Below are 57,671 nucleotides of genomic sequence, written 5' to 3'. Positions count from 1 at the left end.
GGGTTGCGGAAGCCCGGAAGCTTGGGCAGGCGCATAGCCAGCGGAGTCTGGCCACCCTCGAAGCCGGCACCCTTGGTGCCGCCAGAGCGAGAGCCCTGGCCCTTCTGGCCGCGGCCAGAAGTGGTGCCGTGACCCGAAGAATTGCCACGGCCAACGCGCTTGCGGTTCTTGGTGGAACCGGGCGCGGGAGTAAGATCGTGAAGCTGCATTTGCTACTCCTCTACAATCTCGACAAGGTGCTTGACCTTGAAGATCATGCCGCGGACGGACTCGTTGTCAGTAATCTCGCGAACCTCGCGGATCCTGTGGAGACCGAGGGCACGGACAGTACGGACCTGGTCCTGCTTGCAACCGTTGGTGCTGCGGACCTGCTTGATCTTGATGGTGTCAGCCATGCTTAGTTCTCCTTACCGACGAACATCTCGGAGACCGTCAGGCCACGGCGAGCCGCGACGTCCTCAGGGCTGGAGAGCTCCTTGAGGCCCTCGACGGCAGCCTTGATGATGTTGAGGCCGTTGTCGGTACCGAGGGACTTGGACAGGACGTTCTTGATGCCAGCAAGCTCAAAGAGGGGACGCACAGCGCCGCCGGCGATAACGCCGGTACCCTCGACAGCGGGCTTGATGATGATGCGGCCGGCACCAAAGTGGCCGATAACCTCGTGCGGAATGGTGCCCTCTTCGGTCACCGGCACGTGGAACATGTTCTTCTTGGCATCGAGAGACGCCTTGGAGATGGCCATGGGCACCTCAGCGGACTTGCCCATGCCAACGCCGACGTTGCCCTTGCCGTCGCCAACGACGACGAGAGCGACGAGGCTCATGCGACGGCCGCCCTTGACGGTCTTCGACACGCGGTTGATGTAAACGACGCGCTCCTCGAACTCGGAGGCCTCGCGCTGCTGCTTCTGATTACGAGCCATGTGCTACATACCTCCTAGAACTCGAGACCGGCGGCACGAGCACCGTCGGCGAGGGCCTTGACGCGGCCATGGTAGATACGGCCACCGCGATCGAAGGCGACCTTGGTGATGCCGGCCTCGATGGCGCGCTTGCCAACGAGCTGACCGACCTTCTCCGCAGCCTCCTTGTTCGAGGTGTGGGTGCCCTTGAACTCGGCCTCGAGGGTCGAGGCAGAGACGAGCGTCAGGCTGGAGCCCTTGCTGTCGTCGATGATCTGGGCATAGATGTTGGCGTTAGTACGGGTCACGCGAAGACGCGGACGCTCGGCGGTACCCGAGATCTTGCCGCGAACACGACGCTGACGACGCTTGAGGCCTTCCAGCTTCGCCTTATGCTTGTTCATACGTAAACTCCTAAAAAGGTTGATCTTGCCAGCACCTAACGGGGTGCTGGTCTTATGCGAGTGAGTCGGTTACGACTACTTGGCGGCCTTACCCAGCTTGCGGCGGATGTGCTCGCCAACGTAGTGGATACCCTTGCCCTTGTAAGGCTCGGGAGGACGATGGCCGCGGATCTCAGCGGCGATCTGACCGACCTGCTGCTTGTTGATACCCTTGACGTTCACGTGGGTGTTGTCGGGAACCTCGAAGGTGATACCCTCGGGAGCCTCGACGATCACGGGGTGCGAGAAGCCCAGGGAGAACTCGAGGTTCTTGCCCTTCTGCTGCACGCGGTAACCGACGCCGGCGAGCTCGAGCTTCTTCTCGAAGCCCTCGGAAACGCCAACAACCATGTTGTGGATGAGGGCGCGGGTGAGGCCGTGGCAGGCACGGGTCTCACGCTCGTCGTCGGGACGGGAAACGGTGAGGACGTTGTCCTCGATGTTGATAGCGAGCTTCTCATAGACATCGAGCTCGAGCTGGCCCTTGGGGCCCTTGACGACAACGTTGTTGCCGTTGACTGCCACTTCGACTCCGGCGGGAATCTGGACAGGCTTATTACCGATACGAGACACGGTGATCTCCTTTCCTTCTACCTACCGAGCGAATTACCAGACGTAAGCGATGATCTCGCCGCCGACGTTGTGCTTGCGAGCATCGCGGTCGGTCATGACGCCATGGCTGGTGGAAATAATGGCGGTACCAAGGCCACCGCGGACGCGGGGCATGTCGGCAACGCCGGTGTACTTACGCAGGCCCGGCTTGGAAATGCGGCGGATGCCGTTGATGACCTTAGCCTTCTTGGGACCATACTTAAGCGTGATGTGCAGAGTCTTCTGGGGAACGGTGTCCTCGACATCGTAGCCCTCGATGTAGCCCTCCTCGTGCAGAACACGAGCGATCTCGACGAGCTTCTTGCTGCTCGGCATGGAGACCGTGGCCTTGTTCACAGAGTTAGCGTTACGAATGCGCGTAAGCATATCTGCGATCGGGTCTGTAAGGTTCATACAGATTCTCCTTCGTTCTTGATGAACACGTGCTCTTGGTTCTTCGCCGCCCTTAACGGCAAAGCCTAACTAGCACGTTTTCCCTGTTCCAAACGGATGCTTGAAACGCTGGTAGTGACTTACCAGCTGGCCTTCTTAACGCCGGGAAGCTCGCCCTTGAGTGCAAGCTCGCGGAAGCAGACACGGCACAGGCCAAACTTGCGGTACACAGAGTGCGGACGGCCGCAGCGCTGGCAGCGCGTGTACTCACGAGTAGAGAACTTCTGCTTGCGATTGCACTTGACGATCATCGATGTCTTAGCCACTTATATCCTCCTCACATAGAGTATTGTTCGCCCCAAGCGCCGCCCCCTTGTGGGAACGGCGCTTATAGGGCAGGTGAACCTATTTCTTGAACGGGAAACCAAAGGCGTCCAGAAGGGCCTTGGCCTCCTCATCGGTGTTGGCGGTGGTCACGAAAGTGATGTCCATACCACGCTGGTGGTCGACAGAGTCAAAGTCGATCTCGGGGAAGATGAGCTGCTCGGTGACGCCCATGGAGAAGTTACCACGGCCGTCGAAGCTCTTGGCGGAGATGCCGCGGAAGTCGCGGATACGGGGGATAGCGACGGAGGTCAGACGATCGAAGAACTCCCACATACGGTCGCCACGCAGGGTAACCTTGCAGCCGATCGGCATACCAGCGCGGAGGCGGAAGGTAGCGATGGACTTGCGGGCACGGGTGATCATCGGCTGCTGGCCGGTGATGGCGCGCAGGTCGCGCACGGCACCGTCGATGGCCTTGGAATCGGTAGCGGCCTCGCCGACACCCATGTTCACGACGATCTTCTCAAACTTGGGGATCATCATGACGTTCTCGTACTGGAACTTGTCCTGAAGCTGCTGCTTGACCTCGTTGTTGTACTTGGCCTTCAGACGCGGCACATACTTCTCTTCTGCCATTGTTCACTCCTTCTTGGGGTTTTAAGCACGGGGCGTGGCCACGGTGGGTTGTCCTCGTGCCTCCTGACTGCATCCGCGCCGCTCATGGCATTTCGCGGTTTGGACTCGACGCAGCAGGAGCCGACAAAACAATCGGTACTATACGCGCATTGGGTGCGTATTTCCAGAAAAACCTCGTCTGCCTGCACAACTCCACAACTCCCTCGCACAAATGGGTCCCAAAAAACAGTTGCGGTGAAATAGGGACTGTTTGACAGCTTAACCGGCTTAAACAATCCGTATTTCACCGCAACTCATATATGGGGCGTTATTTTTGGCGAGGCAGGACCAGGTTGAGGACGACGGCGACAAGTGCGGCGACGGCAATGGAGGATCCGCCAAAGACGGTGTCGACCCATGCGGGGAATCCAGCGCCGGCAAGCGCGCCGGCCGTGCGCTCAATGCCCGTGCCAAAGGCGATAGAGAGACCCATGAGCGTGGTATCGCGCTGAGACAGGCCGTGGCGGGAAAACATGACCACACCGTTCATGCCGATGGTTGCGAACACGCCGATCGTGGCGCCGCCAATCACCGGTTGCGGAATGGACGTGAGCACTGCCGCGCACTTGGGCAGCAGGCCCGCGACGAGCAGAATGGCGGCTGCGAGCGTAAAGACCATACGGTTGACGACCTTGTTCTCGGCGATGATGCCCACATTCTGGCCAAAGGTTGCCGTGGGGACGCCGCCCAAAAAGCCCGAGAGCATACCGACGAGACCATTGGCGATCAATCCGCCCGAGATCTGACTATCGGTCGCGGGGGTATCGAGCGCCGCAGAGGACACGGCGGCAAACTCTCCCATAACCTGCACGGCGTTCACGATGGCCACAACGCCCACCACGGCGCACGCCGCTGGATCGAACACCAGACGATGGGCGCCAAACGCCGGTGGGGCAAACCAACTTGCAGTCGCGACAGCCGAGAAGTCGACCATGCCCAACACCGCCGCAACGACAAAACCTGCGCAGATACCGGCCAGGATGCTGCCCAGCTTGAGCGCGCCCTTGCCGTAGTTACCGACCATAAAGGTGACGACAAACGTCACGAGCGCGACGGTCCAGTTGGTGACGCTGCCAAAATCGGCCGCGCCCTCCCCGCCTGCCATGGACGCCACGGCAACCGGGCACAGCGACAGGCCAATGACAAAGATGACGGTACCGAGCACCGGAGCTGGGAACAGAAAGCTCACGCGCTTAAACAAAAGACCGAAGAGTACGACGAGCGCGCCGCCGATAACTTGAGCGCCCAGAACGGCCTCAAAACCAAGCTCAAGACCGACCGCTTTAAGTGCCGGCACGAAGGTAAAGCTCGCACCCATCACGATGGGCAAGCCCGAGCCGACGATGCCTTTTATGGGGAACTGTTGAAGGAAAATGTCAAGCGCCGAGAGGACCAGCGACGCCTGAATGACGGCGGCTTCCTCTTGAGGGGTAAAGCCGCAGACCGACGCGATGATGATAGCGGGCGTAACGATACCCGCGAATGCCGCCAGCACATGCTGCAGTGCATGGGGCAATACCTGCACAAACGAAACTTTTCCCGTACGCTCGAACAGGGCGTCCCCTGCCACCGACTCTGCCATTTGCGCCTCCCATACCCTAGGCAGCGGCCCTATGCCGCCCAACGGGCGGACATTATAGGGCATATGGCGCAGGTAACATTTTGACCCGCATGCGGCAGAGGGCTGGGGTAGCTAATTTGGGACGGGGCTCTTTTAGCTACCCAACAGTGAGCGAACGCCTCGAGATGATTTTTCTGGGACGGGGATTTAAAAATCATTGCGTACCTAATGATTTTTAAATCCCCGTCCCAGAAAAATCATCGAGCAGGCAGGGTAGCTAAAAGAGCCCCGTCCCAAATTAGCTACCCCTGGGATGCGACTAGCGCTTGCGGGGGACGAGCTTGGTGCGACGCAGATGGATCATCTCGGCGGCGATGGAGATGGCGATCTCTTCGGTGTCCTCGGCCTGAATGGCAACGCCGATCGGCAGGTGCAGCTCGTCGATCTGGTCCTGCGTAAAGCCCTCCTGCTCCAAGCGAGCCCGCACAAAGGCCGTCTTGCGGCGCGAACCCAGGCAACCCAAATAGGCGGGCTTGGCGCGCATGGCCTGAATCACCACATCGATATCGGACTTGTGACCCGCCGTGGCGACGACTACCAGATCGCGCGGACCGATGGGGCACAACTCGTCCAGGTTCTTGTAGTCGACCAGACGACGGTCGTAGACGCCGGGCACCCATTCGGGCGTCAACGTGCCGGGGCGGTCATCGCACGCCACGACGGCAAAGCCCGCCGCCGTGAGCACGCGCGCCGTCGCGGCGCCCACGTGACCGCAGCCAAAGATGTAGGTCAGGCCCTCGGGGCAAAGCGTCTCGATGTGCGCCGGGGGAATCTCGGAGGCGGCGTTGGTGTAGGTGACCTTACTCCCCTCTTCCGTCAGCGAAAGCCCGGGGCAACCCACAATGGTGCGGCGCGACTCCTCGCCATGGTATTCGGCGGCGTCGCTTTCGAGCGCGCTTGCGATAAACGGTTCAAAGTCGATGACGAAGTCGCCGATGCGTCGATACGCCAAGACGTCGGCAACCGACTGGAACAACGGCGCTTGCGATACATCCAGGTGCAGATAGCACAGGCAGATGGCTCCGCCGCAGATCATGCCGGTATCGGAGTTCTCGCCGCCCATGGTGTAGCGGACCAGGCGCGATTGCCCTGCGGCCAGCAGCTCGCGCGCCTCGTCCAGCGCAAGGAGCTCAATCTTACCGCCGCCGATGGTACCCGCTTGGCTGCCATCGGCAAAGACGGCCATCCAGGCACCCACGCCGCGCGGCGATGACCCTGCCGTGCCGGCAACTACCACCAGCTCGCACGTCCTACCAGCCTTCAGAGCGCCAAGCGCAGCATTCACCACATCGAGCTTTTCCATCGTCGCTTCCTATCCCCTAAAAACGTCGGTGAACATGGCGAGCGCCTCGAGTACGCCGCCGCCGACCGACGTCGCCTTGTCCGAAATATAGTTGATATAGCTGGCATCGCCACGCGGGTCGACGTCGGCACATTTAAAGCCCTCGGTCACCAGAACGCCGTCGGCCAAAAGGCCGCGCAAGCAGCCGTCAATCTGCGTGACCATGGGAGTGTCGCCCGCATGCCCAATCACATCACCGGCACTCACGATGTCGCCAATCACATGGTCGGACCTAAACACGCCGGCGGCGGGGCTGTGGATAACGCGCTCCTTGCCATAGCCGGCGATGACACCCGGCACGCCCGTATTGGGCTGGGGCGAGCCCTGGGTGATGACGCGGCCGAGGAAATGCCCGCGCATGGTCTCGACCACGGCATCGCAATCGACCGGCGCGGTAAAGCCCGGTCCTACGGCGATGACGACAGGCGCCATATCGCGCGTGGTGCCCAAGTTGCGCTTAGCCAGGATCGCGTCGACCACGGCAGCGGGCTTAAGTTCGCCGAGCATCTTGGCCTGGGGATCCACCACGACGGCAACATCGCCGGCCTGGGTAATTGCAAGCGCCTCTGCCGGCGTCTGCGCCAAGCGAGCGCGAATGCCCTCGACCTGGACCTCGCCCAGGCGAATGGCCTCACAAAAACTGATCGTGCGACGGATGCACGTGGGAACCGCGATATCGGCCATGACAACCGACACGCCGGCGCGCACCAAACGGGCGGCGACGCCCGTGGCGATATCGCCAGCGCCGCGAACATAAACGAGCATTTCCGGGGCACCTCCCTGTGCTACGGTTTGAGCAGAGCAAAAGCGGTTCGGCCGCTACTCTGATGATTATTTATTATCACAGTATTATACGGCGGTGAACAGATGGAAACGGTTAGCGGCAATCTCGCCTCGGCGCTCAGGATCGAGCCGGGCATTACCGCGATTATCGGCAGCGGCGGCAAGTCGACCTTGCTAAAGACGCTCGGCCTTGAGCTTATGCGCGCGGGCGGCCGCGTGCTCCTCTGCACCACCACGCATATGTTTCCCGTCGCCGGCGTGCCATGGGACGGGCCGGGTCGTCGCCTGGACGCCGCACCTTGGAAGCCGGGCGCCGCACATGTCCCCGGTTGCACCTGCGAGGCCTGCGCGGGCCTTGCGCGGGGAAGCATCTGCCAAGCAGGTGTCTTGGACCCCGAGACGGGCAAGCTCTCTGCCCCCGCCGAGCCGCTCGGCGAGCTGGCACAGCGCTTTAACTACGTCTTGGCCGAGGCGGACGGCAGCAAGCGGCTCCCGCTCAAAGCGCACGCCGCCTGGGAGCCGGTGATTCCCTCTGGCACGGCCAACATCGTCTGGATCGTTGGCGCCTCGGGGCTCGGCAAGCCCATCAACGAAGCCGTCCACCGCCCCGAGCTCTTTTGCGAGCGTTGCGGCTGCGAGACCACCGACATCGCCACGCCCGAGCGCGTCGCCCAGGTGCTCAATGCCGAGATGCAGGCGCTGAGGCTCGACGCCGCGCACGTCATACTCAACCAAGTCGACACGCTCAGCGACCCGGCTATGGCCGCCCGCTTCGAAGCAGCCCTCGGCCGCCCCGTCGTCGCCACCAGCCTCCAGGGGTAGCTAATTTGGGACGGGGCTCTTTTAGCTACCCCATGTTGAGAGAAAAATCATCAGGTAGGCAGGGTAGCTAAAAGAGCCCCGTCCCAAATTAGCTACCCTGGCGGCACCCCCTGCTAGCGGGGCACGTAGCAGGCCGCAACGTGTTCTGAGACGCGGCGCTGGCCCTTGGCGGTGTCGACATCCCACAGCTCGTAGGCACGTGCCTCGACCAACTGGATATCGGCACGGCCGCGCAGCAGCGACGATCCGCCGTCCTTGCCCTTAAGCCCCATAAGGTTAGGAAAGAAGCTCGCGGGGAACAGCACCGGAGAGGCCGGCTCGCCGTTCAGGGCAAGACGCACGGGCGCGACACCGCCGTTGGCCTTAAAAGCACCGGCGAGTGCCTCAAAAGAATCCGAACTCACGAGCGGCTGGTCGCCCGGCAAAAAGAGGCAACCTTTCCAGTTGTGATCGACTCCCCACGAAAGGCCCGCACGGACGCTTTCGCTGCGCAGCTCGCCATCATGCAGCACGCACGGGCAATGCTTGTCCTCGCAAATCTGAGCAACCTCGGGCCAACGCGTCGAAACCACAACGTCAAAGCCCCGGGGAACCGAATCGATGGTCCGGGCAATCAGCGGCTCGCCATAGATATCGGCAAGCATCTTGTTAGAGCCAAACCGCTTGCCCTCGCCCGAAGCCATAATGACGCAACCAAGTTTCATGGCGATACCTCCCCTGAAGCCATCGTACCCATAACGCGCGTCGCGGGGCATCTACATCGAAAGCGCTTATCCCGCACGCCCACGATGCAAAAAGGGGGCATCCCGCCGGTTGGCAGAGCGCCCCCTTTACATGGCTTACCTCAACCCGGCTTTAGACCTGAAACCAACGGACGGCGTTGCGCTCATAACGCAGCGGCACTTTCGTTATTTGCGAACAAGTGGGGTTTATGGCAAAGTGTGCCCAAACTAATTTTTAGGAAGGCACCCATGACCCCCGCACAGATTGAGTTTTTTAAGCGCCTTGCACACGGCCTGGCGCTCCAGTTTGGCCCCAACTGCGAAGTCGTCGTCCACGATCTGGAGACCGAGGACGTGGACCACTCCATCGTGGTAATCGAAAACGGCCATGTAAGCGGGCGCAAGCTGGGCGACGGCCCCAGCCATATTGTGTTTGAGTCCATGCACGAGGACACCACCGACGTGCACGACCGCGAGCCATACCTCACCAAAACCGCCGATGGCAAGCTGCTTAAGTCCTCGACCATCTTTATCCGCAACGACGAGGGCAAGCCCGTCGGCATTTTGGGCATTAACTATGACATTACGCTCATGAAAGCTTTTGAGCGCTCGCTCGATGCCTTTACCGGCACCGACGGCACGGGCTACAGCGAGCCCGAGCCCATTACCAAAACCATCGGCGACTTGCTCGAAGATCTGCTGCGCGAGTGCGAGCAATACGTGGGCAAGCCCGCAGCCCTTATGACCAAAGATGAGCGCATTCGCGCCATTGGCTACCTCGATCGTCGCGGCGCCTTCCTCATTTCCAAGTCGAGCGAGCGTGCCTGCGAGTTCTTTGGCATCTCTAAGTACAGCTTCTATAGCTACCTCAACGAGGCAAAGGCTGCCGCCGGCGACAAATAGTCAGCGCGCCTGCGCCCCTCCCCTTTTGGGCGCGAGTTCTGGAATGCACGAATCCAAGACTCGGCCGCAAGGCAAGTTCCATATAATCGATGAAATAGACAGTTCGAAAGGATGGAACAAGATGGGGTCGAGCAACGCATCGCGCAACGGCCACGGAGGCTTCGCTTCTGCCGCCAGGCATGCGAAACGCGCGTTTGACGAGGGCGAAGACGATCTGTTTGCGTTGAGCCTCGACGACGTGATGAGCGATCGCCCCTGGACAGCCGACGAGCACATGAGCGGCAAAACCCATTCGGCAGGCGATCCTTCCGAGACGGCATCGTTTATCGCCGCGGCGCAGCATCTTGCGCCCGAACCGCCCGTTGCAGATCTCGACGACTTTGCGACCCGTCAGTTTGCCTTCGATTCCTGGGCTGATGCCGATCTGGACGAAACATCTGCCGGCGCGCCGACGCTCGGCGAGCCGGTAAATCCGCTTGTCGCCGCGTCCGCTTCCGAATACGAGCCGGACGACCATGCGCAAGCTATACCCACATCCTCATACACCGATAGCCACACTGATAACGACGATTATTATGGCGACTACTACGCCGCAGAAGAGGCGCCGCGCTTTTTGGATTTCAATCCAGTAGCAAAGATTATCTTTATAGCGATCGTCGTAGTGCTGCTTGGCGTAATCGCATTTGAGGGATTCCAGCTGTTCCGCAGCCCCGTCGAGTCCGAATCGGCAACGCAGCAAAAAGAGGACGAGAGCAACGACTACCTCGACGTCAACAACCTCAAGGGCGACCCCAACGACGGGGACGAGTAGCGAGGGCTGAGGGCGGCTGAAACGTCCATATGTAGCACCAGCTTCTACGTGCTGTTTTGTTATCCGGTTACACTTTTCCGAATGTTGAGACCGTCAGATTCGACACTTTTCCGTACTTTTGAGGTGCCGATTCCGACACTTTTCCGTACTTTCTTACGGCTGATTTCGACACTTTTCCGGATGTTGGCCGAATAATTGCCGCGTAATCAAGCGCCGTCTGCACATCATTTCGCAGGCGACGCTTGATTTGTGTCCGCGCGCGCTGATAGACTCCATCTTGCCCGCAAGGAGCGGGCGCGTTTTATCCAGAGTCGGGGTAGAGAGTTGGCTCCACGATCCCGACGCCAACCGGCCAAGAGGCACGGTGGCCCTGCCAACATCGATGAAAGGAATCCGTATGGACAATTTCTCCGTGCGCAGCGAGCGCAACTTCCACAACCTGGCAGCCAAGCCAAAACGAATGCATCTTCTAGACGAGCCGAACGGCTATGCCTCGGCCATGGTCAAGAGCAGCCTCTCCCACCAGATGCGCTTTACGGTGCAGGTGCTCGAGGAAGAGCTCTGTGCTGCTGGCAATCCGCATGTGTTGCAGATCAAGCTGCTCGGAGACGACTCGCGCGAGCCGTCTAGCTGGAAGCTCTTCGCCGACGGCGTGTGCGTTGCGGACGGATTCGGCGCCTTTGCCCGCGAGTGCTTCTGCGAGGGCGCTGAGGTGTTTTTGGACCTGTGCCGCGACGCCGTACGCGCGGCCGAACTGCGCCAGTGGAGCCAGAGGGAGTACGAGCTGCTGAGTGCCGCGCGCGGGGTTGCGGGGGTGTAGGCGAACGCAGGCAGTGCCATGGTGACGTGCGGCCGTTGCATGCCGTTTCTCAAATCACACAAGCGCCAGCGTGGTTCATTCGTGATCAGCAGAACCTTTTGATCACTGCCTACTGAACAGGCTATTACAACGTTTGTAAGCACCCCAAAAGCGAATCAAACACTCGATTTGCCTTTAACAGAGCCCTGTTTAGGAGCCAATCGCAACCATTTATTTTGCAACTTCTCATTTCGATAAGTCAGATTGTCTGGACTCCAATCATTACGGCGATGGTCCCACAAGAGACTTCTACATCCACATAATCAATATCGCTAAAGAAAAAAAGTCAGCCCAAGAGTTCAACAACTCCACTTTCGAATGCACGAGGAAATGCAAATGACCTTGACGTACCTGCAAACTCGGCGCTTACATATAAGCCCGCCTCACCATGCGGAGACCGATTAACACAAGTTACAACGCCTTCTCCAAGGCCGGCATGTCTGAGATGGCTTCCAACCGGAGGAGGGGTTTTGCCAACAGGAACAGCATGAAAAGCTGAAACCTCCTCAGAGTCCCGTCCATTACTTCCGCCCGCGTTGCCCTCGAGCCAATCCAGAAGGGCAATCGGATCGCCCATCACGTCAGATGGAGGGGTCAATATAGAAGTTAGGCTCTTTTTGGCGCTCACATCGTCTAATGAGCTAAAGCCCTCATCGTCGTCTAGTCCGAGACTTTGCGCCTCCCACTCGAGATCGTCGAGATCGACACAATCTTCCTGGTCGATTTCCTTAAGCGAGCCATCAATATAGTCATCACCATATCGAGTGGCATAAGTGTTGAGCACCGCCTCAATCGCTTCATTTTGATCCTCGCGGGTAAATGCCGAAAGGTCGACCATGGAAGAATAGTTAACAGAAGGAAAGACAACCTCATAGGCTGCAATATAGCGCGATAGCGGATATTTATAGTAGTCCCTTATAGCTTCGAATTCTAGAGAATCGAACAAGTCGATCGAGCTCAGAAGTGAGCATGATCCAATATGAATTCTTTCGAGCTGCCCGATATCAACTGTGTCAAACGTAAGCCAATCCGAAAGATAGATGGCTACAGAGCCCTCGCCCGTTGCTTGGAGAAACGAGAGCAAAACGGATTTTTCGCTACGAAAAAAGACGACACTAGGATTATCGTTAAATTTTGAAAAAACCGCATGAATGCCGTAAGCCGCCTCACTACGCATACTGCCTGCATCTTTTAGATCAACAGCGTAGATATCAATGTCAGTAGACGGCTCTTCGTAATCAGAGCTATAGAAAGCGGCGATCTTCGCACACTTATCAATCATGCCTAGCGCGCGCCTGTCCTCATCAGAAAGAAGTTTATCCTCGGGCAAAAGTGAATACACAAGTCTGTCAGACGAACAAGCGGCTATATCAACTTCTTTGCCCTCGTCCAGATATCCTAAGTTTGAAAAAAACCACACGGCGGCAGCGTCGATTGGCAGAACAGCCAATTGATCAAACCATTGATATTCATCTTCAAGCGTTACGGCGCCGTCATTCAACGCATCTATCCTTGCATAAGAGACTCTAATTTATCTGAAAAATCAACATCATCAAGCTCGTCTTTAAAAGTCTCCATGACATCCATGGCGCGATCGAGGTACTCGTCTGCCGTTACACCGTGACCGTCTATGAACTGCTCATACATCTCTTCAATTCCCCCACGCACATACGAATTGAAAAGTTCCATATTGGCGACCAGCTTACCAGGAGCGGCATCGTCCGCATCGTCACGGAATGCACGATTGATCCTCTCTTGTACATCAAGATTTGATGTCTCATCAAGCAGCATTACAAGACGATACAAGAGAACACATTTATTTCGCTCTCTTTGCAGGGTATCGGCAAGAATGTTCGCCGTAGCGTCTCCGGAGTCTTTCTCAGCTCGACGGTTGTGCAAAAGGCCAAAAATAGCACCGTTCATATAGACATCAACGTAACGGGCATACAGCTTTGCGTCGTCTCTAAAGTACTTAACATAGGTGGCGTGTTTGCCGGTCAGCGTAATATCGCGTTCAAACATTTATGCCTCCACCAGTTTCGAATGTTGTTCGCTTATCTTTGAAAGCACATAGCTGGCGCCAACTCGGCCTTCAAGCACGGGCTTGGCATAACGCCAATCTTTATTCATCACGAACATAATGACCTGCTCCGAAGCCATAGGCAGCTCTTTCGAAATGTTTGCTATGTGGGTCTCATCGGTGTTCGAAAATGGCGCATCCATCACAAGCGGGTACGGTTCCGAGGAAAGATCGTATTCCTGCTTGCCAAGTTTAGTCACGACCTTATCCTTTGCAATTGAGACGAGTCCAGCTATGAATGCGAAGTTCTTGACTCTATTAAGACCCTCTGATTCGCCAGTTATCTTACTCGTGCCATTTAGATCAGTAACTAGGTTTACTTGATAGTTCGCATCGATAACAACGCGCCTTTTGCCGTGATACATCTTTTCGAAGATAGCGTTTACCCGTTCTTGCAGGGTTTCACGAATCTCAGATTCTTTCTCAGAATAAGTTTCATCAAGCCATTGAGATATGGCTTCGGCATATCTGATATAGCGAATAATTTTTTTATTCTTGTTAGAGGCGACAGAAAAAAGCTCATAAGTCTTTCTTGCCTTTTCAGCCTTAGCCTTCAGAGCGCCGTCCTCTCGCATGAGTGCATCGCGCTGATTCACCTTCTTCCTGATTTGCTTTTTGACGTCATTTCTTGCTGCCTCATATCGGCCGAGATCTGGAAGTTCTTTTATTTTAGAGAGTTCTTTTATTTTAGAGCTGAGTGAGTCGATATCGTCGTGCGCTTGATCGATGCGTTGTGACGTTGTATAGATATTTGCCTTGCGGTCATTCATGCTATCAAGGATGCGACTGACATCGCCGGCTAGATTGACGATGTCTCCCCGGAAGTTTTTGACCGCGTTTCCGATAGACTCCGGCGGACAATAGCGCATTTCGGTTTTGATATGCTCCACAGCGTCCGCATGCTCACTGAACTTCAGACCGCAAATGCAAACCCCCCTTTCGAGAATCTCCTCTAGAGCTGGCCTAGTCAAATCCTTGATCCCTTTATCGTCGAGCTCGGCATCCTTCAACAGGAGCTCTACCTTATTGACGAGAGGCCCAATGAAGTAACGGAGAGAATTATCGCTGAAATCGTGCCTCAGAAGGCTCTTGGTCTTTTCTACTGCTGCTTCATCGCGAGATACGTCGGCCTCGAGCTTCATTTTCTTAGCTTGCAGCGCTTTTGTATCCTCGTTATTTCGAAGCTTCTCATCAAGTTGCGCCTTCTGCGCATTCAATTGTTCCAGCTCGCCGTCACACTCAACAAGCTGATTTTTTATCGCTTCACACCTATCAGTCGCGTCCTGCATAATCCTAAGAGCTTGAGCCGCCCGTTCGTCGCCGTCCTGGTCCATGGAATCGTAAAGCTTTCCGATAACGGAGCGTTTGTGGCTCTTATCGCCGAGGTGCTTCATGGCATTGTAGAGCACAGACAGGCCAACAAGGTCTTTGACGGAGGAGCTAAGGTCCTTTCTTGTGCTGACGGACGCAACGCGTTCCGTATCAAAGAAGAAATAGCTCGAGAGGTCTTCTGGAAGTATCGACTTGATGACCTCATCGACTTTACCTGGATTAATCGGCTCGGATTGCCCGTCTGGCCTGAAAAAGCTCATTTTCTTTGTAGGCGCGTCGCCTCGTACGTTTCCGCCAATCTTTGAATAAGTCTGCTTTCTCAAAAGAGAGTAGAGCCGATTATTATGAACAAGCTCGATCTCGACCTCAACGTCAGCAGTCTCACCATTTCCCATCCTATCTGCGACGTCGTAGTTCAGAAGCATTTCCGGATTGAGTAGGTTTACCTTTCCGTAAAAGCACCAGTTAAAAGCTTGAAGCAGTGTAGTCTTGCCGAACGTGTTGTCGCCAAGGATAACGGTGACGTTCTTATCACCGTCAACCGAGAACTCAACACGCTGAGCTCCTTCGTACTGTCTGAAGTTTAATAAGCGAAGTGATTTGAGCAGCATTGGTTCTCCTAGTAAGTTTTATCGGCAACACTCTTGATGGTGTTGGTGATTAAATCAATCATTCCATCGTTGGTCCTCGCTCGCGTGTTGTTATTATTGCGCTCAGCTTCGAGAATCATGTATTTCATCTGGTCGAGTTTTTTCTCGTCAATCTCAATGGATGCGATATCTGCTTTAGACATAGTCTGTCTCCTCGCCGTCAGGTTTAATATCGAATGCAATCGTCAACTCAGTCGTCGCGTTAATAGTCTCTGCAGGGTTCTCCGCAATTGCGGCAAAGTCCTTCATTCGAGCAAGCTCTCTGGATACAAGGGACTTCGAAGAAGCCGCGATATCGGGTGGGTAGTCTCCGATGTCTTCTGCGGGCATGGGAAGGGTGACGAAGTCGTAGATGGTTGCAGAGCGCTTTCCCTCAGCAAGTCTCAGAACACGCCCGCGCCTTTGGATGTACTCCTTGGGATTGGTGCTACTCGCGAGAATGAAAGCAGTCTCAATAGAGGGGATGTTGACTCCCTCATCGAGGCATCGAATAGCGACAAGCGCTTGCATTTGCTTTCCTTCGGCAAATTCTTTTTGAAGCAGCTTCCTTTTCTCCGCATTCTCCCGTGAAGTGAACTGAGACACCTTCATATGGAGCTCATTGCCAAGCATGGATGAGACAGCGTCAATCTGACGTATTTCTCCTTCTTCTGGGCAATCTTCCATATAGCCAGGGTCCTGAATAGTTGTTGACCCGCAGTAGACGAGCATATGGTTCTTGTCGACAAAGCCTCGCATCAGCTCTTTAAGCTTATTCACTTTTGCGTTAGCGCCCGCAACGAGGGCGGCGCGCTTGATCAGAAGCATCTTTGCGTGTTCCGTTAGTTCAGTTTTATTTTTTGCGCCAGTCGAGGCGACTGCCTTTGCGATTTCCTTCGACAATGCGACGTATTGTTCTAGCTCATCCGATTCGAGGTAAACGAAGACCGGGTGATAGTAGTATGGCGTCAGCATATGGTTTCTGATTGCATCCTCTAGAGAGTATTCGATGCATTTCTCGCCGAAGAAATCGAAAAGGGCCTTGGTCCCGTCCTCGTCTCCATAACGCTCAATCGTCGCAGACAGCCCGAGCCTGTATCGAAAATTTCTTGGCAATGCCTTGGCCGACTTCTCCGCACCGAGGTTATGGGCCTCATCGACAACAATTAGGCAACTGCCATTAAGCTTGCCAATCTGCTCTTGCATGAAGGGCAGTCCGAAAGTTGCGTTAGTCGTTACGATACAAAAACGTCGAATCACTCCGAGCTTGAATCCCCCAACAGCATTACGAACCCTGTCTTTCCAGTTTTTTTGCTTTGAGGCAGAGTGGCATACGATGGGTTTCATCCCAAAAGCAAGGATATCCTCTTTCCATTGCTCAACCAAATGCTGGTATGGGCAAACTATGACAACGCCAAGATTATGATCAACAGTTTCGGAAAGTCGACAGACAGCCGCGAGGGCGGTCAGCGTTTTGCCTGTGCCTGTCGCCATATCGAAAATGCCCCTGAAGTCGTTGGCTACCCAGTTTCCGACAGCTTCTTTCTGGTAATCGCGAATTCCGTCACGAAACCATTCCGGGAGTCTCGGAATATCATCATTCGGTTCCGTTGCGGCCGCCTTATCTTCTTCATTCATGCCATTCGGCGTAATCTCGCATGCGTTGGGATCGATACCATCGCTAATCTTGTACCGGTCGACAATGGCTTGGCTTACTTGGGGGAAGTCAACTACAGTGACGCCTGGCTCGTAATCGCCCCACATCGCAGTAAACGCAGAGACCTTGTCGTTCACGCGGTCGGCGTCTTGGGACCAGGACGTGTAAACATCGATCGATTCGTAGTTGCAGTGAAAAGCGTTCTCGGACTCGTTCATGGAACCAGAGAAGGCAACGATATTGCCGTCGGCGTCATACATCAATCCGAGCTTCTCATGGAACATACCCATTTCGCCATCTCGTTCAAGAAAAGCGATTTTAATCGTTAGAACGCCAGAAGCGATAAGATTTGAAAGAAGATTCAGACGTGCCTGCTCAAACTTGCCCTTAGGCTTGTCGAGCTCGCGGAGCAAGGCCTCTAGAATTACATCATCGCGCCGGGAAACGCCGTCTCGAATGGCTTCAATGTCGGCGTCCGATAAACGAGGAGAAGCGATTACCTCAATCGTACCGTTATTCTTGATGAGGCCCTTAAGACCCTCGGTAAGACTAATTAACGCGGAAGACGAAAAGAAGCCAACCGCACGCCTATAGAGGACCGCTTGGGAAAGAAGTGGTGTATAGAAATCACGGACAACATCGCGCAATAGCGATCGATATTCTCTTCTGATATCCAAACCAACAAAGCTCACCGAAACACCTCCGTCTGATAATTTATTTATTATAAGGCGGCTTACAGGCTTGTCAGACAATAAGTGGCTTATCCACTGGGGATAAGTTCGGCAGACGGTCTGGTTTTATCAATGGGCGGCTATTTTTTATTCATCGATGACGTCCAACGCTCGTTCCAGTGCATCGAACTCGGGGTCGTCGGTCAAAGCGCTTACACTGAAGCGAATTGTTCCAGAGGGTAGAGTGCCGAGAAAACGATGGGCGTATGGGGCGCACTGAATGCCGGAGCGTACGGCAATCCCGCATCGGCCAAGGACCATTTCCCCTTCATCCGGTGAGTACCCGTCAAACAGAGTAGACACAACGCCTATCCTCTCGCATTCCATGCCTTCGCCGATGAGAGAGCAAAACCCGGCGGCCCTCAGGCACTCCAAAAGCCTGTCCCGATTCTCCATTTCGATTTTGCGAATCGCTTCCAATCCCTGCTCGAGCAGCCAATCTGTGGACGCCTTAAGCCCCGCGATTGCATACGTGTTTTGGCTTCCGATCTCTTCCATCTGGACGATATTCTCAGGGAGCCGCTGCTCGACCGAGTTGATGCCATTCCCGCCAAAAAAAACGGGTCTGAGCTCGGCTCCGCGCTTGCAAATAAAGCCTCCGATGCCAAATGGACCATATAAGGTCTTATGGCCCGCGAAGACTGCGAAATCAAACAGATCGCTGGAGAGCTGAAGCGGGAGCAAGCCAGCAGTCTGGCTCATATCGATAACGGTCGTTGCGCCATAGGCTTTAGCCATTTGCGCGACAGTTTCCACAGGAACGACCGCGCCACATACGTTGCTAGCGTGAGTCATCACAACGAGCCTCGGCGGTTGGGCAGCAAAGGCTTCCTCGATTTCCTCATATCGGGGCACAAACGTCTCGTCATCAAATGGTAGAATCTCAATCCTTATACCAGTCGTTTCGGCCAAATGGAATAAAGGCCTGGTTACAGCGTTGTGCTCAAAGGGCGTGCAGTAAACAACGTCGTCTTTGGCGAGATTCAAGCCGAGGAGAATGCGGTTTAGGGCGTCGGTCGCCGAAACCGTGAAAACGACCTCACCCGCAGGGCAGTCATAGAGCTTCTTCAGGTTGCTCTTTGCTGCTTTGGCGATTTCGCCGGCGGCAACGGCCAGAGCGTTGCCGCCCCTGCCGATATTGCCGCCGGAATTGCGATAAAAAGAGTCGGCATAGTCATAGACGACGCTCGGCTTCGGAAAAGTGGTCGCCGCATTATCGAAATAAGCTGTTTCTGGCATAGCTAGCAAAGCCTCCTCAGAACATCGAAAACGACCTGTCTCTTTTCCTCAGGGGAAAGAGCGCTTCCCATCTCATCCAAGCACGCAAGAAGCCCGGTCTTAAGAAGCTTGGCGCGCCGGGACGGGATAACGACCGGGAACTTTTTTTCCCTAAGCACGCCGCCCTCGTCGGCAAACCTGATGCTCAAACAGGCGGATTCATCTTCAGTCGTTCCCGCTTCATCGACGGTTGATTCGACCTCAGTTTTCATACCTTGAACGATTCGGAGGAAGTCATCAAATCTTTCGTCATTCCAGTCGTCGATGCGAAGCGCGGTCGCCGCCTTGGCAATTCTGTTGACAGTCACGAAGTCGTCGCCCGTTGAAGTAACCACAGCTTGAAGGACTTGATTGTTGATACCCGAATAGACGCTCGTTTGCACAGCCGGATGGGTGTCAACCCAATCCCTCAAAACGGATGAAAGACTTGCGTCCTGATGGGCATCGGGACCGAACAACGCCATCAAAGCGTGTGCTAGCCCCTCGACGCAGCCGCGCAGATATCCATCGCACTCGTCCTTCTCGTTTTTGAGCGCGTAAATTAAGGCGTCCGAATCGCAAGGTTCTCCGAATATCGAGGGAATTTCCTCGAACAGAAGCTTGTCGGTGTCGCAATCTATTTTCTTTACCGCCTTAAAGAAACGCTTCCTTACCCTCGAGATGGGCTCCGCCCCGCCATGTGAGCGATCAATATTGGCGTTACGGGTCATCTGAGGAAGGGCCACATACCAGAGGCGCATGGCATCGACAACGTCTGCTCGCGTAGCCCTATCGGACTTGCATCCGAAAACCCCTGCGACCTTCTTCACGTAGGCCTCCATCTCGGGGGACCAGTTGAGTCTTGTCAGGCGGTAATCACTTGGATTCTTTGCAATGTCGTCGAAGAGGGTCTCGTTAATGGGCCGCTCTTCGCCATTGAAGGTTATCTTGATCTGCTCCCTGTAGCCCCTGAGAACGTAGGCAAGGTAGAGAGGAATCGGGCCCATTCGCAAGCCGATGCCGAGATCGCGCCCCATCAGTTTAGCGTAGAGCTCTGAAAAGGGCGTGTTGTCAGCAGTTTCTATAAAGTCCTTGATGGTATCGATGACCGCTTCAATGCCTGCCTCTGGAACGCCGGGTTCGTCAATTGCTTTCGCGATATCCTTGATGAGTCCAGTCTTCTCGAATGCGCTCCTCGCCATGGACGTCTCCTGGCCATTGCCCACGAAGCCCAGGTTTTGGGCAAGCGTAGGCGCACACAAAGCCTTGAGAATCTTGGTTCGGCTGCTGAAGGCCGTTCCCGTTAGGTCATTTTTGTTGAGGGACTCGCTGGTTATTCTTGGCGTTGAGCCGAAGACTTCGTCGCAAAGCAGAGACAGCTCTTCGGAGAGCTTTCGCTTGCGCGTAATGACCTTCTTCTGACTCCCGTTGACGTAATAAAGGGATTTTCTCAGCTCTGGCTGAAAGAAGCCGGCAATATAGCCGTTGACGATTTCCGAGTAGTCCTCGATGACTATCTCGTATTCGTCAGCAAGCGCTGCATCGTCGGCTGCCTCCTCCTTCAACTGCCTTGCGGCCTCAAGCCGGTAAAGCGCCTCTTCGATCCTCGTGAACGACCTCGGTACAACCGCAACGGTCAGCTTTTCGCGCGAAAGCTCATTCTTGGCAAGGTCTTTCAGCTCAATGAGCTCATCCGGCGTCGAACAGTAGACTCCGACGACTTGACCATCCGCTACCCAATCGTTGCCGGTGTCGAGGATATGATCGGGCCTCACCTCTTGTTCGCACCATTTCTTTAGCGAGGATGCGCCAACGAAGCCACACTCAAAGAACCTGACCATGCCTTTGTCTTCGTTGTATCGAGACGGGTACAGGGCCATATTTCCGATTTCTCGGTTAAGCGCCGCTTCGCCGGTCATCATGCTGCGGAGCGAGCCAGCTCGATTGGAAACCTCTGCATCCACATGAACGCCAGTGGTTTCCTTGAGTTTGAGATATGCGTTGCTGCGCCTCAGGTAGACGATTGAGTCTCCTTCGACAAGGCGCGAAATGGCCTCATCGACCTCTTTTGCTCCCAATCCGCAGTCGCAAAAGAGGTCGAGGAGGGTCTCCTTGGTTGGCTCCACTCGATCGTATTGAGCGACCGCGTCGATTGCGGCAACGGTTTTAATGATGCGCGCCTCGAGGGAGACGGGCTCGACGCGCGAAAGGGATGCGCGAGCAAGCTCGTAAACCCTATGGAGGGGGCTCGTGTACATTTCCTTGCGAAGAAGGGGCTCGAAGTAGTCGTAAATGCAGTCGGGAGTAACGAACTCTGCCGATTCCGCCAGGACCGCCGACATGGTTTTGTCGCCTTCGGCGCACAGGAAGGTGAACAGGGTTCTCTCGTTCTGGGCGACTTTCTCAGACAGCTTCGGGAGCAAGAACGCCGTCAACGGATGCAACGGGTAGCAACCACGCACAACGACATCGGACATATTGCCCGCGAAAAGTCCATTGTGGACGTAGCGTCCCTCGATTCGCGATAGAAGTGCTTCGTGATCGCAGCGCCAACGGCTCCACTTCGTGGAATCCTTGATGATCGCCGAAGACATGAGCTCGTAGGACTGGTTCTCGTCGTCAGACATTTCGATTTCTTCAAAGCGACCGGACACGCCGCGCCACCCATCGACCTTCTCTTTGGGCAGGTCGGCGTCAATGTAGTTCGAGATGCTTTTGTGGCTAATGAGCAGAAGATGTAGCTGCTTTTCTGCGCCGCTCCTGTTGCATGCCTCGGCAAAGTCCTGAAGAAGCCTCGTGTCTTCAACGGTGGCTCGTCCTATGCTCGTCTCTAGATACTTGCTGAATTCGTCGTAAACGACATAAAGACCGCTAACGCCGCGCTCGGAAAGGCCGGAGAGCACCTGCTCGTATACGGAAAGCACGTCTGCTCCGTCGAGCACATCAAACGTGCTACCTGAGGTCAAGCTTGGGTAGGCGGCAACGAACTCTTCATACGTATCGGTTTCCAGGGCGCGCAGTTTTGCGACTGTCGTGCCGTAGGTCGAGCCCGTAAGCTCTTCATATCGTTTCAGCGTGCTCGGATAATCGCGGCGCCATCTGTCAAGTACTCTAATTGCGCCGTCGTAATTCGTTGAAGGCATAAGATCGGTGGAATCGCAAAGCTTCAGGGCATTTCTGAGCGCGAGAAGAAGCGAATGGCGAAGATCGGACGTGCTTCCCGAAATAACGACGGGAAGCAAGCGCTGGCCATCTTGAACGAATCTGTCGAAGGTCTCTGCAAAACCGCTGCTCCTGCGCCTATATGCGTTTGTGATTCTCTGAAATGCTCCGGGGTCTTTGCACCACATCGCCATCAGCGCCGCGAGCACGACATGGGACTTGCCCTTGCCGTAGGCGCCGACGAGCAGCTTTGCCCGCTGATTAGAGGGGGCAATAACATCGCCCAAGATGCGCTCAAGGTAGCGACAGACGGAATCGGTGGGAATGAGACCCTCGATCTTCTCTTTGGAGCCGAAGTCGAATTCGATGTTTATCGAAGTTTGAAAGTCCTTGTTGGGGACGACCATATCTTTTAGGTTCACGGGAGCGCTCCTAACCAATAATCTCGTAATAGCGCTCGAGGCAAGCGGTTGCAGTCATGCCTGGCTCATTGAGACGAACGACGTCAAGGCCGGCAGTGCGATTTATGCGGACATAGCCTTCGCCCTCAAGTTCGTAAAGCTTGCCAAGAAGCGCCACGGCGTCAAGGTTGAAAACCCTTCCGGGCGAGCATGGCGCATCGAGCAAGTCGGCGAGCCTTATCTCTCGTCCGAGAGGGCTGTCCATGCGTTCTTGGAAATCCACCATCATGCAGATACAATAGAGCACCAGCAGCGCAGGAAGCATGGCGGGGTTAGCGCTCGTTTTGCGAAAGCTTCTTGCGCTGCGGCTCTCGATACTCACAAGGCCGAGTTCGCCGAGAGGGCAATCGATAACGCTCTCGGGCGAGCCGCCCTTCTTGCCGGCATAGCCGTGCGCGACGTAAGTGTTGATGATGCAGTTGAAATCGTCCTCGAGCGACTTAAGGGACACATCCTTCTTGTCGTTGTAGGTGAAGATGTAGCGCTCAAGGGCGCGAGTAAAATCCTTCCGCGTAAAAACGCTCATACCGAACTCATTGAAGAAAAAGTACCAGGAAGCGGCGTCCTCTAGAGCAGATGCGAGGTTGCAGTGAAGCGCCCAAAGCGTACCGATCTCCTCCGTGTACGGGTCGTTTTCATAGATAAGCTTACCTAGCGCCGTAAGAACGTGCTCGCGATTGCGAGATCCCTTCCTGTAGTCCACAAGGCCAAGCGTCTGCATCCAATAGCGCAGCGCCACGACCTGGTTCGAGCCCAAACCCAGCTCGTCCATCGCGGCCTTGCTGTTGCTCGGCATAAGAAGTGCAGCATTATCGGGATTCGCTATTGTGCGGAGGCCTTTTCCGAGCCATCCTTTGCGCACAGCAAAAGACTGGTGTGCCTTGAACTTCATCTGCATGACGTTACTCTTCCTTGGTTCTGAGGTACTTGCGCATGAGGCAACCGCCCTCAAGATACTTATCGGTTACGCACTGTCGACAGTGCATGCACTTCTGCGGGTCAATTCGGTAGCCGTCCGACGTAATGCTGATCGCGCCGAAACGACACAGGCCTTCGCATTTGAGGCACTGCCTGCAAGCATTGAACTTAACAACCTGATACTTCGCCATGCGCAGCAACGTCTCGGCATCAGAGGCCTTTAGCACGCGCACTTTCGCGGCGTACTCGTAGCCAGGTTGCGCGAAAGGCATAACGGAGATAAGTGGCTCCCTCGTGCGGTGGTCGACGATGACCTTCTCGTCGAGTAGCGGACGGCCGAGGCCAGGCGCATAATCGCCTATGGGCGTCATCAGGCCCACCAATTCGTCTGAGTAGGGCCTCTCAAGCGAGAAGATGGTCGCGCTGTCGTCAGTGGCGCAGTGGCTCGCCTCAACAAGAACAGAGCTTGCAGCGGCAAGACCGTTGCCCCCTTGGCGCGCTTTCCACTTACCTGTGTCGACGTATACCTCCGGGTCCGGTTTACCGATGCGGCGCGCGAAATCAACTAGGAAGCTGCGCCATTTAGCTGCAGCTTCTGGCATGTAGATTTGAGACAGGAATTGGGCTCGCGCGTTGTTGTTCGGACAGCACCAGCAGCCCACGCGCTCGTAACCGAGACGGTAGGCATCGTTGAAATCGATTTTTTCACCAAGTATGTACAACCAAACGTCAAGGTCATTCCAATAGAAAATTGGTGCCGCAACCGTCTGCCGCTGAATCTTGACGGATTCGGCGCTGTCCTCAATGCGATTGTACTTGCTGCGCGAGACCGACTCCCCCTTGCGAATGCCGTAGAAGGTCAAGATGGGCTCATCGCCGAAAAGCCCCTTAAATGCACGCGAAATCGGCCCCGTTTTGAACATCGAACAGCACCACCGCATCATTCGTGCCGGTGGACCGATGACCTCGGCCATATCGTAAAAATCCTGTTCGAAGTTACGCGCAGTCTTGAAAATCGCCAAAGGATGGCTGGCGCGAAAGCGCTTTGCATACTCGGTAGTACTAGGAAACTCGAGCGTAGTATCGCCGAATATATGAACAAGATAAGGGTCACTCAAGGCGCGAACAGCAATATCGGCGGTTACGGTCGAATCCTTGCCGCCCGAAAAAGAGACAACGAGGTTTTCCTCGGGATAATCCTTGGAGGCGTCGACGACGAAAGAGCACGCCTCGCGCACGATGGCGTCAAGATGTGCACGGTTCGCCTCAACGAAAACATCGACGTAGCGATCGAATGCATCGTAGCTATTCCCCTTGGCATATTCGTCGATCTGCGACCTGACCTCGATTGGGTTAGAGGAAAGGAATTCGGCAACCGTAATGTTCGTTGCCTTGCCATTGACGTAATACTTGCTTCCCGAAGCCCACACGGATTCATGGATATACGCAAGGGGTTTCCCCGTCATTACCTCAAAAAGCAGCCTTTCCTCAGGAAAGACGGGGCGCATATCTGCACAAAGATACTTTGCCTCGTGCCCGCAAATCGGACATTCGATTTTTCGGTCCCCCGGGATGTGAATCAACGGGATGTTGCAGCTGCCGCACCAATAAACGACATGAGGAGCTTCTTCGATTGTCTCCCCGCCGCATTCAGGGCATGTACCACTATCGGTGAAGCGGTTGCATTTTGTGCAGTACATTGCCCCTCCTTTTAAATATTCAGCCCATTGGATACTGACATCCAATGGGCTGAAGTGTAGCAGACAATCAAGAAAATCAGAAGGAGGCACCTTTGATTGGCAAATCAAATAAATCTTTAATTTATCAAAACATCAAAGAAATACAATGGCTATTAAACATTGTCGTTTGCACAGGCAATCTCCCGTGATCGAATACGTCAAAAACTATTATGAACAATAATATCCCATCGGATGGGCACTTCAAATATCTCCAAGACCGTAAGGCATGCTTGTTCGCATAGCATAAAGCAGTCGAGGCTCCCTAAACCCGCACGGCGCGGGTCGAAAAGAGCGCCTCAGCTTTTTATTCTCCCTGGACACACTAAACACCAAAAAAGTCCCCTACCTCCCCTCCGCCTTCAGCTTCAGCAGCAGGTCGCCCAGCTCGGGGCACTTGCTAGAGAGGCGCGTCTGGGCTCGCTCGCCCATCCCCCACCGCTGGCGGACTTCCTGGGCGCGCGGGCTCACGTGGTAGTCCCCGTCCATCACCTGCTTGAGCAGCTTGGCGGTCACGCGTGCATCGGCTAGGGCGCTGTGGGCATGGCCCGTCGACTCGTCGAACTCAATGCCAAACCACATCGCCGCGTCGCCCAACGAAACGCGCCCATGGCTGCCCACATCCATGATCGAGGTATAAAACGCCTGCAGGTCGGCCCAGTCCGTAGGAAATGCGGAAAGGTCGATGCGCTTTGCCTGGCACTCGGTCAAAAGCTGTCGACGGTCCGTCCCGCTCCAGCAAACCACCTGGGCGGAGTAGCGACCGATCCAATCGCTGAGCCTTTTGATCACCATGTAGAGCGGATCGGCCATCGCGGTGTCCACAGCCGATATCCCCGTTAGCTCGCGGACGGGAAACGCAACGCCTTCGGTAAATTCCGTCTGCACAAACTGCGAGAACTCGCCCATAACGTTGCCGTGGTAATCGAGCTTAACGGCGCCGACCTCGATAATCTCGTTGCGCAGTCCACGGCGCTGGCGCTGCTTTGGCACCGGCGCAAACTCAAAGTCCAGCACGATCTGGCGCGCAAAGTTCGTCGTATCGATAGCCGAGATACCCGGCGTCTTTTCAGCTGACACGGTTATGGCCTCTCTCCGTTGCCTGCCGCTTGCTACATAGGCGGCTACATTGCCGTAAGGATAGGCGCTCGTGCGGACATGAAAGCGCCCAGCGCGGCCACCCGGCACCCTTGCGTAGAGCCGCGCTTTGAGATGGCGCGTCGCTGTTATGAGCGAACATATATTCGTATTTATGGCTGCAGTTTGATAGACTGGTTATTGTTGACGGCAGTTCCATGTGCCGGGCAGCGCCCTCCATGCGACGGGAGGTGATGCCCATGACCGATCTGATTGATTTCGTGAAGCTCCTGACCGCTTTGGTCTCGCTCCTCACGGCGCTTATCGGACTTACCGAGGCACTCAAGCAGTGTTCGAAGCACAAGACGATATGAGAAAGCCATTTGGGTCGCCTCCCCCGCGGCGCAGCTTCTTTTCGCGGGCTCGGGATGCCACAATGGGCTTTGAGTATCGGCCAGTGCGGTAGCCCTTACCGCACCTGCGGGGAGGAGGCTTCCCATGCCCCATGTTACCTCCATCGGCCTGGACGTCCACGCGCGATCGGTCGCCGCCGCGGCGTTCAACCCCTTCACCGGCGAGGTGGTGCACCGTGACTTCGGGACGGACGCCGCCGAGATCGCGGAGTGGGCCCTCGGGTTCGAGGAGCCCAGGGCCTGCTACGAGAGCGGCCCCACCGGCTTCCACATGGCGCGCGAGCCGCGCGCGCTCGGCCTCGACTGCGCCGTGGCCGCCGTCTCCAAGATGCAGAGGCCGGCGGCGGACGCGCGCCGCAAGAACGACCGGCGCGACGCCGAGTTCATCGCCCGCATGCTCGCCACCCACAACATCGTGGAGGTCCCGCTGCCCGATGCGGCCGTCGAGGCCGCCCGGGACCTCGACCGCGCCCTCGACGACGCCACGGCGGAGTACCGCCGCGCCAGGCAGCGCCTCAACATGTTCCTGATCAGGCTGGGCCACGTCTGGGACGAGCGCAACGCCGACGGGACGAGGAGGGGATCCTGGACGCGCGCCCACTGGAGGTGGATATCCGGGATCAGGCTCGAGGGGCCCCAGCGCGACGTGCTCGAGTACTACGTCACGGCCGCGAGGTGCGCGGAGTCGGACCGCCGGCAGCTCGAGAAGAAGGTGCTCGCCCTCGCCCGGACCGACCGGTGGCGCCCGGCCGTCGAGGCGCTCTCCTGCATCAAGGGAATCGACACCCTGACGGCCTTCAGGCTCGCGGCCGAGGCGGGCTCCTTCACGAGGTTCCGGACGGCCCCGGCCTTCGCGAGCTGGTGCGGGCTGGTCCCGTCGGAGCGCTCGAGCGGCGAGACCGAGCGGCGCGGCGGGATAACCAAGACGGGCAACCGGATCGCCAGGACGGCGCTGGTGGAGTCGGCGTGGCACTACCTGACGTGCACGCCCCGCCCGAAGGCCCCGGCGCCCGGCGCGGACGTCCCCGCGGCGATCCGGGCGCGCGCCGACGACTGCACCGCCAGGCTCTGCCGCCGCCGCGAGGCGCTGGCGGCGGCGGGCAAGAGCCCGTGCAAGGCAAACGCCGCCGTCGCGCGCGAGCTCGCCTGCTGGGTCTGGGAGATCGGGCGCCGGGCGGAGGGGACACTCGGCTGACCCCGTCGGACAACAAGCCTCCCGCCGGGAGGGCCCGCGCCTCGACGCATCGCCGGCGCGCGTTCACGAACCCTTTTTGGGCAGCCCATGGGCCGCGCCCGTGAACAAGACTGGTTTCGGACGAGCGCGCCGGACGGAGAATCGAAATGCGGTGGGGTGCGCGGACACACCGGGCTGACCGCCGGCAGCGCGCCCGCAAGAGCCCGCGGATATTAGCTTGCCAGGCAAGCGTCGACTAAACGTGCAGCGTGCGCGGGCCCTCCCGACGGGAAACGAAAAAGCCCGGTTTAAAACCGGGCTCGAACAAACACGCCTATTGACAATGGCTTTCTCATATTAAAAGAGGGGTCGACGCCGTTAAGGCATTGACCCCTTGATCAAAGCAACGGCGCTGCCCAGCTATCACCCTTGGGCTGCCGTCGACTTTATTCTACCCACGGTTGCCAGGTTTAACAAATGAATTTTCAGTAATGGAGCCTCGGAGCCCGCTCCTGCGTTCGCTCAACTCGTCGCTCTACTCCAGCCACCACTCAACATCCACGGAGCACTCAACCGAAAATGCTAAAGACCACGCGATCGGGCAAAGCCCCGTCCCCAACAACACAGGACGGACCCTCAGCTTCCTTTACGTTATAGCTAGCTATATTATGTCTTCCTATAATATAGCTAGCTATAACGTAATTCGACAATCGCGCACGCAGAAGGGGCGGCACGCCACCGCACGTGAACCGTTCCGGAAGCTCCTGACCGCTCTGGTCTCGCTCCTCACGGCGCTCATCGGACTTTCCGAGGCACTCAAGCAGTGCTCGAAGCATAAAAAGAGGGGTCGACGCGGTTAAGGCATCGACCCCCTAATCTAAGCAACGGCGCTGCCCAGCTCTTCACCACTTGGGCTGCCGTCAGCCTTATTTTACCCACGGGGCAAACCCTTTGAAGTGCGGCTTGGCGCCGCATGACGTCGGCGGACGAGGCGATACGTCCGCCGACGAATAGCACCAAATTGATTACTTCTTGCTCTCGGGCAAGACCAGATCCACGGCAGCATCCTTAGCAGCATCGATGTGCTGAGCCACGACCGGTGTCTGCGGAAGGATCAGGTTAAGGACAATGGCCATGATGGCGGTGGGGGTTACGGCATTGGAGCCGATGACGGTGGACACCCAGGCGGGCATACCCTCGCCGGCAAGGCAACCGCTGGCCATCCAGATACCCAGGCCAAAGACGACGGAGGTACCGACGATGGTGGTCGTGCGCTGCGTAAGGCCCTCGCGGGTGAACATGCGCACGCCGTTCATGGTGATGGTGCCAAAGACGCCGACGGTCGCGCCGCCGATGACGGGCTGCGGGATGGCGGAGAGCACGGCAGAGAGCTGCGGGAACAGACCGCGATGGCAAAGACGGCCGCGATGATCACAAAGACCCACTTGTTGACGACCTTGTTGGAGCAGATGATGCCCACGTTCTGGCCAAGGGCGCTGGTGGGAAGACCGCTCAGCAGGCCGCCGCCGATGCGGCGGAAGGGAGCGAAGGCCTGAAGGGCCGTGTCGATTGCCGAAAGAATGAGCGCCACCTGAATGATGTCGGTGCTCTTTCTCATTCTCAATAATAATTTTTTGTTATCAGCCTATTTTTCAGCTGAGACAATGAATTTCCGCAGGTCAGAAAAGTGTCTGGTCAAAATAACATCTAACTTTTCTTTTGGTCGACCGCTTACCGCCAAATTCCTACCGTTCCTCTGTATTACGCAATGTACCTGCGAATATACGAGTCAATAGACACCGTGTTACCATGAGAAAAAATTGTTATGAAACTTCCGATTTCATCCAAAGGAGTTGCCCGTGAACGAGACTGTACGTCGCTTTTTGCCGATGGTCGATTTCCTGGAGCAGATACTCGGCAAAAACAGCGAAATCGTGCTGCACGATTTCTCGGATCCCGACCACGCCATCGTCGATATCCGCAACGGCATCGTGAGCGGCCGCAAGGTCGGCGGTCCCGCCACCGATCTGGCACTCAAGATCATGCACGATCCCAAGTATCGCGACCTGCCGTTTATTACGGGCTACGAGGGGCGCGGTGCCGGTGGCAAGACATTGGAATCCGCAACGTACTTTATTCGCGAGGATAACGAGATCGTCGGCATGCTCTGCGTCAACACCGATCTTTCCACGGTACGCTCCATCAACGCCATGGCCCAGCAGCTCATGGCCTGCTTCGACGCTGTGCCAAGGCAGGCGGAGCCCGCGTCTATCGAGGTCGAAATTCTTTCGGAGTCTACACAGGAGCTCATCGACCACAGCATTTCCGAATTGCTCGAAAGCCGCGGCCAGGATGTCGCCTCGCTTGGGCAGGCCGATCGCGTGGACGTTATTCGCCACCTTAACGGCAACGGCGTATTTATGCTCAAGGGCGCTGTTGCCTGCGCTGCCACCGCGCTGGGCATCTCGGAGCCCAGCGTCTACCGCTACCTGCAAAAAGTCCGCAAGGAGGGCTAACGAGCAAAATGGAGCGCGGGCAGTCTTTTTGGGACGGGGCTATTTTAGCTACCCTCCCTCTGCCCACGATTTCGATGAGCCGCAAGTAAAAGCAATCCTGCATATAGGGGTAGCTAAAATGGCCCCGTCCCAAAAAGACTGCCCTTGGTGGCTCCGCAAGCGATCCGTCACGTGACAAAAGACCCTGCAGTTCACACGCGCTGCAGGGTCTTTTTGCATGTCATGTTTAGTTGTTGCCAACGCCTTAGAGAGCGGCGACGACCTCGATCTCGACCAGACCGCCAGCCGGAAGAGCGGCAACCTGGAAAGCGCTGCGCGCGGGGAACGGGGCCTCAAACTTGGAGGCATAAATCTCGTTCACGGCGGCAAAGTCGGCGATGTCAGCCAGGTAGACCGTGGTCTTGACGACATCGGCAAACGTAGCGCCAGCAGCGGTCAGCAGGGCTTCGACGTTGGCGAGGGACTGCTTGGCCTGGGCCTCGATACCCTCGGGCAGCTTGCCGGTCGCGGGATCGATGCCCAGCTGGCCGGACAGGAACACCATGTTGCCGGTCTGGATACCGGGGGAATACGGGCCGATGGCTGCGGGCGCGTTATCGGAAGACACGACGGTCTTGCTCATGTTTTTCTCCTTACGATCAAATAGAGAGCGTGAGCGCGGCGTTCGCACCGGGAGGCACAGTTCGGTCTGAACACCGCGCTTGATTGGGATAGTAGGGGATGATTACGCCAGCTGCAAGATAATTATCAGAATGCGAGAATATTTTATCGCCCAACGGCGCGCACGGGCCGCTGAACGGTTCTCCACGGGGTCAGCCAGCCCAGGCTACTGAAGACTTTGTCCTGCTTAGGCTGCGGGCATCGCCCATCGCGACGACGCCACTATACTTTTGTGTATCTGAGCATTTTGAAAGGCAGGATATGACCACAACCGCCAGCCGAACCACCAACCGCAGGCCCGAGCTTCTGGCCCCCGCCGGAGGCCCGGAGCCCTTTGCCGCCGCGCTCGCCGCCGGGGCAGACGCCATCTACTGCGGCATGGGCAGCTTCAACGCCCGCCGCAAGGCCACCAACTTTACCGATGAGGCCTTTGAGCAGGCATGCCGCGCCGCGCACCTGGCCGGCTCGCGCGTCTACGTCACGGTCAACATCGTCATCAAGCAGTCCGAGATGAGCGATGCACTGCAGCTCATCCACCGCTGCTCCACGCTGGGCGCCGACGCCTTTATCATCCAGGACTGGGGCCTGTTCTTTGAGGTCAAGCGCACCATGCCCGGCATCGAAACCCATATCTCGACCCAGGCGAACATCCACGATGACCGCGGAACCATCTGGTGCCGCGAGCAGGGCGCCGACCGCGTGACCCTCTCGCGCGAGCTTTCCATCGACGAGATCGCCGCCATCCACGACGCCGCGCCCGACGTTGACCTGGAGGTCTTTAGCCACGGCGCCATCTGCTTTTGCTACTCGGGCCTGTGCCTGCTCTCGAGCTTTGCCATGGCGGGCCGCTCGGCCAACCGCGGCATGTGCGCTCAGCCCTGCCGTCTGCCCTACGAGCTGATCGACGAGAACGGCCGCACGCTCTCCCCTACCGGTCGCGAGCGCGCGCTATGCCCGCGCGACACCAACACTTCACAGCTTGTTCGCCGCCTATATGACGCCGGCGCCGCATCGCTCAAGCTCGAGGGCCGCATGAAGGCGCCCGATTACGTGTACTCCATCGTCGATGTGTATCGTCATCAGATCGATGACATGCTGGCCGGGGCCGTCGTAGATAAGGACGAGGACGCCGCTCGCCAGCGCCAACTCAAGCGCTGCTTTAACCGCGACTTTACGCACGCCTATCAGGACGGCACCTCGGGCGACGAGATGATGAGCTACGAGCGCTCCAACAACCGCGGCCAGATTGTGGGCACGGTGCTGGGCAGCCGTATGGCCAACCGCGACGTGCGCGGGCTCAAACCCGACGACCGTCGTCGCCGCGCCGCCATCGCCCGCATTGAGCTGTTTGAGCCCGTGGGCAAGGGCGACTTGTTGGAACTTCGCCACGACGACGAGTTCGACCAGTTCCTGACTGCCATCGCCGCCGATGATGCCGCCGCCGGCGACATCATCGAGTGCCGCGTTCCCCGCAGCATGCCCGAGGGCTGCCGCGTGCGTGTGATTCGCAGCCAGCGCGCCATTGACGCTGCCGGCGCTGCGCTCAAGCGCGACGTGCTACGCCGCCGCGCCGTAGACGTGTCCGTCGCGGCGCGCCTAGGCGAGCCGTTTACCGTCACGCTCACCTGCTGCGACGACCCCACGCTCACCGCCACCGCCACCGGCTTTACCGTCGAGGCCGCCAAGACCCGCGCGGTTGAGGCGTCCGATCTGGTGGAGCACGTCGGGCGTATGGGCTCCTCTCCCTTTGAGGCCGCGAGCTTTGACGTGGCGCTCGATGAGGGCTGTGGCATGGGCTTCTCCGCTGTGCACAAGGTGCGCGCCGCCGCTTGCAAGGCGCTCGAGGAGGCCATTCTGGCGCCTTACGAGGAGCGCGCCCACACGCTCGAGCTGCCGGCGATTGTCACCAGTGATTCCCGCCCCGCGCCCGAGCACTACCGCGATGAGCCGCAGATCTGCGCCACCGTCACCTCGCTCGAGGCCGCCGAGGCAGCGCGCGCGGAGGGAGCCGCGCGCATCTACATGACCACCGACGCGCTCGATGCGGCCGGGCTCTCCCCCGCCGATGCGTTTGAGCAGGGTATTGTTCCCGTGCTCGATGAGGTCTGCCGCGCCGTCGACCACGCGCGCGTCGACCCGTGGGTCGTTGCCGGTGCCACGGTCGCTATTGGCAACATCTCTGAGCTTGCCCTGGCCGCCCAGGTTGGTGCCACGGCCGAGATTCGCTCTTGCCTGCCCGTGCACAACACGCCTTGCATGGAGGCACTCGCCGAGCGCGGAGCCGGGGCGTTTTGGCTCTCGCCCGAGATCACGCTCGACGAGATTATCTCGCTTGGTACCTCCGCGCCCGCGGCCCTGGGCATCACCGTTTTCGGCCGCCCGCGCGTTATGACGAGCGAGCACTGTATCCTGCAGGTGGCCAACGGTTGTATCCACGATTGCGCCCACTGCCGCCTGCGCGCCCGCAAGCTGTCGCTCAAGAATATCGACGGCAAGGTCATGCCGGTGCGTACCGACATCCACGGCCGCTCGCGCCTGTACGACGCCTACCCCATCGACCTCACACCGCAGGTTCCACAGCTGCTCGACGCCGGCGTGCGCCGTCTCATGGTCGACGGAACCCTGCTCGAGGCCGATGAGATTGGCCGCGCCGTCGCACGCGTCCGTCGCGCCGTCGAGGCCGCGCAGGCCGGCCGTAAGCCCGCCGCCCGCCTGCGCGGCGCCACTTCGGGCTGCATATTTGTGGGAATTAGCTAACCGAAAGGCTTACACGTGAACGAAGAACCCCAAGTCCTCTACTGCGACGCCTGGCTCATGGCCATCGATAAGCCCGCCGGCATGATCGTCCACGGCGACGGCACCGGCGAGCGCACGCTTACCGACTATGCCAGCGACCTTTTGCTGGCGATGGGCGACGGCTTTGCCGCGACCGACATGCAGCCGCTCAACCGCTTGGACCGCGACACTACCGGCGTGGTGCTGTTCTCGCTCGACAAGCAGACGCAGCCCGCCTTTGACCAGATGGTCATCGACCACGCCTTCGAAAAGCACTATCTGGCGCTCGCCGAGGGCAAGATCGACTGGAACGAAAAGCTCATCGACAAGCCCATCGCCCGCGATCGCCACGATAGCCGCAAGATGCGCGTCGGCGCCAGCGGCAAGCCGTCGCAGACGCACGTCAAGGTGCTCAAGCGCCTTAAGAGCCGCCGAGGCCTGCCCACTCGTTCGTATATCGATGTTGAGCTGCTCACCGGCCGCAAACACCAGATCCGCGTGCACCTGGCAAGCGAGCGCCATCCCCTGGTTGGCGACGACCTGTACGGAACGCCGCGCCCCTGTGGCCTCATGCTCCACGCCCACAGCGTATCCTTTACCCATCCCGTAACCGGCGAGCACATCTACATCGAAGCCCCCTGCCCCTGGGAACCCTAAAACCTGCCAAAAAGGGACAGGTTTATTTTGGCAGGTTTTATCTGGGCAAACGTCAAGCCGCCACGATGGCTCAGCCGCGGCCCCAAAACATCTCGATCTGTAACAGTTAGAACCCATTTTCCGGTCTATCTGTTACAGATCGAGACATTCAAATCCCCCTCAAGGGAAAATCTCGATCTGTAACAATAACTCGGCAAAATCGATCCCAGATGTTACAGATTGAGACAAAGGGATGGCGCGGTTCGGAAGTATCTCAATCTGTAACATCTAACCCACTTTTAACGGTCCAGTTGTTACAGACTTAGACAAACCGGCGGACAACGAAAGCGGCAACGCCTGTGATGGACGTTGCCGCTTTTCTATTGAGAAAACTACTCGGTTTTCGTTACGAACCACCACAATGGGGACAGGCACCTTTGTGATGGTTTTGGCCTTGTCCCGTCGCTAGACCGTGATGACGTTGTCCATTGCCCGATACTTGGCGGGCACCTCGCCCGCGGTAATAATCGTTGCGTCGCGAAAATCTGCGAACTTGACAGGCGCCACCATGCCAAATTTACTGGCGTCAGAGATTACAAAGCGCTTGGCCGTATGGCGCATCGAGATGCGCTTAACCTGCGCCTCCTCGATATCGGGCGCCGTGAAGCCCTGCTCGGCGGCAATGCCGTTAGAACCCCAAAAGCCACAGTTGAAGTTGTAGCGGTCTAAGGTTGCCAGAGCATCGGGACCGACGAGTGCTTCGGTCTCGGGCTTGAGCTCGCCGCCTAGTACCACGGTACGCATGCCGCGCAAAGCGAGGTGCTGAGCATGGAGCACGGAATCGGTCACATAGGTGACATCTTCAAGGTGTGGAAGATGCTCGATGAGCTTGAGCGTCGTCGAGCCCGAGTCGATGTATACAAAGCTCTCGGGCTCCACCAGCGCCGCGGCGCGGGCGCAGATACGCTCCTTATCGTCGTTATGGAGGTCGCTGCGCTCATTGAGCGTTAGGTCGCGCGTCACGTGCGCGCGCTCAAGACTTGTCGCTCCGCCGTGGACCTTGGCGATACGGTGTGCTCGATCGAGCGTCTGCAGGTCGCGCCGAATGGTAGACGCCGTTACGCCCAGGGTATCGGCAAGCTCTTGCACGGTAACCGAGCCAGCCTGCTGGACCATTGACACGATCGCGTTGAGCCTATCCTCCGCAAGCATCGCTTACTCCTCCTCGGGGTACACGACTCCCCAGTCGGCGCGGAGCTTGGTCATAAGCTCCATAACATCAGAAGCGTAATCCAGAAGCTCGCGCTTCGAATCATCGCCGGCAACGGCCTTCTCCAGGTCGGCCATCTCGTAGCACAGAGCGTATGCCTCGGTGCCGGTGTGGACCTCCTCACGGTGCCCGTCCGCAGTCCACACGATGGTCGCGTGATCGGCACGCGGATACTCGTTGACCTCGATATAGCACTTGTCAAAGCTGATGACCGAGCGCTTGGGCTGCTTGGAGTGAAGTGTAAGGCTCACCACGCCCAGCTGCTGCTCGGCATTACGGCAGACGATGCCGCCCGCAACGTCAACGCCGGTCTCACAGGTGTTGCCGAGCGAAACGACCTCAACAGGCTGGCTTGCCATAAAGAGGCGCATGACGGACAGGGCATACACGCCAATATCGAGCATGGCACCGCCAGCAAGGTTGCGATTGTAGAAACGGTTGGTCAGGTCGCCGTATTCCTTGTAGCTGCCAAAGTTGAGCTGAGCGAGGTTCATGCGGCCAAACTCGCCGGCATCCATGCGGCGGCGCAGCTCCCGATACAAGGGCATGTGGAGCACCGTGGTGGCGTCCATAAGGACCACGTTATGCTCGTCGGCAATGGCACGCGCTTCGTCGAGCTCGGCGGAGTTGAGGGTGATGGCCTTTTCGCAAAGCACGTGCTTGCCAGCTGCCAGAGCGGCGCGCAGGTAGGTGATATGCGTGTTATGCGGCGTGGTGATATAAACGGCGTCGATGTCGGGATCGGCGTAGAGGTCCTCAACCGTCTCGTACACCTTCTCGACGCCATACTGCTCGGCAAAAGCCTGGGCCTTGGAAAGCGTACGGTTGGCGACGCCCGCAAGCTTGCGGCCGGCAAGGGCGAGAGACTGGGCCATCTGGTTGGCGATAACGCCGCATCCGATCACGGCCCAACGAAGCTCGGGAGCCGTAAAGATGTCGTTAGGGAACGGCTTGTCCTGGACCGAGGCAAACGCCGCCTTAGCGGCTGCTTCGGCGTCGAGCGGAGCCTGTTTGGAATCTGTCATCATGTGCCTCCTGAGTCATCGGAAGTTCTTCATTTCCAACAGCCTTATATTCGCACAAATTTGCGCGTATTTGCTTGTATTTGCGTGTTTATTTGTTTATCGGTTATTATTAAACCATAATTAGCAGATATTTGCGCGGCTATGCGCATTATCGCGCAAGGCTCTGTGCGTAAATACGCATGCATCGATCGTTATGATGCAGAAAAAGGCGGAACACCAAAACCCCTAAAGGCAAAGCAGGCTGTCTTACTCTGCCCCCGAGGGGCATCAGACATCAAAAGATCATCCCTAACTGCCGGCACATAGGGACTGTCCCAGGCTGCCGAAACCTGGGGGCGTTCCCCGTACGACGCTTTCGTGGCAAGACTGTCCCCATCAACTAGCCGTTTAAGAACGTCCCCAACGACTAGTCATTTAAGTCTGTCCCCAATGAGTTTAGCCACTCATTTATGTCTGTCCCCAATGAGTACCCAATGAGTAGGGATAGAAAAAGGCCCGGGTGCCGTGGCATCCGGGCCTTTGCTAGCAACTTAGATGTTGCGGGCAGCTTAGAACTTGTGGCCGCACTTCTTGCAGACGCGCAGCTTGTTCTTGCCGTCCTTCTCGTGACCGACGCGGGTAACCTTACCGCACTCGGGGCAAACGAGATTGACGTTGGAGGCATCGATGGGAGCCTCCTGCGAAACGATGCCGCCCTGCTGGTTGGCAGCGTTGGGCTTGACGGCCTTCTTGACGACCGAAACGCCCTCGACAACGACCTTGTTCTCGGCGGGGAGAGCACGCAGGACAACGCCCTGCTTGCCGCGATCCTTACCAGAGAGAACCTGGACCTTATCGCCCTTCTTGATATACATATATCTCCCCTAACTACAGGGTCTCGGGAGCGAGCGAGACGATCTTCATGTACTTCTTGTCACGAAGCTCGCGAGCGACGGGCCCGAAGATACGGGTGCCGACGGGCGAACCATCGTTGTTGATGACAACGCAGGCGTTATCATCAAAGCGAATGTAGGAGCCATCCTTGCGGCGGATCTCCTTAACGGTGCGAACGACGACGCAACGGACAACGTCCTTCTTCTTGACGTTGGCGCCAGGGGTAGCCTCCTGGACAGCACCGATGAACACATCGCCGATGCCTGCATAACGACGCTTGGAACCGCCAAGCACCTTGATGCAGCGAATCTTGCGAGCGCCGGAGTTGTCGGCGACGTTCAGCATGGTTTGCATCTGAATCATGGTAGATGTTCCTCCGAACTAAGAACCGAAGAGAGGTGCGCAGCCTTTATGCGGCCCGTGGTATGCAAGCCAGGCATACGCACATCTTCGGAAACGTACAAGTCGTAAGAGCGACTGCTTATTTAGCGCGCTCGACGACCTCGATGAGGCGCCAACGCTTCATCTTGGACATAGGACGGGTCTCCATAACGCGGACGGTGTCGCCCACGCCAGCCGTGCACTCCTCGTCGTGAGCGTGCAGCTTCTTGGAGCTGGTCATCATCTTGCCGTACTTGGGGTGACGCTTGCGCTCGGTGATGGTGACAACGATGGTCTTGGCACCGGAGACGGAGGTAACGACACCCGTACGGACCTTACGCGAGTTACGCGAATCAGTCATATTCTCTCCTTAGGTCCTACTCGGCGACAGCGGACTTCTCCGCTGCGATCTCGCGGGCGCGCTGCTCCGTGAGGACGCGAGCGATGTCCTTCTTCACGGTGTTGACGCGAGCGGTGTTGTCCAGCTGGCTGGTGGCCATCTGGAAACGAAGGTTAAAGAGCTCGGCGCGCATTTCCTTCAGCTTCTCAACGAGCTGAGCGTCCGAGAGCTCACGAATCTCTGCGGGCTTCATTAGTTCTCCTCCTCGGCCGTCTCTGTAGCGGCAGGCTTAGCGACGATCTTGGTCTTGATGGGGAGCTTGTGCTGCGCCAGACGCAGAGCCTCGCGAGCGACCTCCTCGGGCACGCCCTTGACCTCGAACATGATGCGGCCGGGCTTGACGACGGCCACCCACTCCTCGGGGTTACCCTTACCAGAACCCATGCGAGTCTCGGCAGGCTTCTTAGTGATGGGCTTATCGGGGAAGATCGTGATGTAGACACGACCGCCACGCTTCATGTAGCGGGTCATGGCAATACGAGCGGCCTCGATCTGACGGTTGGTGATCCAATGGGCCTCGAGAGCCTGGATACCAAACTCGCCGAAATGCAGCTCGGTATTACCCTTGGCCTGGCCCTTCATGGAGCCACGCTGCACCTTGCGGTGAAGAATACGCTTAGGGGCAAGCACTACTGACCCCTCCTCTCGGAGTTACGACGACGAGGACGGGAAGAGCCCTCGAGTGCAGGGTTGGGAACAGGCTGGCCCGGGAGCTTCTCGCCCAGGTAGATCCAGACCTTCACGCCGCAGGCACCCATGGTGGTGCTGGCGACAGCCGTGCCGTAGTCGATCTTGGCACGGAGGGTGTGCAGAGGCACGCGACCCTCACGGTACCACTCACGACGGCCCATCTCGGCACCGCCGAGACGACCGGAGCACTGGATACGGATGCCCTTGGCGCCGGCCTTGCGGGCGGACTGGACAGCCTTGCGCATGGCGCGACGGAAGGCAACGCGGCCCTCGAGCTGCTCAGCGATAGACTGAGCAACGAGGTTGGCGTCGAGCTCGGGGCGCTTGATCTCGACAACGTCGACGGAGAGCTGGCCCTTGGAGACGCCAGCGACCTTCTCGAGCTCGGTGCGGAGGGTATCGATCTCGGCACCCTTCTTACCGATAACAACGCCGGGGCGAGCGGTGAAGATGATGACCTTCACCTTGTCGCCAGCGCGCTCGATCTCGACGCGGGAGACAGCTGCGCGGGAGAGACGCTTCTCGAGGTACTTGCGGATCTCGAGATCGTTACCGAGGGTCTTAGCGTAATCCTTCTCTGCGAACCAGCGGGAGCGCCAGTTCTCGGTGATGCCAAGACGGAAGCCGGTGGGGTAGACTTTCTGACCCATACAGCTTTACGCCTCCTTTCGAGGAGCAACGACGACGGTGATGTGGGAAGTACGCTTCAGAATGCGAGAAGCGGAACCCTTGGCGCGGGGACGGATGCGCTTAAGCGTCGGACCCTCGTCAACATAGGCAGCAGCGACAACCAGGTTGTCGGCACGCAGACCGTTGTTGTTCTCGGCGTTCGCAACGGCGGAACGGAGAACCTTCTCGACATCCACGGCGACGGCGCGGTCGCAGAAGTGGAGGATGTCGAAGGCCTGAGCGACAGGCTTGCGGCGGATCAGATCGACCACCAGGCGGGCCTTGCTGGGGGAAACACGCACGTACTTAGCGACGGCGCGAACCTCGGTGGCCTCAGTTTCAATAGACTTAGTTGCCATTTACGGTTAACCCCCTATTTGGCCTTGTGGCCACGGAACGTACGAGTCGGCGCAAACTCGCCGAGCTTGTGACCAACCATGGACTCGGTAACATACACGGGCACATGCTTGCGGCCGTCGTGGACGGCGATGGTGTGACCAACCATCTCGGGGAAGATGGTGGACGCGCGGGACCAGGTCTTCACGACGTCCTTCTTGCCAGCCTCGTTCATCGCGGTGATACGCGAGAGAAGGCGAGTCTCCACGAACGGGCCCTTTTTGAGACTTCTGCTCATAAGTGCTTTCTCCTAAAACTCGGTATCCGAAATTACTTCTTACGGCGACGAATGATGTGCTGGTTCGAGACCTTCTTCTTCTTGCGCGTACGAAGGCCCTTCGTCGGCTTACCCCAGGGGGTAACAGAGGGACGACCAGAGGTGTGGTTCTTGCCCTCGCCACCGCCGTGCGGGTGGTCGACAGGGTTCATGACGGTACCGCGGACGGTCGGGCGCACGTTCATGTGACGCTTACGGCCGGCCTTGCCGATGACGATGTTGGCGTGATCGGCGTTGCCGACCTCACCGACGGTGGCGCGGCAGGTAACGAGGATGCGGCGCATCTCGGAGGAAGGCATACGGACGATGGCGTACTTGCCCTCCTTACCCATCAGCTGGCAGGAGTTACCGGCGGAACGGGCGATAGCGGCGCCCTTGCCCGGCTGGAACTCGACGGCGTGGATGAGCGTACCGACGGGGATGTCGGCGAGGGGCAGAGCGTTGCCCGGCTTGATGTCGGCGTCAGAACCGGACATGACGGTCTGACCGACCTCGAGGCCCTTGGGGGCCAGGATGTAGCGCTTCTCACCGTCAGCATAGTGCAGCAGAGCGATGCGAGCGGAACGGTTCGGATCGTACTCGATCGTGGCAACCTTGGCGGGCACGCCGTCCTTGTTGCGCTTGAAGTCGATCACGCGGTAACGACGCTTCACGCCGCCGCCCTGGTGGCGGGTGGTGATGCGGCCGTTGTTGTTACGACCGGCCTTCTTGGGCAGGGGCTCGAGAAGAGACTTCTCGGGCTTGGTGCAGGTGATCTCGGAGAAGTCGGAGATCGTCTGCCAACGCCTACCAGCGGAGGTCGGCTTAAGGTGCTTTACAGCCATTACAATCCCTTTCAATAGGTATCCGTTAGCCATCGCAGACAGGGATTCGAGGTTCTGCCTCGGGTGCGATGACACCGGACGTATACACGGTTCCGGGCGTGTCCATTTTATACGCCCAAAACCTTGAGCTCTCGCCTCCCCTATTTGGGAGGCATGAGCTCACTCAACAGCAGCGAGTCTTAGGCCTGGTTGCCAAAGACCTCGATGGTGTCGCCCTCGGCCAGCGTAACGATGGCCTTCTTCCAAGAACGGGTCTTGCCGGCGACATAGCGCACGCGCTTGGTCTTGGGCTTGACCGTCAGGGTGTTCACGCGAACGACCTTGACGCCGAAGATCTCCTCGACAGCGTCCTTGATCTGATACTTGTTAGCATCCTTGGCGACCTCGAACGTGTACTTGTTCTGCTCCATGCCGGAGAAGGAACGCTCGGACACGATCGGACGAATGATGATCTCGTGGGCGGTCATTTATGCAAGCACCTCCCCGAAGTGAGCGGCGATGTCGGCGGGCATCAGCACAGCGTTGTTGTTGACGAGATCATAGGTGTTGGCCTCGTCGGCAGTGATGATGAACGTCTTGGGAATGTTGCGGAACGACAGGTAGGCGTTGACGTCCTCATCGCGAACGATGATGGTCAGACGCTTGCCCTCAAGGCCAAGAGCCTTGAGCATGGCAACGGCAGCCTTGGTGGAAGGCTTCTCGAAGCCGTAGTCGTCGACGAGCACGAGCTCGCCATCGGCCAGCTTGGCGGACAGCGCAGAGCGCATAGCCAGCTTGACCTCCTTGTTGTTCATACGCTTAGCGTAGGAACGGGGCTTGGGGGCGAAGACAACGCCACCGTGACGCCACTGGGCAGCACGGATGGAACCCTGGCGGGCACGACCGGTGCCCTTCTGACGCCAAGGCTTCTTGCCGCCACCGGAAACCTCAGAGCGGCCCTTAGCGGACTGGGTGCCCTGACGCCAAGAGGCCATCTGGCACTTGACGATGTGGTGCATAACGTGGATGTTCGGCTCGATGCCGTACACCTCAGCGGCGAGCTCGGCCTCGGCGACCTTCTTGCCCTCGCTGTTCTTTACTTCAAACTTTGCCATTTAAGTGTTCTCCTTGGTATGACGCTGGGCTAAATGGGCTGGGCCCTTAGGCCATACGGATGGCGACGAGACCATTCTTGGCACCCGGGACAGCGCCCTTGACCAAGATGAGGTTCTGCTCGGCATCGATGCGGACAACGGAAAGGTTCTTGACGGTAACGCGCTCGTTACCCATGTGGCCGGCCATCTTGACGCCCTTGAGGACGCGCGCAGGATAGGCGCACTGACCGATAGAACCGGGGTGACGCTGGAAGTGAGAACCATGCGTCATAGGACCGCGGCGCTGACCCCAGCGCTTGATGCGACCCTGGAAGCCCTTACCCTTGGAGGTACCGATGACGTCGACCTTCTCGACATCAGCGAAATCAGCGACGGTGACGACCTCGCCGACCTTGTGCTCCTCGCCGTTCTCGACGCGGACCTCACGAAGGAAGCGGACAGGCTCGACGCCGGCCTTGGCGAAGTGACCAGCCATGGGCTTGTTCACGTTCTTGGCCTTGATGTCGCCGAAACCGATCTGGACGGCGTCGTAGCCGTCGGTTGCCTGAGTTTTAACCTGCGAGACAGCGCAGGGGCCAGCCTGGATGACCGTGACGGGAACGACGTTGTCGTTCTCGTCCCAAACCTGGGTCATGCCAATCTTGCGGCCGAGAATCATGCTGATCAAGATATGATCCCAACTCTCGCGTGGTCTTGGGACAATGCGTACACCACCGAGCGTACGCCCCTAGAGGACCACTACTTACACGACGTGCTCCCCAGCCTTGTATTGCGTCCGGACTACCTGACAACCCTATTAAGCAGGCATTTTGTCCAGCCAGAATACTCCCCTGGTTTCACACAGCTGTTTAGTATACACGGCTGCGGGCGTATCCATCGAGATTCATATTTCACTCACATTGTTTACGCAGGTAAAGTGCGTGGCACGTTCCCAGTGTGCGGCGGAGGGGGCGGGCCTGAGACATATTAAGGTTGCTGCTCTACAGTCCTGCTCACGACGGAGAGCACATTAAGTGCTCTCCTGTTCGTGCGGAACTCGCGACAACCTTAATATGTCTCAGGCCCGCCCCCTCCGCCGCACACTGGGAACGACACGTTGATGTCTGCTTAACTCTGCTCGCTCAGCTAATGACTTTGTTGGGGATCCACAATTTGCTGCAAGGTGAACTTGCATTGGGGCGTATCGTCCTCTTCTCGCGCATCGTCGAAATCGAAGATCATGATGGCGCAGTTGGGGAGTTTTGCTGGGAGCTCGAAACCCTCTGGGGCTGCAGCCTTGATGAATTGGCGGCTGGCGCTGCCGTGGCTTACTGCTAGAAGGGTTTCGATGCCCTCGGCGCCCATGAGATTGGTGAGGGTGTCTACCATGCGTTCTTGTAGCGCGCGGCTTCCTTCTCCTCCAAAGGGGACCAAATCCTCGCCCGGATCCCAAACGTCGGTAGGCAATGCGTCGTGCGGGCCTTCCTCGAAGGTCCCATAGCCGCGCTCGATGATGCCTTCGCAGGGTTCGACAGTGGCATCCGGACCGAAGATCTCGCATGCGACGAGACTTGCCGTGTCCATGGCTCGGCCTAAAGGCGATGAGACCACTTTGTCGGGGACAACGCCGTGGGCTTTGAGCCATTCGGCTGCCGCTTGGGCCTGTTGACGGCCCAAATCGGTAAGCGGTGAATCACAGCGACCCTGGACGAGCTTTTTGACGTTGAATTCCGTCTGGCCGTGGCGGAGCAGATACAGCCTCTTCATATTCTCCCCTTCTGTATAACGTGCTTTGCCGGCGCAGACCTACTCGTGGGTATGCCCTACGTAGTCATCGTCGATCGTAATCTTGGCAATCGACTTGGGATATTCCGATTCGACCCTCTGGGCCAACGCGTGCCTGAGCTCATCGGACCCCATGCCCAAATCCGAGGGACGCACGCAGTCAAAGATCACGTTGGTGTGCGTAGGACCCGGCACACAGCGCAGGTCATGAATCGAAAGGCGGCTATCGATCTGTTGGGCCATGGCGTGAATGCGCAAGCGCATGCTCGCCACCTTGGGGTCATCGGTCACGATGGGATCGTAGTGAAGCGTGACAATCATGTCGTCTTCGTCCCTAAATGCCTGTTCAATGTTATCGAGCGTGTCATGACTTTCCAGCGGGCTGGCCTCGGCCGCCATCTCGGCGTGAGCGCTTGCGAACTTCCTGCCCGGACCGTAGTCGTGAACCATTAGGTCATGAACGCCCAAAACGCCAGGGTAGCTCATGATCTTGCCGCGAATATGTTCGACCAGCTTGGGATCGGGCGCCTGACCCAAAAGCGGGCTCACCGTATCCTGGATGAGCTCAAAACCGCTCCAGCCAATATAGGCGCCAACGGCAAGGCCGACCCAAGCATCAAGATTGATATGCGTCACCTGCGAAACAATTGCGCACGCTAACACGGCGCCTGTGGCAAGGACATCGTTCTTGGAATCTTGCGCGGTCGCATGCAGCGTCTCAGACTCAATACGGTCACCGAGCTTTTGGTTGAGGGCCGCCATCCACAGTTTAACAACCATCGAAAGCGCCAAGACTGCCACCAGGGCAAGCGAGAACTCGACGGGTTCGGGGTGGACGATGCGCTCAAACGAGGACTTCACCAGTTCGAGGCCGATGAGCAGCACGAGCGCCGCCACGACCAGACCCGAGAGATACTCGTAGCGGCCATGGCCGTAAGGGTGCTCGGGGTCTGCCGGCTTGCCCGCCAGCTTAAAGCCAAGCACGCTCACGATGTTTGAGCTGGCGTCGGACAGGTTGTTCATGGCGTCCGCCACAATCGAAACTGATCCCGACAGCACGCCAATTGCACCCTTCGCAGCGCATAGTGCCACATTAGCGAGAATACACACCACGCCCGCCAACGTGCCCACGCGCGCACGGTCGCCCTGCGCACGACGAACGATCCACTCGACCATCTATATCTGCCCCCAACAGTTTTACTCATACACCCGTTTGTCGAATAGCTCAGTAGTGTAGACCCTTTACCCCATCGATACAAAAAAGGCCGCAACCCTTAGGGCTGCGGCCTTACAAATCGCACTATCGAGCAAAAAGCTTAGAGCTTGATGTCGATGTCGACGCCAGCGGGGAGGTCGAGACGCATGAGCGAATCAACGGTGCCCGAGGTGGGGTCGAGGATGTCGATGAGGCGCTTGTGGGTGCGCATCTCGAACTGCTCGCGGGAGTCCTTGTCCTTGTGCGGCGAGCGGATAACCGTGTACAGGTTGCGCTCGGTGGGCAGGGGGACAGGACCGGAAACGCGAGCGCCGGTCTTCTGAGCGGTCTCGACAATGAGCTTCGCGGACTGATCGACGACCTCGTGATCATAGCCCTTGAGGCGAATGCGGATCTTCTGGGTAGCCAACTTAAACCTCCAAAGAGTGCGAGAGATGTTCTCGCGGATTACGTAACAGGGAGCTCGAACTTAGGCGTTCTTGCTCATGACCTCGTCCACGATGGACTTGGGCGCAGGCTCATAAGAGTCGAACTGCATCGTGTAGGATGCACGGCCCTGGGTCTGGGAGCGAAGGTCGGTAGCGTAACCGAACATCTCGCCCAGCGGCACCTTGGCACGGATGAGCTTGGTGTTCTTGCGATCCTCCATGCCCTCGATCTTGCCGCGGCGACCGGAGAGGTTGCCCATAACGTCGCCCATGTACTGCTCGGGGGTCTCGACCTCGACAGCCATGATCGGCTCGAGCAGCTGCGGATCGGACTTCTTGAGGGCGTCCTTGATAGCCATGGAACCGGCGATCTTGAAGGCGGCCTCGGAGGAGTCGACCTCGTGGTAAGAACCGTCGAACAGGGTGACCTTAACGTCGAGGACCGGGAAGCCGGCGATAACACCGGTGTTCAGGGCCTCCTGGATGCCCTTGTCGATGGACGGGATGTACTCCTTGGGCACGACGCCGCCGACGATAGCGTTGACGAACTCGTAGCCGAAGCCCTCCTCCATCTTCTCGAGCTTGATGACGGCGTGGCCGTACTGACCGCGACCGCCGGACTGACGGACGAACTTGCCCTCAGCCCTCTCGACATCGTGACCAGCGGTCTCGCGGTAGGCAACCTGGGGCTTACCGACGTTAGCGTCAACCTTGAACTCACGGAGCAGACGGTCAACGATGATCTCGAGGTGCAGCTCGCCCATGCCGGCGATGATGGTCTGGCCGGTCTCGTGGTTGGTGGACACCGTGAAGGTCGGGTCCTCCTCGGCGAGCTTGGTCAGAGCCAGGGACATCTTGTCCTGCTCGGCCTTGGTCTTGGGCTCGATAGCAACGTCGATAACGGGCTTAGCGAACTCGATCTTCTCGAGGACGATCTCCTTGCCCTCGGCGCACAGGGTGTCACCGGTGGTGGAGTTCTTGAAGCCAACGCAGGCGACGATGTCACCGGCGCAAGCGTCGTCACGGTCGATACGCTCGGCGGCGTTCATCTCGAGGATGCGGCCGAGGCGCTCGCGCTGACCGTTGGAGGCGTTGACCACGTAGGAGCCGGACTCGGCGCGACCGGAATAAACGCGGACGTAGGTGAGCTTACCGACGAACGGGTCGGTCATGATCTTGAAGACCAGGCCGGAGAAGGGCTCGTCGAAGGAGGGATGACGCACGATCTCCTCGCCGGTTTCCGGATCGGTACCGGTGACGGCCTCAACGTCGAGCGGGCTGGGCAGGTAGTCGACGACAGCGTCGAGCAGCTCCTGAACGCCCTTGTTCTTGTAGGCGGAGCCCACAAAGACGAGGTTGAGCTCGTTGGCCAGAACGCCCTTGCGCAGAGCAGCCTTGAGCTCCTCGACGGTGAAGTCCTCCTCCATGAGGATCTTCTCCATGAGCTCGTCGTCAAAGCTGGCAGCAGCGTCGAGGAGCTCCTCGCGCTTGGTGGCAGCGATGTCGGCGAACTCAGCCGGGATCTCATCCATCGGCTCGGGGTAGGTCATGCCCTTCTCGTCGGCCTTGAAGTCCCATGCAGTCATGGTGACCAGGTCGATGACGCCCCAGAAGTTGTCCTCGGCGCCCATCGGGACCTGAGCGGCCACGGCGTTGGCGTCGAGACGATCCTTCATGGTCTCGATAGCGTTGAAGAAGTCAGCGCCCACGCGGTCATACTTGTTGATGAAGGCGATGCGGGGAACGTTGAAGGTAGAAGCCTGACGCCAAACGGTCTCAGACTGGGGCTGGACGCCGGCAACGGCGTCGAAGACGGCGACAGCGCCATCGAGGACACGCAGGCAGCGCTCGACCTCGGCGGTGAAGTCAACGTGGCCCGGGGTGTCGATGATCTGGATGCGGTAGTCCTTACCGTCCTTGTTCCAGAAGCACGTGGTAGCAGCGGAGGTAATGGTTACGCCGCGCTCCTGCTCCTGAACCATCCAGTCCATGGTGGCAGCGCCCTCATGGACCTCACCGATCTTGTGGGTCTTACCGGTGTAGTAAAGAATACGCTCGGTCGTGGTGGTCTTACCGGCATCGATGTGGGCCATGATGCCGATGTTACGGGTATCGGAAAGCTTGTGCTTAGCCTTAGCCATGTTAGTTCCTTACCTTAACTTACCAACGATAGTGAGAGAACGCGCGGTTGGCCTCGGCCATCTTGAAGACGTCCTCACGCTTCTTGACGGAAGCGCCCAGGCCGTTGGAAGCGTCCAGAATCTCGTTTGCGAGACGCTCAGCCATGGTCTTCTCCTTGCGAGCGCGGGAGAAGTTGACGATCCAGCGGATGCCCAGAGCGGTGGAACGACGGGAGTTGACCTCCATCGGGACCTGATAGGTAGCGCCACCGACACGCTTGGGCTTAACCTCGAGCGTGGGCTTGACGTTGTCCATAGCCTTCTTGAAGGTAGCGAGAGCGTCGCCACCCTCGGACTTCTCGGCAACGATCTCGAAAGCGGTGTAAACGATGCGCTCAGCGGTGGCCTTCTTGCCGTCAAGAAGGACCTTGTTGATGAGCTGAGTCACCAGGCGGTTGTTGTAAACGGCGTCAGGCTGAACCTCACGACGATTAGCTGCTGCACGACGCGGCATGTGAAATCTCCTTAAGTGTCTACCGTGCGGCGCTTAGGCGGCACACGGCGAAAGTATCAAAACGTTATCTGGCTTATTTGGCCTTGGGGCGCTTAGCACCGTACTTGGAACGGGCCTGCATACGGTTCTGGACCGGAGCAGCATCGTAGGCGCCACGGATGACGTGATAACGGACACCAGGGAGGTCACGAACACGACCGCCGCGGACGAGCACGATGGAGTGCTCCTGCAGGTTGTGGCCCTCACCCGGAATGTAAGCAGTAACTTCGATGCCGTTGACGAGGCGAACACGGGCAACCTTGCGAAGAGCCGAGTTCGGCTTCTTGGGGCTCGTGGTGAAGACGCGGGTGCACACGCCGCGCTTCTGGGAGTTGTGCTGCAGAGCAGCGTTCTTGGACTTCTTGGGCGCGGAACGACGGCCCTGGCGAACCAGCTGGTTAATAGTAGGCAAAGCGTACTCCTTCTCGAATGATTCCAGCTTTCTGTAAAGTGCAACGGCTTGAATCGAGGGGTCAGCATCCCCCTACGAAACACGCAGTTCGATAGGATACGTGCCGTTAGCTGTGTCGTCAACAGACCACGCCGCCGGGCGTATCCTAAAATAGCCACATTTCCGCAAAGCCTACACAAAAGGAATCCCCTCCTGTGCGCGAGGGCGGATCCCGGGACGGGCGGCATAGGGGTTAAGTTTGCTGCTCTACAGTCCTGGCTCGCACGGAGGCCACATTAAGTGGCCTCCGGCTCGTGCGGAACATGCGACAAACTTACCCCCTGGGCCGCCCGTCCCGGGAATCCGACGTGCTCGTCAGGGCAACGTTCCCCAACAAAAAAGACCCGCTTCCCTGTTGGGGAGCGGGTCTTTGGAAGGGCGGTTAACGTACTAGGAAATTACTCCCCGTCGTTGTCCTTGGCCTCTTCGGCGTCGTCGGTGTCCACGAGCTGGTTGAGCAGCTCGTCGAGGGAAGCCATGTCCTCGTTGATGGCACCGTTGGCGGAAGCCTTCTTGTCGTCGATCGGGGCGCCCAGGAGCTCCTCGTCGGCATCGGCGTGATGCGTCGGAGCGGAGGTGCCCAGCAGGATGTCATCCGGACCGTCGGGGCTAAAGACCATCTGCAGCAGCTGCGAGAGGTCTTCCTCGTCGGCAACGTCGTCGTTGTTCTCGAGGATGTAGAGCAGGTCGTGGGCCTCGAGGCCGTCACGGAGCTCCTCGATCGCCTTGGCACCGATGCCATCGATGCGCAGCAGATCCTCCTCGGACTTGCCAACCAGGTCGCCGACCGTCTCGATGCCGACCTCACTGAACTTGTTGGTCCAGCGCTGCGACACGCCCAGGTCGTCGAACAGGTACAGGCGAGCCTTCTCGGCGGAGATGGTGTGGCCGTTGCGGGTGAACGAACCGTCGGCACCGCCAAACTCGTCGTAGCCGGCCCAGTCGAGCTGCTGAGGGAGCCGCTCGTCCAGGTCCTTGAGCTCCACGGGGGCCCACTCGGGCAGCGACTTGGCGTTGGGCGAAGCCGGACCATCGATGTCCACGTAGCCGTCGGCCGTGCGATACGTCAGCTTGGCGTTAGCGTACGGCTTGAGGCCGGTACCAGCCGGGATCTTCTTACCGACGATGACGTTGGACTTAAGGTCGAGCAGGTGGTCGACCTTGCCCTCAATAGCAGCCTCGGTAAGGACGCCGGCGGTACGGATGAACGAAGCGCTCGACAGCCAGGAGTCGATGTTGGACGCAACCTTGAGCGTACCCAAGATGACGGGCTCAGCCACGGGAGCCTGACCGCCCAGACGGGCAACGCGCTCGACCTCGTCGGCGAACTCGTAGCGGTCGACGTACTGACCAAGCAGGTACTTGGAGTCGCCGGGGTTGGTGATCTGAACGCGACGCAGCATCTGACGTGCGAGCACCTCGATGTGCTTGTCGTTCAGGTCGACGCCCTGGCTGGTGTAGACGTCCTTGACGCTCTCGACGAAGGTGTGCATCGTCGACTCGATGTCGGTCAGCTTGCGCAGGTTGCGGAAGTTGACGAAGCCCTTGGTGATCTGGTCGCCGGCGCGAACCTCGCAGCCGTCCTCGATCTCGGGCATAAAGCGCACCGAAGCGGGGACGCGACGCTCGTCGAGGACACGGGTGTGATCCTCGGAGTCGGTGAGCGTCAGCACGTACTCGGACTTCTCGGGCTTAATCGAGAGGTGGCCGGAGTACGGAGCCAGCTCGGCCTCGCGACCCAGGATCTTCTCGTTGACGTTGCCGACGATATCGAACATACGGCTGACCGTAGGCAGACCCTGCGTAATATCGTCGACGCCAGCGACGCCGCCGGAGTGAATGGTACGCATCGTAAGCTGCGTACCGGGCTCGCCGATGGACTGGGCGGCAATAATGCCGACTGCGGTACCGATGGCGACCGGACGACGGGTGGAAAGATCCCAGCCGTAGCACTTCTGGCACACGCCGTACTTGGAGCGGCAGGTGAGCAGCGCGCGAAGCTTGACCTTCTTAAGGCCCGCATCGACCATCTTCTGGATGTCGGCGACCTTCTCGATATAGCCGTCCTGCTCAAAGAGCACGGTGCCATCGGGAGCCACGACGTCCTCAATAAAGCAACGGCCGACAAGATCGGTGTTGAGGTCGGTGGTGCCGGGGATGATGAGGTTGTAGGTGACGCCCTCGTGCGTACCGCAGTCCTCCTCGCGGACGATGACGTCCTGGGCCACGTCGACCAGACGACGGGTCAGGTAGCCAGAGTCCGAGGTGTGGGATGCGGTATCGACCAGGCCCTTACGGGCGCCGTAGGTCGAAATGAAGTACTCGAGCGGCAGCAGGCCCTCGCGGAAGTTCGCCTTAATGGGAAGGTCGATCGTCTCGCCGGACATATCTGCCATCAGGCCACGCATGCCGCCGAGCTGACGCAGCTGGGTCTTAGAACCACGGGCGCCGGAGTCGGCCATCATGTACAGCGGGTTCTCCTCGTCGAACATGTCGAGCATGAGCGCTGCAACCTTGTCGGTACAAGCGGTCCACTCGTTAACGACTTCGATGTGGCGCTCCGTCTCGTTGATGAAGCCCTCCTCGAAGTACTCGTTGATCTGGTCGACGTTGGCCTGGGCGCGGTCGAGCAGCTCCTGCTTCTCGGCAGGGATGAGAGCGTCCCACACCGAGATGGTGAGGCCGGCGCGGGTAGCGTAGTGGAAGCCGGAGTACTTGATAGAGTCGAGGATCGGGCCGACCTTGGCCTCGGGGTAACGATCGCAGCAGTCGGCAACCAGCTTGGCCACATCGCCCTTGACCATCTTGTAGTTCATGAACTCGTAGTCTTCGGGCAGGCACTGGCGGTTGAAGATGATGCGGCCGATAGAAGTCTCGAAGCGTGCGGTCTTGTTGCCGGTGACATCGTAGTCGACGAACTCGTTCTTGCCGTTCTTGACGCGGAAGATACGGGTACCGTCCTCGTTGATGACGTTGGCGTTCTCGGCGGACACGCGGACCTGAATCTTGGCCTGCATGTCGACCTCGGAGCGGCAGTCATAGGCGTGCAGCGCGTCGTCGAAGCTCGAGAACACGTGGTTCTCGCCCGGCAGACCGTCGCGGACCTGGGTCAGGTAGTACACACCAATGATCATGTCCTGCGAGGGGATGTTGACCGGCTTGCCGGATGCCGGCGAGCGCAGGTTGTTCGCAGAGAGCATGAGCACGCGGGCCTCGGCCTGAGCCTGGCTGGACAGCGGCACGTGGACAGACATCTGGTCGCCGTCGAAGTCGGCGTTGAAGGGCGCGCAGACCAGCGGGTGCAGGTGGATAGCCTTACCCTCGACCAGCACCGGCTCAAAGGCCTGGATGGACAGACGGTGCAGGGTCGGTGCACGGTTGAGCAGCACGACACGACCGTCGATGACCTCTTCGAGGATGTCCCACACAAAGGTGGCGCCGCGGTCGATAGCGCGCTTGGCGCCCTTGATGTTCTCGACCTTGCCAAGCTCGACCAGGCGCTTCATGACGAAGGGTTTGAAGAGCTCCAGCGCCATGGTCTTGGGCAGACCGCACTGGTGCAGCAGCAGCTTGGGGTCGGTAACGATTACCGAACGGCCGGAGTAGTCGACACGCTTGCCCAGCAAGTTCTGGCGGAAACGACCCTGCTTGCCCTTGAGGGCCTCGGCGAGCGACTTGAGCGGGCGACCACCACGGCCAGAGACCGGGCGCCCACGGCGGCCGTTGTCGAACAGGGCGTCCACGGACTCCTGGAGCATGCGCTTCTCGTTGTTCACGATGATCGCAGGGGCGTCCAGGTCGAGCAGGCGCTTGAGTCGGTTGTTACGGTTGATCACGCGACGATACAGGTCGTTGAGGTCGGACGCGGCGAAGCGGCCGCCGTCGAGCTGGACCATCGGGCGCAGATCGGGCGGAATGACCGGGATGACATCCAGAATCATGTTCGCGGGGCTGTTGCCGCCCTTCAGGAAGGCGTCAACGACCTCGAGGCGCTTGACGGCCTTCTCGCGCTTCTGCTTCTGGGAGTCCTCGTCGGCGATGATGGCCTTGAGCTTCTCGGCCTCGGAGGGGAGGTCGATGGCAGCGAGCAGGTCGCGGACGGCCTCGGCACCCATGCCACCCTTGAAGTACATGGAGTAGTAACGGGTCATCTCGCGGAACAGCGGCTCATCGGAGATGAGGTCGCGCTCGGTGAGCTTCATGAAGGCGTTGAAGGCGTCCGTGCGGAGCTGCTTCTCGTCCTTGCACTCTTCCTCGATGTCGACGATGCCGGAGGCGATCTCCTCGGGGGTCAGCGGCTCCTCGTCGGAGAACTCGTCAAAGTTCTCGGGGTTGCCCTGCTCCTTGAGGGACTCGATCTGGCGGGCGCACTCGGCATCGATCTCTTCCAGATCGGCGGCGAGCTCCTCACGCAGATCGTCAGCGTCGGCCTCGCGAGCCTCGTAGTCGACCTCGGTGATGATGTAGCTGGCAAAGTACAGAACCTTCTCGAGGTCCTTGGACTTGATGTCGAGCATACGGCTCATCGGGAAGCTCGTGGGGCTCTTGAAGTACCAGATGTGGGACACGGGAGCGGCGAGCTCGATATGGCCCATGCGGTCGCGACGCACCTTGGCCGAGGTGACCTCGACGCCGCAGCGCTCGCAGACGATGCCCTTAAAGCGGATGCCCTTGTACTTGCCGCAGGAGCACTCCCAGTCCTTGGCGGGACCGAAGATCTTCTCGCAGAACAGGCCGTCCTTCTCGGGCTTGAGGGTACGGTAATTGATGGTCTCCGGCTTCTTGACCTCACCGTGCGACCAGGAACGGATCTGGTCGGCGGAGGCAAGGGAGATCTTTACCGAGTCAAATTCAGTAGCTTCGAAATCTGCCACAGTCAACTACTCCTTATCAGTGGTCGTGGCGGCGACAGCCTCGGGTGCCTCGGCGGTCTCGGCATCCTGGGCCTCGACGTCGGCGTCAACGCCGGCGAGCGCAGCCAGGTCATCGAGGGCAGAGGTCTCCTCGGCGGTCACGGGGGCGGAGGCGTCCTCGTCGGCATCGCGCATGGGCTCGATGTCCAGTGCGAGGGAACGGATCTCCTTGACGAGAACCTTGAAGGACTCGGGGATACCCGGAACCGGGACGTTCTCGCCCTTGACGATGGACTCGTAGGTCTTGACGCGGCCCACGGTATCGTCGGACTTGACGGTCAGGATCTCCTGCAGGACGTTGGAAGCACCGTATGCGTACAGTGCCCAAACTTCCATCTCGCCGAAGCGCTGGCCGCCGAACTGGGCCTTGCCGCCCAGCGGCTGCTGGGTAACCAAGCTGTAAGGGCCAGTCGAACGGGCGTGGATCTTGTCGTCGACCATGTGACCGAGCTTGAGGATGTAGGACGTACCCACGGTAATGGGCTCGCGGAACTCCTCGCCGGTACGGCCGTCAAACAGGCGGGTCTTTCCGCGCTCGTCAAGCTGGGTGACAAACTCGGGGCGCATGTGATCGCCAAAGGCAGCGGTGGCCTTGTTGAGCATATTCTTGTTGGCACGACGGATGACCTCGGCGATCTCGTCCTCCTTGGCGCCGTCGAAGACGGGCGTCGCGGTAAAGAACGGACCGGGGACGTACTTGTCGGAATCGGCATCCTCGGTATCCCAACCGCAGGCAGCAGCCCAGCCAAGATGGCACTCGAGCAGCTGGCCGACGTTCATACGCGAAGGAACGCCCAGCGGGTTGAGGATAACGTCGATCGGGGTACCGTCAGCCATGTAGGGCATGTCCTCGACCGGCAGAACGTTACAGATAACACCCTTGTTACCGTGGCGGCCGGCAATCTTATCGCCCTGCTGGATCTTACGACGCTGGGCGACGTAGACGCGCACCTGCTCGTTGACGCCGGGGGCCAGGTCGTCGCCGTTCTCGCGGCTAAAGCGGACGACGTCGATGACGCGGCCGTAAGCGCCGTGAGGCATCTTAAGGGAAGTGTCGCGAACGTCATGAGCCTTGGCACCGAAGATGGCGCGCAGCAGGCGCTCCTCAGCAGTCAGAGCGCTCTCGCCCTTAGGGGTAACCTTGCCGACCAGGATGTCGCCAGGGCCGACCTCAGCGCCGATGCGGATGATGCCGTCCTCGTCGAGGTTGGCAAGCATGTCCTCGGAGAGGTTCGGGATCTCGCGAGTGATCTCCTCGGGGCCGAGCTTGGTATCGCGGGCGTCGATCTCGTGACGGGTGATGTTGATGGTCGTCAGCAGGTCCTCGGCCACCAGGCGCTCGGACACGACGATACCGTCCTCGTAGTTGAAGCCTTCCCACGGCATGTAGGCCACGGTGAGGTTCTGGCCCAGTGCGAGCTCGCCGTGATCGGTCGAAGGACCGTCGGCCAGAGGCTCACCCTGCTCAACGGTGTCGCCGACGCGCACGAGCGGGCGGTGGTTGATGCAGGTGGACTGGTTGGAGCGCTGGTACTTGGCCAGGTGATACTCGTCCATGCCGCCGGCATGCTTGACGATAATCTTGGAGGCGTCGGCAAAGATGACCTCGCCGGCGTTCTTGGCCAGGGTGACCTCACCAGAGTCCAGGGCGGCGCGGCGCTCCATGCCGGTACCGACATAGGGAGCGGCGGGGTGAACCAGCGGCACGGCCTGACGCTGCATGTTGGCGCCCATGAGCGTACGCTTAGCGTCGTCGTGCTCGAGGAACGGGATCAGCGTGGCTGCGACGGAGAGCATCTGGCGCGGCGAGACGTCCATGTAGTCGACGTCCTCGACGGGCACGTCGGCGGGAGCGCCGAAGGAGCCGTCGAAGTCGCGGGTACGGGCGATCACGGAATGCGGACGGACGATCTTGCCCTCGGCATCGGTCGTGATGAACTCGTTGGTCTTGGGATCGAGCGGCGTGTTGGCCGGCGCGATAACGTGCTTCTCTTCCTCGTCAGCGGTCATCCAGTCGATCTGGTCGGTGGCAACGCCGTTCTCGACGCGGCGGAACGGGGCCTCGATGAAGCCATACTCGTTGACGCGGGCGTAGAGGGCAAGCGAGCCGATCAGGCCGATGTTGGGGCCTTCGGGGGTCTCGATCGGGCACATGCGGCTGTAGTGCGAGTTGTGAACGTCGCGGACGGCCGTCGGCACGTTGGTGCGGCGGCTGGAGCCCGACTTGTGGCCGGCAAGACCGCCAGGGCCGAGTGCGGACAGACGGCGCTTGTGGGTCAGACCGGTCAGGGGGTTCGCCTGGTCCATGAACTGCGAGAGCTGCGAGGAACCGAAGAACTCCTTGATGGAGGCCACGATCGGGCGGATGTTGATGAGCGACTGCGGGGTAATCTCGTCGATGTCCTGGGAGCTCATGCGCTCACGGACGACGCGCTCCATACGGCTCATGCCGATACGGAACTGGTTGGCGACGAGCTCGCCGACGGTGCGGATACGGCGGTTGCCAAAGTGGTCGATGTCGTCAACCTTGAAGCCCTGCTCGCCGGCAGCGAGGGACAGAAGGTAGCGCAGCGTAGCGACGATATCCTCGTCGGTGAGCACCGTGACCTCTTCCTCGGTGGTGAGGTTGAGCTTCTTGTTGACCTTGTAGCGACCGACGCGGGCCAGGTCGTAGCGCTGCGGGTTGAAGAGCAGGCCCTCGAGCAGGCTGCGGGAAGCATCCACGGTGGGAGGCTCGCCCGGGCGCAGGCGACGGTAGATCTCGATAAGAGCATCCTCGCGGGTAAGGGCGGTATCGCGCTCGAGGGTGCGCTTGATCACATCGGAGTTGCCGAGCAGCTCGATGATGTCGTCGTTGGTGACGGCGATGCCAAGGGCGCGCAGGAACATCGTGGCGCTCTGCTTGCGCTTACGGTCGATGGAGACCATGAGCTGGTCGCGCTTATCGACCTCAAACTCAAGCCAGGCACCGCGGGACGGGATGATCTGAGCCTTGTAGATCTGCTTGCCCGAATCCATCTCGGAGCTGAAGTACACGCCCGGGGAACGGACGAGCTGCGAGACGACGATACGCTCGGTACCGTTGATGATGAAGGTGCCCTGATCGGTCATCATGGGGAAGTCGCCCATAAAGACGAGCTGCTCCTTGATCTCGCCAGTCTCCTTGTTGGTGAGACGGACGTCGGTCAGAAGCGGAGCCTGATAGGTCATATCCTTCTCGCGGCACTCCTCGACGGTATGCGCGGGGTCGCCAAACTGATGCTCGCCGAAGGTAACCTCGAGAACATGGTTCTGGCTCTGGATGGGGCTGGATTCCTTAAACGCCTCACGAAGGCCCTCGTCCTTAAAACGCTCAAAGGATTCCCTTTGAACAGAGATAAGGTTGGGGAGCTCCATGGCCTCCGGGATTTTCCCGAAGCTGACGCGCTTGCGCTCAGTGGCAGTGTATGCGTAGGTCACCAGGTTTTTCCTCCTTCACGGAAATGCTCGGTGGGTTGGCGAGGCATGGCTTCGCCAGTTATCGCAACCTAATAGTTTATCAGGTACCGACCGTTGGGCAAGAAAAGCCTTGACGCGATTGTGTTTTTGGAGTAGCAAAGTTTTTCGACAGAAAATACGCAGGTAGATGTGCTTATATCGAACATATGTTCATATATTTTCTGTGAACAGAGTTGCTGATGCGCGTCGCTGAATGGCGGAATGGCGGCGAAGGCTGATCGGGCGGAAACTGCGTCCCGTTTTGAGGCCTCAAACTGGGTCGTAGTTTCCGATTGAGCCCTGTTTGGGAAACTGTATCCCGTCCTGAGCCGGGGACTGCGGACGATTTCCTGGACCGCTAAATCGCGGCCATCCCCAGCGACGACCGGTAGTCGTCCGGTGTCGCGCCACCGAGCGCGTCGCTTGCCCGCTCGGAGTTGAAG

At 58.5% G+C, this 57,671-nt stretch carries 55 protein-coding genes and 1 riboswitch (1 of these 56 running past the window's edge); of the genes, 8 read left to right on the top strand and 47 right to left on the bottom strand.

Going from position 1 to position 57,671, the window contains the following annotated elements:
• The 11 genes from rplO to yqeB all read right to left on the bottom strand — a co-directional run.
• Positions 1-209, bottom strand: partial view of a 50S ribosomal protein L15 gene (gene rplO, locus ACTQ40_RS00275; RefSeq protein WP_006235267.1) — the 5' portion only. The gene continues 241 nt to the left of window position 1, outside the view; 209 of the gene's 450 nt are visible here — the first part of the coding sequence; it begins with the start codon at positions 207-209; its stop codon lies beyond the left edge, outside the window.
• Positions 210-212: 3 nt separating this feature from the next.
• Complete coding sequence (gene rpmD, locus ACTQ40_RS00270) at positions 213-395, bottom strand: 50S ribosomal protein L30 (RefSeq protein ID WP_154516067.1); 183 nt, start codon at positions 393-395, stop codon at positions 213-215.
• Positions 396-397: 2 nt separating this feature from the next.
• Complete coding sequence (rpsE, locus tag ACTQ40_RS00265; RefSeq protein WP_154516070.1) at positions 398-922, bottom strand: 30S ribosomal protein S5; 525 nt, start codon at positions 920-922, stop codon at positions 398-400.
• A gap of 14 nt (positions 923-936) precedes the next feature.
• Positions 937-1,305 carry a 50S ribosomal protein L18 gene (gene rplR / locus ACTQ40_RS00260; RefSeq protein WP_118270231.1) on the bottom strand — a complete coding sequence of 123 codons (369 nt, stop codon included), beginning with the start codon at positions 1,303-1,305 and terminating at the stop codon, positions 937-939.
• Between the two features lie 75 nt (positions 1,306-1,380).
• Positions 1,381-1,917: a 50S ribosomal protein L6 gene (gene rplF / locus ACTQ40_RS00255; RefSeq protein WP_441563061.1), complete on the bottom strand. Its 537-nt coding sequence runs from the start codon at positions 1,915-1,917 to the stop codon at positions 1,381-1,383.
• A gap of 33 nt (positions 1,918-1,950) precedes the next feature.
• Positions 1,951-2,349 carry a 30S ribosomal protein S8 gene (gene rpsH, locus ACTQ40_RS00250; protein WP_006235262.1) on the bottom strand — a complete coding sequence of 133 codons (399 nt, stop codon included), beginning with the start codon at positions 2,347-2,349 and terminating at the stop codon, positions 1,951-1,953.
• 119 nt (positions 2,350-2,468) lie between these two features.
• Positions 2,469-2,654: a type Z 30S ribosomal protein S14 gene (locus ACTQ40_RS00245; RefSeq protein WP_022094280.1), complete on the bottom strand. Its 186-nt coding sequence runs from the start codon at positions 2,652-2,654 to the stop codon at positions 2,469-2,471.
• 79 nt (positions 2,655-2,733) lie between these two features.
• The gene (gene rplE / locus ACTQ40_RS00240) at positions 2,734-3,291 is read right to left on the bottom strand and encodes a 50S ribosomal protein L5 (RefSeq protein WP_154516073.1); all 558 of its coding nucleotides are present in this window, start codon (positions 3,289-3,291) and stop codon (positions 2,734-2,736) included.
• A 307-nt stretch (positions 3,292-3,598) separates the two neighbouring features.
• Positions 3,599-4,912 (bottom strand): uracil-xanthine permease family protein, encoded by a 1,314-nt coding sequence (locus tag ACTQ40_RS00235; protein ID WP_441038792.1) that lies wholly within the window; start codon positions 4,910-4,912, stop codon positions 3,599-3,601.
• Between the two features lie 298 nt (positions 4,913-5,210).
• Positions 5,211-6,254, bottom strand: a complete 1,044-nt coding sequence (locus ACTQ40_RS00230; RefSeq protein ID WP_441015025.1) for an XdhC family protein — start codon at positions 6,252-6,254, stop codon at positions 5,211-5,213.
• A gap of 9 nt (positions 6,255-6,263) precedes the next feature.
• Positions 6,264-7,058: a selenium-dependent molybdenum cofactor biosynthesis protein YqeB gene (gene yqeB / locus ACTQ40_RS00225; protein ID WP_441015027.1), complete on the bottom strand. Its 795-nt coding sequence runs from the start codon at positions 7,056-7,058 to the stop codon at positions 6,264-6,266.
• A gap of 102 nt (positions 7,059-7,160) precedes the next feature.
• Between yqeB and yqeC the strand changes: the two genes are divergently transcribed.
• Positions 7,161-7,898, top strand: coding sequence for a selenium cofactor biosynthesis protein YqeC (gene yqeC / locus ACTQ40_RS00220; protein ID WP_441563060.1), 738 nt, complete (start codon positions 7,161-7,163; stop codon positions 7,896-7,898).
• A 113-nt stretch (positions 7,899-8,011) separates the two neighbouring features.
• On the opposite strand, the gene ACTQ40_RS00215 is transcribed toward yqeC, so the two are convergent.
• The gene (locus tag ACTQ40_RS00215; protein WP_441563059.1) at positions 8,012-8,602 is read right to left on the bottom strand and encodes a nucleotidyltransferase family protein; all 591 of its coding nucleotides are present in this window, start codon (positions 8,600-8,602) and stop codon (positions 8,012-8,014) included.
• Between the two features lie 267 nt (positions 8,603-8,869).
• Here ACTQ40_RS00215 and ACTQ40_RS00210 point away from each other — a divergent pair, with 267 nt between their 5' ends.
• The 3 genes from ACTQ40_RS00210 (at position 8,870) to ACTQ40_RS00200 (ending at position 11,154) form a co-directional block, all read left to right on the top strand.
• Positions 8,870-9,523 carry a helix-turn-helix transcriptional regulator gene (locus ACTQ40_RS00210; protein WP_441563058.1) on the top strand — a complete coding sequence of 218 codons (654 nt, stop codon included), beginning with the start codon at positions 8,870-8,872 and terminating at the stop codon, positions 9,521-9,523.
• A 121-nt stretch (positions 9,524-9,644) separates the two neighbouring features.
• On the top strand, positions 9,645-10,334 hold the full coding sequence (locus ACTQ40_RS00205; protein ID WP_441563057.1) for a hypothetical protein: 690 nt from the start codon (positions 9,645-9,647) through the stop codon (positions 10,332-10,334).
• 298 nt (positions 10,335-10,632) lie between these two features.
• A riboswitch (SAM riboswitch) is annotated at positions 10,633-10,723 on the top strand.
• Between the two features lie 8 nt (positions 10,724-10,731).
• Positions 10,732-11,154: a hypothetical protein gene (locus ACTQ40_RS00200; protein WP_441563056.1), complete on the top strand. Its 423-nt coding sequence runs from the start codon at positions 10,732-10,734 to the stop codon at positions 11,152-11,154.
• 325 nt (positions 11,155-11,479) lie between these two features.
• On the opposite strand, the gene ACTQ40_RS00195 is transcribed toward ACTQ40_RS00200, so the two are convergent.
• From ACTQ40_RS00195 to ACTQ40_RS00150, 10 genes are all read right to left on the bottom strand, one after another.
• Positions 11,480-12,694, bottom strand: coding sequence for a hypothetical protein (locus ACTQ40_RS00195; protein WP_441563055.1), 1,215 nt, complete (start codon positions 12,692-12,694; stop codon positions 11,480-11,482).
• A gap of 5 nt (positions 12,695-12,699) precedes the next feature.
• On the bottom strand, positions 12,700-13,215 hold the full coding sequence (locus tag ACTQ40_RS00190; protein WP_441563054.1) for a hypothetical protein: 516 nt from the start codon (positions 13,213-13,215) through the stop codon (positions 12,700-12,702).
• Positions 13,216-15,216: an AAA family ATPase gene (locus ACTQ40_RS00185; RefSeq protein ID WP_441563053.1), complete on the bottom strand. Its 2,001-nt coding sequence runs from the start codon at positions 15,214-15,216 to the stop codon at positions 13,216-13,218. It abuts the gene before it with no gap.
• 8 nt (positions 15,217-15,224) lie between these two features.
• Complete coding sequence (locus ACTQ40_RS00180) at positions 15,225-15,398, bottom strand: hypothetical protein (RefSeq protein WP_441563052.1); 174 nt, start codon at positions 15,396-15,398, stop codon at positions 15,225-15,227.
• On the bottom strand, positions 15,391-17,583 hold the full coding sequence (locus ACTQ40_RS00175) for a DEAD/DEAH box helicase family protein (protein WP_441563051.1): 2,193 nt from the start codon (positions 17,581-17,583) through the stop codon (positions 15,391-15,393). Before ACTQ40_RS00175 ends, ACTQ40_RS00180 begins: the two co-directional genes overlap by 8 nt.
• 126 nt (positions 17,584-17,709) lie before the next feature.
• Entirely contained in the window at positions 17,710-18,861 is a 1,152-nt protein-coding gene (locus ACTQ40_RS00170; protein WP_441563050.1) for an aminotransferase class V-fold PLP-dependent enzyme, read from the bottom strand.
• Positions 18,862-18,863: 2 nt separating this feature from the next.
• Positions 18,864-22,463 carry a hypothetical protein gene (locus ACTQ40_RS00165; protein ID WP_441563049.1) on the bottom strand — a complete coding sequence of 1,200 codons (3,600 nt, stop codon included), beginning with the start codon at positions 22,461-22,463 and terminating at the stop codon, positions 18,864-18,866.
• 10 nt (positions 22,464-22,473) lie between these two features.
• Positions 22,474-23,394, bottom strand: coding sequence for a DUF4007 family protein (locus tag ACTQ40_RS00160; protein ID WP_441563158.1), 921 nt, complete (start codon positions 23,392-23,394; stop codon positions 22,474-22,476).
• Positions 23,395-23,404: 10 nt separating this feature from the next.
• Positions 23,405-25,120 (bottom strand): phosphoadenosine phosphosulfate reductase domain-containing protein, encoded by a 1,716-nt coding sequence (locus ACTQ40_RS00155; protein ID WP_441563048.1) that lies wholly within the window; start codon positions 25,118-25,120, stop codon positions 23,405-23,407.
• 381 nt (positions 25,121-25,501) lie between these two features.
• The gene (locus tag ACTQ40_RS00150) at positions 25,502-26,236 is read right to left on the bottom strand and encodes an exonuclease domain-containing protein (protein WP_441563047.1); all 735 of its coding nucleotides are present in this window, start codon (positions 26,234-26,236) and stop codon (positions 25,502-25,504) included.
• A gap of 495 nt (positions 26,237-26,731) precedes the next feature.
• Between ACTQ40_RS00150 and ACTQ40_RS00145 the strand changes: the two genes are divergently transcribed.
• A complete protein-coding gene (locus tag ACTQ40_RS00145) occupies positions 26,732-27,841 on the top strand; it encodes an IS110 family transposase (RefSeq protein ID WP_441563046.1) in 1,110 nt (369 codons plus the stop codon).
• Positions 27,842-28,845: 1,004 nt separating this feature from the next.
• On the opposite strand, the gene ACTQ40_RS00140 is transcribed toward ACTQ40_RS00145, so the two are convergent.
• Together ACTQ40_RS00140 and ACTQ40_RS00135 are read right to left on the bottom strand one after the other, a co-directional pair.
• On the bottom strand, positions 28,846-29,202 hold the full coding sequence (locus ACTQ40_RS00140; RefSeq protein ID WP_441563045.1) for a solute carrier family 23 protein: 357 nt from the start codon (positions 29,200-29,202) through the stop codon (positions 28,846-28,848).
• Positions 29,133-29,438 carry a hypothetical protein gene (locus tag ACTQ40_RS00135; RefSeq protein ID WP_441563044.1) on the bottom strand — a complete coding sequence of 102 codons (306 nt, stop codon included), beginning with the start codon at positions 29,436-29,438 and terminating at the stop codon, positions 29,133-29,135. The genes ACTQ40_RS00140 and ACTQ40_RS00135 overlap by 70 nt, the downstream gene beginning before the upstream one ends.
• Positions 29,439-29,679: 241 nt before the next feature.
• Here ACTQ40_RS00135 and ACTQ40_RS00130 point away from each other — a divergent pair, with 241 nt between their 5' ends.
• On the top strand, positions 29,680-30,336 hold the full coding sequence (locus tag ACTQ40_RS00130; protein ID WP_427727132.1) for a helix-turn-helix transcriptional regulator: 657 nt from the start codon (positions 29,680-29,682) through the stop codon (positions 30,334-30,336).
• A 244-nt stretch (positions 30,337-30,580) separates the two neighbouring features.
• Here ACTQ40_RS00130 and ACTQ40_RS00125 read toward each other — a convergent pair whose 3' ends face one another.
• Positions 30,581-30,958, bottom strand: coding sequence for a RidA family protein (locus ACTQ40_RS00125; protein WP_152077077.1), 378 nt, complete (start codon positions 30,956-30,958; stop codon positions 30,581-30,583).
• Positions 30,959-31,257: 299 nt separating this feature from the next.
• Between ACTQ40_RS00125 and ACTQ40_RS00120 the strand changes: the two genes are divergently transcribed.
• Positions 31,258-33,753: a DUF3656 domain-containing U32 family peptidase gene (locus ACTQ40_RS00120; RefSeq protein ID WP_441044592.1), complete on the top strand. Its 2,496-nt coding sequence runs from the start codon at positions 31,258-31,260 to the stop codon at positions 33,751-33,753.
• Between the two features lie 15 nt (positions 33,754-33,768).
• Positions 33,769-34,428, top strand: a complete 660-nt coding sequence (locus ACTQ40_RS00115; protein WP_441044590.1) for an RluA family pseudouridine synthase — start codon at positions 33,769-33,771, stop codon at positions 34,426-34,428.
• Between the two features lie 444 nt (positions 34,429-34,872).
• Here the strand turns inward: ACTQ40_RS00115 and ACTQ40_RS00110 are convergent, their stop codons facing one another.
• From ACTQ40_RS00110 to rpoB, 22 genes are all read right to left on the bottom strand, one after another.
• Complete coding sequence (locus ACTQ40_RS00110; RefSeq protein ID WP_427717633.1) at positions 34,873-35,619, bottom strand: DeoR/GlpR family DNA-binding transcription regulator; 747 nt, start codon at positions 35,617-35,619, stop codon at positions 34,873-34,875.
• Between the two features lie 3 nt (positions 35,620-35,622).
• Positions 35,623-36,702 (bottom strand): Gfo/Idh/MocA family protein, encoded by a 1,080-nt coding sequence (locus tag ACTQ40_RS00105; protein WP_427747868.1) that lies wholly within the window; start codon positions 36,700-36,702, stop codon positions 35,623-35,625.
• A gap of 548 nt (positions 36,703-37,250) precedes the next feature.
• Complete coding sequence (gene rplX / locus ACTQ40_RS00100; RefSeq protein ID WP_006235043.1) at positions 37,251-37,556, bottom strand: 50S ribosomal protein L24; 306 nt, start codon at positions 37,554-37,556, stop codon at positions 37,251-37,253.
• Between the two features lie 13 nt (positions 37,557-37,569).
• Positions 37,570-37,938, bottom strand: coding sequence for a 50S ribosomal protein L14 (gene rplN / locus ACTQ40_RS00095; RefSeq protein WP_117734331.1), 369 nt, complete (start codon positions 37,936-37,938; stop codon positions 37,570-37,572).
• A gap of 118 nt (positions 37,939-38,056) precedes the next feature.
• Positions 38,057-38,317, bottom strand: a complete 261-nt coding sequence (gene rpsQ, locus ACTQ40_RS00090; protein ID WP_006235040.1) for a 30S ribosomal protein S17 — start codon at positions 38,315-38,317, stop codon at positions 38,057-38,059.
• A 16-nt stretch (positions 38,318-38,333) separates the two neighbouring features.
• Positions 38,334-38,549: a 50S ribosomal protein L29 gene (gene rpmC / locus ACTQ40_RS00085; protein ID WP_006235039.1), complete on the bottom strand. Its 216-nt coding sequence runs from the start codon at positions 38,547-38,549 to the stop codon at positions 38,334-38,336.
• The gene (gene rplP, locus ACTQ40_RS00080) at positions 38,549-38,986 is read right to left on the bottom strand and encodes a 50S ribosomal protein L16 (protein WP_370450531.1); all 438 of its coding nucleotides are present in this window, start codon (positions 38,984-38,986) and stop codon (positions 38,549-38,551) included. The genes rpmC and rplP overlap by 1 nt, the downstream gene beginning before the upstream one ends.
• Entirely contained in the window at positions 38,986-39,696 is a 711-nt protein-coding gene (rpsC, locus tag ACTQ40_RS00075) for a 30S ribosomal protein S3 (RefSeq protein WP_154514689.1), read from the bottom strand. Before rpsC ends, rplP begins: the two co-directional genes overlap by 1 nt.
• 6 nt (positions 39,697-39,702) lie before the next feature.
• Positions 39,703-40,074, bottom strand: a complete 372-nt coding sequence (gene rplV, locus ACTQ40_RS00070) for a 50S ribosomal protein L22 (protein WP_006235036.1) — start codon at positions 40,072-40,074, stop codon at positions 39,703-39,705.
• 14 nt (positions 40,075-40,088) lie between these two features.
• Entirely contained in the window at positions 40,089-40,349 is a 261-nt protein-coding gene (rpsS, locus tag ACTQ40_RS00065; RefSeq protein WP_006235035.1) for a 30S ribosomal protein S19, read from the bottom strand.
• Positions 40,350-40,381: 32 nt separating this feature from the next.
• A complete protein-coding gene (rplB, locus tag ACTQ40_RS00060; protein WP_117583062.1) occupies positions 40,382-41,212 on the bottom strand; it encodes a 50S ribosomal protein L2 in 831 nt (276 codons plus the stop codon).
• A gap of 179 nt (positions 41,213-41,391) precedes the next feature.
• Entirely contained in the window at positions 41,392-41,679 is a 288-nt protein-coding gene (rplW, locus tag ACTQ40_RS00055) for a 50S ribosomal protein L23 (RefSeq protein WP_006235033.1), read from the bottom strand.
• Positions 41,680-42,306: a 50S ribosomal protein L4 gene (gene rplD / locus ACTQ40_RS00050; RefSeq protein ID WP_006235032.1), complete on the bottom strand. Its 627-nt coding sequence runs from the start codon at positions 42,304-42,306 to the stop codon at positions 41,680-41,682.
• 46 nt (positions 42,307-42,352) lie between these two features.
• Entirely contained in the window at positions 42,353-42,973 is a 621-nt protein-coding gene (gene rplC / locus ACTQ40_RS00045; protein ID WP_089572481.1) for a 50S ribosomal protein L3, read from the bottom strand.
• A gap of 458 nt (positions 42,974-43,431) precedes the next feature.
• Positions 43,432-44,052 (bottom strand): histidine phosphatase family protein, encoded by a 621-nt coding sequence (locus ACTQ40_RS00040; protein ID WP_441563043.1) that lies wholly within the window; start codon positions 44,050-44,052, stop codon positions 43,432-43,434.
• 39 nt (positions 44,053-44,091) lie between these two features.
• Positions 44,092-45,246 (bottom strand): cation diffusion facilitator family transporter, encoded by a 1,155-nt coding sequence (locus tag ACTQ40_RS00035; RefSeq protein WP_441563042.1) that lies wholly within the window; start codon positions 45,244-45,246, stop codon positions 44,092-44,094.
• 140 nt (positions 45,247-45,386) lie between these two features.
• Positions 45,387-45,695 carry a 30S ribosomal protein S10 gene (gene rpsJ / locus ACTQ40_RS00030; RefSeq protein ID WP_427717612.1) on the bottom strand — a complete coding sequence of 103 codons (309 nt, stop codon included), beginning with the start codon at positions 45,693-45,695 and terminating at the stop codon, positions 45,387-45,389.
• A gap of 60 nt (positions 45,696-45,755) precedes the next feature.
• Positions 45,756-47,855, bottom strand: coding sequence for an elongation factor G (gene fusA / locus ACTQ40_RS00025; protein WP_154514697.1), 2,100 nt, complete (start codon positions 47,853-47,855; stop codon positions 45,756-45,758).
• Between the two features lie 19 nt (positions 47,856-47,874).
• Positions 47,875-48,348 (bottom strand): 30S ribosomal protein S7, encoded by a 474-nt coding sequence (rpsG, locus tag ACTQ40_RS00020; protein WP_006235013.1) that lies wholly within the window; start codon positions 48,346-48,348, stop codon positions 47,875-47,877.
• A 73-nt stretch (positions 48,349-48,421) separates the two neighbouring features.
• Positions 48,422-48,799 (bottom strand): 30S ribosomal protein S12, encoded by a 378-nt coding sequence (gene rpsL, locus ACTQ40_RS00015; RefSeq protein WP_154514699.1) that lies wholly within the window; start codon positions 48,797-48,799, stop codon positions 48,422-48,424.
• A 437-nt stretch (positions 48,800-49,236) separates the two neighbouring features.
• The gene (locus ACTQ40_RS00010; RefSeq protein WP_370450532.1) at positions 49,237-53,712 is read right to left on the bottom strand and encodes a DNA-directed RNA polymerase subunit beta'; all 4,476 of its coding nucleotides are present in this window, start codon (positions 53,710-53,712) and stop codon (positions 49,237-49,239) included.
• 6 nt (positions 53,713-53,718) lie between these two features.
• On the bottom strand, positions 53,719-57,147 hold the full coding sequence (gene rpoB / locus ACTQ40_RS00005; RefSeq protein ID WP_229770619.1) for a DNA-directed RNA polymerase subunit beta: 3,429 nt from the start codon (positions 57,145-57,147) through the stop codon (positions 53,719-53,721).
• Positions 57,148-57,671 lie beyond the last annotated feature (524 nt).

It is taken from the genome of Collinsella sp. Sow4_D11 (assembly GCF_052116465.1).
Lineage (GTDB): Bacteria > Actinomycetota > Coriobacteriia > Coriobacteriales > Coriobacteriaceae > Collinsella.
The sequence above is the reverse complement of the archived record's forward strand: the minus strand, read 5'-3'. Positions and strand labels throughout refer to the sequence as shown.

Excerpts from the sequence above, each read along its gene's own strand:
- ACTQ40_RS00215 (WP_441563059.1), bottom strand. The coding sequence starts at position 8,602 with ATGAAACTTGGTTGCGTCATTATGGCTTCGGGCGAGGGCAAGCGGTTT.
- ACTQ40_RS00200 (WP_441563056.1), top strand. The coding sequence starts at position 10,732 with ATGGACAATTTCTCCGTGCGCAGCGAGCGCAACTTCCACAACCTGGCA.
- rplE (WP_154516073.1), bottom strand. The coding sequence starts at position 3,291 with ATGGCAGAAGAGAAGTATGTGCCGCGTCTGAAGGCCAAGTACAACAAC.
- rpsC (WP_154514689.1), bottom strand. The coding sequence starts at position 39,696 with ATGGGTCAGAAAGTCTACCCCACCGGCTTCCGTCTTGGCATCACCGAG.
- rplR (WP_118270231.1), bottom strand. The coding sequence starts at position 1,305 with ATGAACAAGCATAAGGCGAAGCTGGAAGGCCTCAAGCGTCGTCAGCGT.
- ACTQ40_RS00125 (WP_152077077.1), bottom strand. The coding sequence starts at position 30,958 with ATGAGCAAGACCGTCGTGTCTTCCGATAACGCGCCCGCAGCCATCGGC.
- ACTQ40_RS00135 (WP_441563044.1), bottom strand. The coding sequence starts at position 29,438 with ATGAGAAAGAGCACCGACATCATTCAGGTGGCGCTCATTCTTTCGGCA.
- ACTQ40_RS00230 (WP_441015025.1), bottom strand. The coding sequence starts at position 6,254 with ATGGAAAAGCTCGATGTGGTGAATGCTGCGCTTGGCGCTCTGAAGGCT.
- rpmC (WP_006235039.1), bottom strand. The coding sequence starts at position 38,549 with ATGAAGCCCGCAGAGATTCGTGAGCTCTCGGACGCTCAGCTCGTTGAG.
- rplD (WP_006235032.1), bottom strand. The coding sequence starts at position 42,306 with ATGGCAAAGTTTGAAGTAAAGAACAGCGAGGGCAAGAAGGTCGCCGAG.
- fusA (WP_154514697.1), bottom strand. The coding sequence starts at position 47,855 with ATGGCTAAGGCTAAGCACAAGCTTTCCGATACCCGTAACATCGGCATC.
- ACTQ40_RS00160 (WP_441563158.1), bottom strand. The coding sequence starts at position 23,394 with ATGAAGTTCAAGGCACACCAGTCTTTTGCTGTGCGCAAAGGATGGCTC.
- ACTQ40_RS00170 (WP_441563050.1), bottom strand. The coding sequence starts at position 18,861 with ATGCCAGAAACAGCTTATTTCGATAATGCGGCGACCACTTTTCCGAAG.
- ACTQ40_RS00180 (WP_441563052.1), bottom strand. The coding sequence starts at position 15,398 with ATGTCTAAAGCAGATATCGCATCCATTGAGATTGACGAGAAAAAACTC.
- rpsH (WP_006235262.1), bottom strand. The coding sequence starts at position 2,349 with ATGAACCTTACAGACCCGATCGCAGATATGCTTACGCGCATTCGTAAC.
- ACTQ40_RS00210 (WP_441563058.1), top strand. The coding sequence starts at position 8,870 with ATGACCCCCGCACAGATTGAGTTTTTTAAGCGCCTTGCACACGGCCTG.
- ACTQ40_RS00040 (WP_441563043.1), bottom strand. The coding sequence starts at position 44,052 with ATGAAGAGGCTGTATCTGCTCCGCCACGGCCAGACGGAATTCAACGTC.
- ACTQ40_RS00185 (WP_441563053.1), bottom strand. The coding sequence starts at position 15,216 with ATGCTGCTCAAATCACTTCGCTTATTAAACTTCAGACAGTACGAAGGA.
- ACTQ40_RS00035 (WP_441563042.1), bottom strand. The coding sequence starts at position 45,246 with ATGGTCGAGTGGATCGTTCGTCGTGCGCAGGGCGACCGTGCGCGCGTG.
- rpmD (WP_154516067.1), bottom strand. The coding sequence starts at position 395 with ATGGCTGACACCATCAAGATCAAGCAGGTCCGCAGCACCAACGGTTGC.
- ACTQ40_RS00155 (WP_441563048.1), bottom strand. The coding sequence starts at position 25,120 with ATGTACTGCACAAAATGCAACCGCTTCACCGATAGTGGTACATGCCCT.
- rpsS (WP_006235035.1), bottom strand. The coding sequence starts at position 40,349 with ATGAGCAGAAGTCTCAAAAAGGGCCCGTTCGTGGAGACTCGCCTTCTC.
- ACTQ40_RS00110 (WP_427717633.1), bottom strand. The coding sequence starts at position 35,619 with ATGCTTGCGGAGGATAGGCTCAACGCGATCGTGTCAATGGTCCAGCAG.
- ACTQ40_RS00120 (WP_441044592.1), top strand. The coding sequence starts at position 31,258 with ATGACCACAACCGCCAGCCGAACCACCAACCGCAGGCCCGAGCTTCTG.
- yqeC (WP_441563060.1), top strand. The coding sequence starts at position 7,161 with ATGGAAACGGTTAGCGGCAATCTCGCCTCGGCGCTCAGGATCGAGCCG.
- ACTQ40_RS00205 (WP_441563057.1), top strand. The coding sequence starts at position 9,645 with ATGGGGTCGAGCAACGCATCGCGCAACGGCCACGGAGGCTTCGCTTCT.
- rplV (WP_006235036.1), bottom strand. The coding sequence starts at position 40,074 with ATGGCAACTAAGTCTATTGAAACTGAGGCCACCGAGGTTCGCGCCGTC.
- rpsG (WP_006235013.1), bottom strand. The coding sequence starts at position 48,348 with ATGCCGCGTCGTGCAGCAGCTAATCGTCGTGAGGTTCAGCCTGACGCC.
- rplW (WP_006235033.1), bottom strand. The coding sequence starts at position 41,679 with ATGACCGCCCACGAGATCATCATTCGTCCGATCGTGTCCGAGCGTTCC.
- rpsE (WP_154516070.1), bottom strand. The coding sequence starts at position 922 with ATGGCTCGTAATCAGAAGCAGCAGCGCGAGGCCTCCGAGTTCGAGGAG.
- rplN (WP_117734331.1), bottom strand. The coding sequence starts at position 37,938 with ATGATTCAGATGCAAACCATGCTGAACGTCGCCGACAACTCCGGCGCT.
- rpoB (WP_229770619.1), bottom strand. The coding sequence starts at position 57,147 with ATGGAGCTCCCCAACCTTATCTCTGTTCAAAGGGAATCCTTTGAGCGT.
- ACTQ40_RS00190 (WP_441563054.1), bottom strand. The coding sequence starts at position 13,215 with ATGTTTGAACGCGATATTACGCTGACCGGCAAACACGCCACCTATGTT.
- rplB (WP_117583062.1), bottom strand. The coding sequence starts at position 41,212 with ATGGCTGTAAAGCACCTTAAGCCGACCTCCGCTGGTAGGCGTTGGCAG.
- ACTQ40_RS00235 (WP_441038792.1), bottom strand. The coding sequence starts at position 4,912 with ATGGCAGAGTCGGTGGCAGGGGACGCCCTGTTCGAGCGTACGGGAAAA.
- yqeB (WP_441015027.1), bottom strand. The coding sequence starts at position 7,058 with ATGCTCGTTTATGTTCGCGGCGCTGGCGATATCGCCACGGGCGTCGCC.
- rplX (WP_006235043.1), bottom strand. The coding sequence starts at position 37,556 with ATGTATATCAAGAAGGGCGATAAGGTCCAGGTTCTCTCTGGTAAGGAT.
- ACTQ40_RS00145 (WP_441563046.1), top strand. The coding sequence starts at position 26,732 with ATGCCCCATGTTACCTCCATCGGCCTGGACGTCCACGCGCGATCGGTC.
- rpsQ (WP_006235040.1), bottom strand. The coding sequence starts at position 38,317 with ATGACTGATTCGCGTAACTCGCGTAAGGTCCGTACGGGTGTCGTTACC.
- ACTQ40_RS00105 (WP_427747868.1), bottom strand. The coding sequence starts at position 36,702 with ATGACAGATTCCAAACAGGCTCCGCTCGACGCCGAAGCAGCCGCTAAG.